The sequence below is a fragment of the Propioniciclava sp. genome, from assembly GCF_036744435.1.
Classification (GTDB): domain Bacteria; phylum Actinomycetota; class Actinomycetes; order Propionibacteriales; family Propionibacteriaceae; genus Propioniciclava.
In genome coordinates this window covers 1-47466 of sequence record NZ_DAIOIA010000009.1, presented here as the reverse complement: position 1 = coordinate 47466, position 47466 = coordinate 1, and the positions used below count along the sequence as shown (strand labels likewise).

Genomic DNA, 47466 nt, shown 5'->3' with positions numbered 1-47466 from the left:
GCGGCCAGACTCCCTCAGCCCGCGTTCACAACGTCACGGGGAAGTTCAGCTAGGCAGTCTTCGCCGCCGGCGACGGGAAGGCAACCAGGCGCCCCGACGCACGGGGCGGACGGTCCGGGAATGTCGTGTTCACCGGCTAGGGTGGGGCCCCTGGGAGGTTGAACCACACTTATGGGCGACGAATTCGTTCACCTGCACTGCCACTCGGAGTTCTCGATGTTGGACGGTGCCGCACGTCTCAAAGACCTGGTCAAGAGCTGTGAGCAGATGGGCATGCGTGCCCTGGCGATCACCGACCACGGCAACCTGTTCGGCGCGCACGAGTGGTACGCGACCGCGAAGGGGAGCTCGGTCAAGCCGATCATCGGGCTGGAGTCGTACCTGACGCCGAAGACGCACCGCAGCGAACGCAAGCGCGTGCAGTTCGGTGACGGCACCGGCGATGACGTCGCCTCCAAGGGTGCCTACACGCACATGACGATGTGGGCGTCCAACAAGGAGGGGATGCACAACCTGTTCCGGTTGAGTTCCCTGTCGTCGCTGGAAGGCTTCTTCTACAAGCCGCGCGCCGACCGCGAACTGCTCAACCGGTACGCTCCCGGGCTGATCGCCACGACCGGCTGCCCCTCGGGCGAGGTGCAGACCTACCTGCGGCTGGGGCAGTACGACCAGGCGGTGGAGTCGGCAGCCGAGTTCCGTGACATCTTCGGCAAGGGCAACTTCTACGTCGAGTTGATGGACCACGGCCTCGACATCGAGACCCGCGTCCGCGCGGATCTGCTGCGGCTGGCCAAACAGCTCGACCTGCCCCTGGTCGCCACGAACGACCTGCATTACGTCCATGCCGAGGACGCCGACGACCACGACACGTTGCTGTGCGTGAGCGCGGGCTCCAACAAAGACACTCCCGGCCGCTTCAAGTTCGACGGTTCCGGCTACTACCTCAAGAGTCCCGCGGAGATGCGGCTGCTGTTCAGTAACCTGCCCGAGGCCTGCGACAACACGTTGGCGATCGCCGAGCGCTGCAGCACCGACTTCGACGAGGGCACCGGCATCTACATGCCCGCCTTCCCCGTTCCCGAGGGAGAGACCGAGGAGTCCTGGTTCGTCAAGGAGGTCGACCGCGGCCTGCACGAGCGCTTCCCCGACGGCGTGCCGGAGTACGCGCTCAGCCAGGCCAAGTACGAAGAGGGCATCATCATCGGCAAGGGGTACCCCGGGTACTTCCTGGTCGTGGCCGACTACATCCGCTGGGCCAAAGAGAACGGCATCCGGGTGGGGCCCGGACGCGGCTCCGGCGCCGGTTCGATGTGCGCCTTCGCCATGCGGATCACCGACCTGGACCCGCATCCGCACGGGCTGATCTTCGAGCGCTTCCTCAACCCCGAACGCCCCTCGATGCCCGACTTCGACGTCGACTTCGACGAGCGTCGTCGCGGCGAGGTGATCAAGTACGTCACCGAGAAGTACGGCGACGACAAGGTCTGCCAGATCGTCACCTACGGCACCATCAAGGCCAAGCAGGCGATCAAGGACTCGGGCCGCGTCCTGGGGAAGCCGTACGCGCTGGGGGAGCAGATCACCAAGGTCTACACACCACCGGTGCAGGGCAAGGACGTCGCTATCGCCGACGTGTTCAACCCCGAGCACGACCGCTACGGCGAGGGCACCGAGTTCCGCGAACTGTACGAGTCCGAGCCGGAGGTCCGCGAGGTCGTCGACACCGCACGCGGCATCGAGGGGCTCAAGCGGCAGTGGGGCGTCCACGCGGCGGGCGTCATCATGTCCAGCCGCAACCTGATGGACGTCATTCCCGTCATGAAGCGGGAGCAAGACGGCCAGATCATCACCCAGTTCGACTACCCGACCTGCGAGACGCTGGGCCTGGTCAAGATGGACTTCCTGGGCCTGCGGAACCTGACGATCCTCGACGACGCGGTGCGCAACGTGAAGATCAACGCCGACGTCGACCTCGACCTGGACGCACTGGCCCGGACCCCGGACGATCCGGACACCTACGATCTGCTGACCCGCGGCGACACCCTGGGCGTGTTCCAGTTCGATGGTTCCGGCTACCGGGCGCTGTGCCGCCTGATGCGCCCGGACAAGTTCGCCGACATCACCGCGCTGGGCGCGCTCTACCGGCCGGGTCCGATGGGGACCAACACCCACGTGAACTACGCGATGCGCAAGAACGGGCAGCAGCCCGTCACGCACATCCACCCCGAGTTGAGCGGCCCCCTGGACAAGCTGCTGGGGGAGACCTACGGCCTGCTGGTGTACCAGGAGCAGGTCATGCAGATCGCTCAGGAACTGGCGGGCTACAGCCTGGGTGCCGCCGACCTGCTGCGGCGTGCCATGGGCAAGAAGAAGAAGTCGGTCCTGGACGCCGAGTTCGCCAACTTCGAGCCGGGCATGAAGGCCAACGGCTACTCCTCCGAGGCGATCGCGGCCCTGTGGGAGACGATGGTCCCCTTCTCGGCCTACGGTTTCAACAAGTCACACGCGGCCGCCTACGGGGTGGTGTCGTATTGGACGGCCTATCTCAAGGCGCACTACCCGGCCGAGTACATGGCCGCCCTGCTGGAGTCCGTGCGTGACGACAAGGACAAGTCGGCGATCTACCTGGCCGAGTGCCGCCGCATGGGGATCCACGTGCTGCCGCCGGACGTCAACGAGTCTCAGGGGCGGTTCACGCCTGTCGGCTCCGACATCCGCTTTGGCCTGGGCGCCATCCGCAACGTCGGCAACAACGTCGTCGCGGGCATCGTCGAGGCCCGCCAGGAGCACGGCCGCGCCAAGGACTTCAACGGTTTCCTGGATCAGGTGCCCGCGGTGGTGTGCAACAAGCGCGTCATCGAGTCGCTGATCAAGGCGGGCGCGTTCGACTCGATGGGGCACACCCGTCGCGGCCTGATGGAGGTCTTCGAGCAGAAGGTGGACGAGGTCGTCGACCTCAAACGCAATCAGGCCAACGGCCAAGACGACCTGTTCGGCGAGTTCTTCGGTGACGACGACTCGGGGGCGGGCGCGCTCGCGGCGTCCCCGGTTCCCGAACTGCCGGAGTGGGAGAAGATGACCCGCCTGGCCTTCGAACGAGAGATGCTGGGGCTCTACGTCAGCGATCATCCCCTCCAGGGGCTCGAGCACGTCCTCGCAGCGAACCGCGACGTCAGCATCGCCCATCTGGGTGCCGAGGACGGCCCCAAGGAGGGCACGGTCACGATCTGCGGCATGATCACCGGCATCCAGCGCAAGCAGACCAAGGACGGCAAGATCTGGGCCATCCTCACGGTCGAGGATCTGGAGGCAGCCATCGAGGTGATGGTGTTCAACAAGGCCTACTCGCCGGTGGCGATGTCGCTGGGCACCGACGTGGTCGTCCGGATTCGTGGCCGCCTGCGTGAGCGGGATGAATCCGTCGAGCTGACTGCGTCCGACGTGTCCTTCCCCGACGTCACCACCGCGCAGGCCGGTCCCGTCACCATCTCGTTGCCCACGACACGGTGCACTCCCGAGGTCGTCGAGCAGCTCAAGTTCACGTTGCGGCAGCATCCCGGCTCCCAGGAGGTGCGGCTCCGGCTGGTCAGTCCGCAGCGCGCCACCGTGTGGCGGCTCGATGACCGGCTGCGGGTGCAGCATTCCGGATCGTTGGTCGCCGACCTGAAGGCGTTATTGGGCCCCTCCAGTGTCAGCGCCTAGCATGCAGTCCATGCGCTTCACCACCGCTGCTCTGCGGACCGGCACCATGGCGATCCTCGCCGCGCTGGTCGGGGTGGTGTGCGCCTTGGTGTGGGCGAACCTGGCCGTGCTGCCGAGCTATGTGGTGCAGGCCGATGGTCACGCCCTGATCGGCGACGACAGCCTGGCTGAGGCGTTCTCGGCCAACTTCTGGTTCTCCGTGCTGGCCGTGCTGGGTGGCGTGGCGATCGGGATCGCATGCTGGATCATGCTGCGGCAACTCGGCTGGCCGGTCGCGCTCATCACCGCCGGATTGAGTCTGCTCGCGGGCGGTACCTGCTGGGTGGTCGGCGAGTTGATCGGGCCCGGCCAGTTCGAGCAGCGCATGGCCGCGGCTCAGCCGGGGGAGTCGGTCAGGATGGCGCTGGAACTCACGACGCCCTCGGCCCTGGCGCTGTGGGTGTTCGCGGCCATCGCCGTTCCCCTGTTCGCGGCCTCGCTCGGCCCGGACCTCTCCCCGGGTGAGGAGCCGCAGCAGCGCCGTCGGCCCCGGGATGAGCCGGACGCCCTGAGCGACGATGCCTTCGCTCCGACCTCCTCGCTCGAGGGCTGAGGCTGCCGCCTGCGTTCAGGCGTGCGCGATGTCGGCGAACTGCGCGCCCGTGGCGCGTGCGAGGTCCTGAGGGGCGATCCCGAGTTGCAGGCCGCGCTTGCCGCCGGAGACGTACATGGTGGACCAGGTCTGTGCCGAAGCGTCGATCACCGTCGGCAGCGGGGTCCGCTGACCGAGCGGGGACACCCCACCCAGGACGTAGCCGGAACTACGCTCGGCCAGCTTCGGGTCGGCCATCTCGGCCTTCTTGGCACCCAGGGCCGCCGCGGTCTTCTTCAGGTCGAGCCGGCCCGAGACCGGGACGACGCCGACGGCGAGCTGGTGGGGGCCGATGGACACGATGAGCGTCTTGTAGAGCCGTGCGGGGTCGATGCCGGTCTCGCGGGCCGCCTCGGCACCGAAGTCGTGACTGTCGCCGTGGTGGGTGTACTCGACCGGCTCGAAAGCGATCCCGGCGGCGAGGAGCGCCTGCAGCGCCGGGGTCCCCGCGGGGTGCTTCTTCTTGGCCATGCGATTCCTTCCGTCGGGGGTGGTCACCGGAACGCGGCGACCACCTGGATGAGGATCGGCGCCACTACCAAGGCGGGCAGCAGGTCACCGACCGGGATGTCCTTGATCTTGAGCAGCCGGATGCCCAGGGCGATCAGGATGACGCCGCCGGTGGCGCTCAAGACGTCGATCTGAGCCAGGCTGAACAGGTCACCCAGCCAGAACGCGGCGAGCGTCAGCCCGCCCTGGACGATGCCGACGGCCAGCGCCGAGAACAGCACTCCCCAGCCGAGCGAGCTGGCGAAGGCGATCGCAGCGAACCCGTCCAGGACCGCCTTGACCAGTAGCTGATCGGCGCCGTGTCCCATCCCGTCCGACAGCGAGCCGAGGATGGTGAGCGGACCGATGCAGAACAGCAGGGTCGGCGTCACCACTGCCGAGACGAACGTTCCGGCCTCCCCGGCGCCGGCGAACCGGGTACGCAGCCGCTCCGCGCCGGACTCGAGCCGCTCTTCCAGGCGCAGCCCAGACCCGATCAGGGCGCCGATCAGGAGCGAGCCGAGCACGATGAGCGTCGGGGCACCGCTGCCGACGGCATCGCTCATCGCGGTGGAGGAGAGCGTCAAGGCGGAGCTGATCCCCAGTACGACCGTGATGAGCCCCAAGGCGTCGGTGACGGTGTCGCGGGTACGTGGGGGGATCCGGTCACCGAGGAGCAATCCTAGGCCGGCTCCTGCGGCGACGGTGACCACGTTCGCGACCGTGCCGAGTCCGATGAACATGACGCCCATACAATCACCCTTGTGAAGCTGCGCGTGATCGACGTCCGAGGAACAAACCCCGACTACCGCACCGTGGTGCCGCGGGGAGCGTTCGACGTGGAGCATGCCCTGGCTACCGTGAAGCCCATCTGCGACGCGGTCGCGCAGCGGGGCGCCGATGCGCTGGCCGAGTTCGCGGAGCGGTTCGACGGCGTCGTCCCTGACCAGTTCAGGGTTCCGGTCGAGCACCTGGCGCGGTGTGCGGCCGAACTCGACCCGCAGGTGCGGGCCGCGTTCGAGGAGTCGATCCGTCGCCGTCGCGCCGTCGCGAACAGCGAGGGGACCCCCGGTGTGGTGAGCGTGGACGTGGCCGAGGGGGCGGTCATCGAGACGAAGACGTCCCCGGTGCGGCGCGTCGGGCTGTACGTGCCGGGCGGGTTGGCGCCGCTGTCGTCCAGCGTGCTGATGAACGTGGTGCCCGCTCAGGTGGCCGGGGTGGAGAGCCTGGCGGTGGCGACCCCGCCGAACGCCGCCTTCGGTGGCTGGCCGCACCCCTCGATCCTCGGGTTGTGTCACCTGCTGGGGGTCACGGAGGTGTACGCGGTGGGCGGCGCTCAGGCCATCGCGATGTTCGCCTACGGGGTGCCCGGGCTGTGCGAGGCCGTCGACCTGGTCACCGGGCCGGGCAACATCTACGTCGTGGCCGCCAAGCGGCTGCTGCGCGGCGTCGTCGGCATCGACGCCGAGGCCGGTCCCACGGAGATCGCCGTCTTGGCAGATGAGCAGGCCGACCCGGCCTTCGTGGCCGCCGATCTGATCAGCCAGGCCGAGCACGATCCCATGGCAGGGTCGGTGCTCGTGACCGATTCGCCCGCACTCGCCGCACGGGTCAACGACCTGCTGGCCGGACAGGTCGCCGTGCTCGATCACACCGACCGCATCGAGACGGCGCTGACCGGGCCGCAGTCGGCGATCGTGCTGGTCGACGACATCGAGCAGGGACTCAAGGTCGTGGACGCCTACGGGGCCGAGCACCTGGAGGTGCAGACCCGCGAGGCCCGCGCCGTCGCGCACCGCGTCAAGAATGCAGGGGCGATCTTCATCGGACCGTGGGCTCCCGTGCCGCTGGGGGACTACTCGGCCGGTTCGACGCACGTCCTGCCCACGGCCGGGGCGGCCCGCTACAGCTCCGGGCTGACCGTGCGGAGTTTTTGCCGCACCGTGCACCTGATCGACTACGACGAAGCGGCCCTGCGTGAGGTCGGGCCGACCGTGGTGACCTTCGCGGGCGAAGAGGGCCTGCCCGGCCACGCCGCCGCCATCACGATCCGTACCGCGCGCGAACAGGGGGACCGCTGGTGAAGCCCCAACCCACCCTGGCGGACCTGCCGCTGCGGCCCGAACTCGTGGGCGAGGAGCCCTACGGGGCGCCGCAGCTCGACGTGCCCGTGTGCCTCAACGTCAACGAGAATCCCTACCCGCCTTCGGGTGCGATGCTCGCTGACATGGCCCAGGCGATCTCCTCGGGGGTCTACCACCGCTACCCGGATCGGGAGTTCACCCGGTTGCGCAGCCAGCTCGCCGACTACCTCGGCCACGGCCTGGGGGTGGCGAACATCTGGGCCGCCAACGGCTCGAACGAGGTGATGACGCACGTGCTGGGCGCCTTCGGTGGCCCGGGTCGCCGCGTCCTGACGTTCACGCCCACCTACTCGATGTACCCCGAGTACGCCCGCAACACCCACACGGAGTACGTCACCGCGCCCCGACGCGAGGACTACAGCTTGGACGCGGCGACGATCCTGCTCGCCATCGAGCGGTTCTCCCCGACGGTCGTGCTCATCACGACGCCGAACAACCCCACCGGTACCTCGACGCCGCTGGCCGTCATCGAGGAGGTGCTGGCAGGAACCGACGCGATCGTGGTGGTCGATGAGGCCTACCAGGAGTTCGCCCGGCACCCGGAACAGACTGCGCTCAGCCTGCTGGCCGAGCACGGCAACCTCGTCGTGAGCCGCACCATGAGCAAGGCGTTCGCGTTCGCCGGGGGACGCCTGGGCTACCTGGCCGCCGCGCCCGCGATCGTCGACGCCTGCCGGATCGTCCGGCTGCCCTACCACCTTTCGGCGCAAACCCAGGCGGTCGCGTCGGTGGCCCTGCGCCACGCCGACGAGATGCTGGCCCGCGTCGACGAGTTGCGCGCCACCCGCGACGAACTGCTGCGCCGGGGCCCCGAGATGGGTTTCGACGTGGTCGACTCGGACGCCAACTTCGTCCTGATCGGGCGCTGGGCCGATCGGCACGCCGCCTGGCAGCAGCTGCTCGACCAGGGCGTCCTGGTCCGGGAGACCGGACCCGACGGCTTCCTGCGCGTCAGCGCGGGGACACCACAGGAAATGGCGGCGTTCTACGACGCGCTCGCGCGCGTGGACGCCGCGAGGAAGGGGGAGTGATGGCACGCACCGCGCGCATCGAACGCAGCACCAGCGAGTCCACGATCACCGTCGAGGTGAACCTCGACGGCACGGGCGTCTCCGATATCGCCACCGGCGTCGGCTTCTACGACCACATGCTGACCGCGCTCAGCAAGCACTCCCTGATCGACCTCACCGTCCAGGCCAGCGGCGACGTCCACATCGACGGGCACCACGTCGTGGAGGACACCGCCATCGTGATCGGCCAGGCAGTGCGCGAGGCGCTGGGGGACAAGCGCGGCATCCGCCGGTTCGGCGACGCCCTGGTGCCGCTGGACGAGGCGCTGGCCCGTTGCGTCGTCGACGTCGCCGGGCGTCCGTACGCCGTCTGCCACGGCGAGCCCGAGGCTCAGGTGTACGCCCTGATCGGCGGCTCGGGGGTGCCGTATGCCGGGTCGATGACGTATCACGTGGTCGAGTCCCTCGCGCTGAATGCCGGGTTGTGCGTCCACCTGGATCTGGTGCGCGGCCGCGACCCCCACCACATCGTCGAGGCCCAGTTCAAGGCCCTGGCGCGGGCGCTGCGCATCGCCGTCGAACCCGACCCGCGGATCGCCGACCAGATCCCCTCCACCAAGGGCGCCTTGTGAGCGCGAGCGTCGCGGTGCTCGACTACGGGTCGGGCAACCTGCACTCCGCGACCCGCGCGCTGGCCGCGACGGGCGCGCAGGTCACCTTGACCGCCGACGCCGAGCAGGCCTGGGAAGCCGATGGCCTCGTGGTGCCCGGGGTGGGCGCCTTCGCCGCCTGCATGGCGGGCCTGGAAGCCGTCGGCGGCCCCGCGATCATCCGGCGCCGACTCGACGCTGGGCGTCCCGTGTTGGGCATCTGCGTCGGAGAACAGGTCATGTTCGAGGCGGGCGACGAGCACGGTGTGGTCACCGCGGGCGTGGGCGTCCTGCCCGGACGCGTCGAGCGGCTCCGCGCTGAGCGCCTGCCCCACATGGGCTGGAACACCGTCGCGGCACCACAGGAGTCCCTGTTGTTCGCCGGGGTCGCGGGGGAGCGCTTCTACTTCGTGCACAGCTACGGCGTCCACGAGGCCCACTGGCCAACCGGAGCGCTGCTCACCTGGGCCGAGCACGGCGGGGACCGCTTCGTGGCCGCCGTCGAGGCCGGGCCGCTGAGCGTCACTCAATTCCACCCGGAGAAGTCCGGTCGGGCGGGCGCCCGGTTGTTGCGCAACTGGGTGGCTTCCCTGGCCTGAGGGCGGGTCCGCCCGTTTCGCCGACGCCCCGGGCCGCAAGGCGGGGCTCGGGCAGCGCTAGGGTTGCTGCCCGTGACCGAATCCCTGTATCTGCTGCCCGCCGTCGACGTGCAGGGCGGCCAGGCCGTCCAACTCACCCAGGGCGTCGCCGGCTCCGAGAAGACCTTCGGCGATCCGCTCGCCGCCGCCCAGCGGTGGCAGGACGGGGGCGCGCAGTGGCTCCACCTCGTGGACCTGGACGCCGCCTTCGGCCGAGGCTCGAACGCCGACGTCATCGCCGAGATCGTCGGCCAGATGCACCTCAACGTGGAACTCTCCGGCGGGATTCGCGACGACGCTTCCCTGGAGCGGGCGCTGGCCACCGGCTGCCGGCGGGTCAACATCGGCACGGCGGCGCTGGAGAACCCGGCCTGGTGCGAGAAGGTCATCGCCGAGCACGGCGAGAAGATCGGTATCGCCATCGACGTCCGCGGGTCGCGGCTGGCGGCACGCGGCTGGGTTCGTGAAGGCGGCGACTGGGCCGAAGCCATCGACCGGCTCTCCGCCGCAGGCTGCCGCACGTTCGTGGTCACCGACGTCAACTCCGACGGCATGCTGACCGGACCGAACCTGACCCTGCTGCGCGACGTGGCGGCACGGACCGATGCCGAGGTGATCGCCTCGGGCGGCATCTCCTCCCTGGATGATCTGCGGGCGCTGCGCGAACTGGTGCCCCTCGGCGTTACGGGCGCGATCATCGGCACGGCGCTGTACGTGGGGAACTTCACGTTGGCCGATGCACTCGACGTGGCGCAGGGCTGATCGCCTCGAGACACCGCGTGCACCGGTGCGCGATAAGCTGACCGGCGGAGCTATTCGAGATCGAGCGAAGGGAGACCCATGAGCGGACACTCCAAATGGGCCACCACCAAGCACAAGAAGGCCGCGATCGACGCCAAGCGCGGCAAGCTGTTCGCCAACCTGATCAAGAAGATCGAGGTCGCGGCGCGCGTGGGTGGCGGTGACCCCGGCGGGAACCCGACGCTGTACGACGCCATCCAGAAGGCGAAGAAGAACTCGGTTCCGAACGACAACATCGACCGCGCCGTCAAGCGTGGCTCCGGTATCGGCGGCGAGGTCGTCGACTACACGGAGATCATGTACGAGGCCTACGGCGCCGCAGGCGTCGCCCTCTTGATCGAGGTGCTGACCGACAACCGCAACCGGTCGGCCTCCGACGTTAAGGTCGCGATCACCCGCAACGGCGGGACCGTCGCCGACGTCGGCTCGGTCAGCCGGATCTACGACCGCAAGGGCGTGGTCGTGGTGGCCAAGAAGCAGGACGGCAAGCAGGTCAGCGAAGACGACCTGCTGGAGGCGACCCTGGAGGCCGAGCCGGAGGACATCAACGACACCGGCGACACGTTCGAGATCGTCAGCGATCCGGCCCAACTGGTCGAGGTGCGCAAGGCTGTCCAGGCGGCCGGGTTCGACTACGAGTCCGCCGATGTGGAGTTCCGCCCGCAGTACGAGCAGGGCGTGGATTCGCAGGAGGCCGCGGAGAAGCTGTTCAAGCTGATCGACGCGATCGAGGACGTCGAAGACGTGCAGAACTTATACAGCAACGAGGACGTGCCGGACGAAATCCTCGAGGCGCTGGAGGGTGACGCCTAGAATCCGAACAAACGTTCGGAAAGGTGGCTGCATGCGCGTGCTCGGGATCGACCCCGGCCTGACCCGGTGCGGGGTCGGCGTGATCGAAGGCGACCCTGGGCGCGCGCCCACGCTGCTGCTGGCCGACGTGGTGCGGACCCCAGCCGATGCGGAGACGGGCCAGCGGCTCGCCACGTTGGAACGAAGCCTGGTGCAATACCTGGCCGAATACCGGCCCGACGCGATCGCCGTGGAGCGCGTCTTCGCCCGGCGTGACGTCAGCACGATCATCGGGACGGCGCAGGCCTCCGGGGTGGTGCTCCTCGTCGGGACGCGGGCCGGCCTGCAGGTGGCGCAGCACACTCCCAGCGAGGTGAAGGCGGCCATCACCGGCAGCGGCCGAGCCGACAAGGCCCAGGTCGGGCAGATGGTGATGCGCATCCTCAAGCTCGACGCGCCGCCCAAGCCCGCGGACGCCGCCGACGCGGTCGCCTTGGCCGTGTGCCATCTGTGGCGTGCCCCCGCGATCGCGCGCCTTCAGCAGGCGCAGGTGCGCCGCGACCTCGTCCACGCCCAAGCAACGGCGCGCGCCCGCGCCGCGAACAGGAGGAAGCTCGCGTGATCGCCCACCTCACCGGCACCGTCAGCCAGGTCGGCGGCACCTGGGTCGACATCGACCTGGGCGGCTTCGGCGTCCGGGCGCTGGCCACGCCCGCCACCGTCGCCTCCGTCACCGTCGGGAAGGTCGCCACGTTGGCCACCTCGCTGGTGGTGCGCCAGGACTCCCTCACCTTGTTCGGATTCAGCGACCCCGAGGAGCGCGACGCCTTCGAGATGGTGCAGACCGCCTCGGGCATCGGCCCCAAGCTCGCCCAGGCGGTTGTATCGGTGCTTCCCCCGGCCGAACTGCGCAACGCCATTCTCAGCGAGAACCTCGTCGCATTGACCAAGGTTCCCGGTATCGGGCGCAAGGGAGCCCAGAAGATGGTCATCGAACTCAAGGAGAAGGTCAACGCGCTGGGGCCGGTACCCGACCTCGGCGGTGCGGCCAGCGCGCTGCCTGGCCCGGCCGCTTGGCGCGACCAGGTGGCTTCCGGACTGGAATCGCTGGGCTGGTCGGCCAGGGACGCCGCCGCGGCGGTGGAGGGGATCGCACCGCTGCAGGAGCAGAACCCCGCGCTGGGGATCGGTGAGCTCATGCGGGCCGCGCTGCAAAGCCTCGCGCGATGACGCCACGTCACGACGAGGACCCGCTCGACCCGCACGGACACCTGGATGAGCAGGCCGTCGACGGTGCGCTGCGCCCGCCCAGCCTGGCTGAGTTCGGGGGACAGCCGCGCGTCAGCGAGCAACTGGGGCTCGTCTTGGCGGCGGCCCAGCATCGTGGAGCGGTACCCGACCATGTGCTGCTGTCCGGCCCGCCCGGACTGGGCAAGACGACGTTGGCGATGATCATCGCCCACGAACTGGGCGCCCCGTTGCGGATCAGTTCGGGGCCCGCCATTCAGCACGCCGGGGATCTGGCCGCGATCTTGTCGGGGCTCACCGAGGGCGAGGTGTTCTTCCTCGATGAGATCCACCGGATGAGCCGGCCCGCCGAGGAGATGCTCTATCTGGCGATGGAGGACTTCCGCGTCGACGTCATCGTCGGCAAGGGTCCCGGAGCGACCGAGATCCCGCTCGAGATCCCTCGGTTCACCCTGGTGGGGGCCACCACGCGGGCGGGTCTGCTGCCTGGCCCCCTGCGTGACCGGTTCGGGTTCACCGGGCAACTCGACTACTACGACGCCGCCGACCTGGTCGCGATCGTGCAGCGGTCCGCGGACCTGCTGGGCGTCGGCCTCGACGACGCCTCGGCGCGCGTCATCGCGGGCCGCAGCCGCGGCACCCCCCGTATCGTGAACCGGCTGCTGCGTCGCGTCCGCGACTACGCCCTGATCAAGGCGTCCGGGCGGATCACCCCCCAGGTGGCGGCGGCGGCACTCGAACTGTATGAAGTGGACACCCTGGGGCTGGATCGTCTCGACCGTGGCGTGCTGGAGTCGCTGTGCGTCCGGTTCGGTGGTGGTCCGGTGGGGCTGGGCACCCTGGCGATGAGCGTGGGCGAGGAGGCCGAGACGGTGGAGGAGGTCGCCGAGCCCTTCCTGATCCGACAGGGCTTCCTGATGCGCACACCCCGGGGCCGCGTCGCCACGCACCGCGCCTGGCAGCATCTTGGGCTGGCCGTTCCCGCCTCACGGGCTGACCTGTTCACGGACCCCGACGCGTAGCCGGTAGGCTTGCCCCTTGGCAGGGGGCCATCCCGTGTTCCCGTTCCCCAGTTGAGAGTGTGTGTGAGACATGGACAGCAACCTGATGTCGACCCTGGTGATGGTGGTCTTGATGGTGGCCGCCTTCTGGCTGCTGCTGATCCGCCCGGCCCAGAAGAAGCAGAAGCAACAGCAGGAGCTGGTCAACAAGCTCGGCGAGGGTTCACGCGTGATGCTGAGCAGCGGCGTCTTCGGCACGATCATCCACAACGGTGAGAAGCAGGCCATCGTGGAGGTCTCGCCCGGCGTCGAGATGACGGTGCTGAAGCAGGCGATCATCCGTGCGGTCGAGCCGTCGGAGGAAGAGTTCGAGTACGACGACGAGGCTGACCTCGAGGTCGACACGCTCCCCGAGGTTCCCGCCGATGCCGCAGCCGTCGTCGACGCTGATGCCCTCCCCGAGGTTCCCGCCGATGCCGCAGGCGTCGTCGATGCCGATACTCCCACCGAGAGCGCCCCCGACTTCCGGGCACCCGAATCCAAGAACTGAGCCGTTCGGAGCTAGCTGCACGTGGCCACCACTAGTCAACACAGGTCGCACCCGCTGCGCACCTTGATCCTTCTGTTCGCCGTGATCGCCGCTCTGTTCGGCATCATGGCCCTGTCGGGAAGCTGGACACCCAAGCTCGGCTTGGATCTGCGCGGCGGCACGACCATCACCTTGACGGCACGCACCACGACCGGGCAGGGCGGGGTGAGCGCCGAGAGCCTCGAGCAGGCGCGCACGATCATTCAGCAGCGCGTCGACTCCATCGGCGTCGGCGAATCCGAGGTCGCCACGGTGGGCAACAACCAGATCACCGTCTCGGTCCCGAACGTCGCCCCGGCACAGTTGCAGGAGATGGTGGGCACCACGGCCCAGCTCTACTTCCGGCCGGTGTACGCCACGGCTGCCGTCACGACCACCCCGACCGCGACGCCCACGCCGACGACGGATCCGTCCGCCAGCGCCGAACCCGCCGCGTCCGCCTCGGCCGAGCCCACCTCCGGCACGACCGCCTCGGCGGCGGCCACGCCGACCGAGAGCGTCAACCGGCGCCCCGCCGCGGGGCTTCCCACGGCCGCCCCGACGCCGCGTCCGACCACCGCGGGCACCCCGCTGACGACCGACGAGGCGCTGGCGTGGACGCCGACCGCCCGCGATCAGGCCGACTTCGAGGCCTTCCAGTGCGGCGACGAGTTCCCCGACGTGCCGGATCAGCCGCTGATCACCTGCAATCGGGAGGGCACGACCAAGTTCCTGCTCTACCCGGCCGTCATTAACGGCGACATGCTCACCGGCGCCAACGCCGGCGTCCCGCAGAACCAGCTGAGCTGGATCGTCCAGCTCCAGTTGAACGACGAGGGCGGCAAGATCTTCGAGCAGGTCACCGGGGCGCTCGCCCAGAAGAGTGACCCGCAGAACACGTTCGCCATCGTCTTGGACAGCAAGGTCGTCACCTACCCGCGCCTCACCACCGCCATCAGCGGCGGCCGCGCGGAGATCTCAGGCTCCTTCACCCAGCAGAGCGCGACGGATCTGGCCAACGTGCTGAAGTACGGCTCGTTGCCGCTGGCCTTCGACCTGTCGGAGGTGTCCAACGTCTCCGCGACGCTGGGCGGGGAACAGCTGCAGGCGGGCATCATCGCCGGCCTGATCGGCCTGGTACTGGTCGTGATCTACTCGGTGATCTACTACCGGGCCCTCTCCATCGTCGTCGTCGCGTCGCTGGTGCTGGCGGCCACCATCACGTACCAGTTGATGGTGCTGCTAGGGCAGTCGATGGGATTCGCGTTGAACCTGCCTGGCATAGCCGGGGCCATCGTGGCCATCGGCATGACGGCCGACTCGTTCATCATCTACTTCGAACGGATCAGAGACGAGGTACGTGACGGCCGCTCGCTACGTACCGCGATCGAGACCGGATGGATCGGTTCCCGCAAGACGATCCTGATCGCCGACGCGGTCTCCCTGCTGTCGGCGGCCGTGCTGTTCTTCTTGGCGATCGGTTCGGTCAAGGGTTTCGCGTTCACGCTCGGGCTAACGACCCTGATCGACATCGCGATCGTGTTCTGGTTCACCAAGCCGATGGTGACGCTGCTGGGCCGCACGAAGTACTTCGGTGAAGGACGCCGGTTCTCCGGCTTCGACGCCGCCCATCTGGGCGCCGCACCGCGCCGATCCCCGATCCGCCGCCTGCGGGCGAGCGCACCGAAGGAGGCCTGATGAGCAAGCATCACGGGCTCGCCCACCGGCTGTACACCGGTGAGATCAGCTACGACTTCATCAAGAACGCGAAGCGCTGGTACATCGTCTCGGCTGTCATCGTGCTCATCTGCCTCCTCGGCGTGGCGGTGCGGGGACTGAACCTCTCCATCGACTTCACCGGAGGTTCGGAGTTCGTCGTCCCGGCGCAGGTCACCGCGACCAGCGCCGACGACTACCGCGAGACCGTCCAGCAGATCGGGCTTCCCGATCTGGGCGAGATCAAGGCCAACACCGTCGGCGACAGCCAGGTCCGCATCCAGGTGCGCGCCCTGACGGCCGAGGAGATCAATCAGGTCACCGAGGTGCTGGCGACCAAGGCGGGCGTCCCCAGCCAGCAGGTCACCAACAACCTGATCGGCGCCTCGTGGGGTCAGCAGATCACTCAGCAGGGGCTCATCGCGCTGGTGGTGTTCCTGGCGCTGGTCTCGCTGATGATCTGGGCCTATTTCCGCAACTGGAAGATGTCGGCCGCCGCGATCATCGCCCTGCTGCACGACCTGCTGTTGACGATCGGCGTCTACGCGCTGCTGCAGTTCGCCTTCACGCCGGCGACCCTCATCGGCATGCTGACGATCCTCGGCTACTCCCTCTACGACACCGTGGTGGTCTTCGACAAGGTCCGAGAGAACACGCGGGACATCACCAAGCAGAAGCGCACCTTCGCGGAGGCGTCCAACCTGGCGATCAACCAGGTGCTGGTGCGGTCCATCAACACGACCATCATCGGCGTGCTGCCCGTCGCGGCGCTGCTCATGGCAGGCGTGTTCGTGCTGGGTACCGGCCCGTTGAAGGATCTGGGTCTGGCCCTGTTCGTCGGCATGATCGCTGGTGCGTACAGCTCGCTGTTCCTGGCGGCGCCGATGTATGTGCAGATGCGTGAACGTGAACCTGAACTGGCGGCGCACCGGCGCCGGCTCTCCCGCACAGAAGGCTCCACCGCGCACCCCCAGCCGAGTGAGGAGGCTGCCATCGAGGCGGCCGAGCCCGAGGACGACTCGGAGGAGTCCTTGCTGTCGGCGTCGGGAACCACGGTCGATCCGATCCGATTCGGGTCGGTGCCGGGCAGCGACCTGCCCCGTCAGCAACCCCAGCGCAGCACCCGCGCCGAACGCAAGAAGGATGGGCGATGAACGCCAAGCAGAATCGCATCGTCGAACTGATCCGGGACGTCCCGGACTGGCCCAAGCCCGGCGTGGTGTTCAAGGACATCACCCCCCTGCTGGCGGACGCCGAGGGGTTCTCCGCAGCGATCGACGAACTGGTCGAGCTGGCGCCAGGGCCCATCGACGTGGTCGTGGGCATGGAGGCGCGGGGATTCATCTTCGCGGCCCCCGTCGCGCTCAAGCTGGGGGCGGGATTCGTGCCGGTCCGCAAGCCCGGCAAGCTCCCCGGCAAGGTGGATGAGCAGAGCTTCGCCTTGGAGTACGGGAACGAGACGTTGACGATCCACAGCGACGCCCTGTGGCGTGGGGCGCGCGTCATGGTCATCGATGATGTGCTCGCCACCGGCGGCACGATCGGAGCGACCGCCGAGCTCATCAAGCGTCAGGGCGCCGAACTCGTGCACGTCGCCGTCTTGATGGAGCTGGGCTTCCTCGGTGGCCGCGAGCGCCTCGCCCAGGCGGGCGTCGATACGCTGTCCGCCGTGGTGACCGTCTGACCATGAGTGAGGGCTCCTCCACCTCGGGGTGGGGCTACCAGGCGCTGGTTCGACTCCCACGCGTCGCCGAGAACCCCGTCCGCGAACTGGCGCGGCGCGCACTGCTCGCGCTGGCCATCATCGGCGTCAACTCGTTCATCGTCTGGCTCGACCGGGCCAGCTACTCCGACAACGTCAACCACGACGGCGTCAGCCTCATCGACGCCATCTACTACGCGACCGTGACGGTCACCACGACCGGCTATGGCGACATCACCCCCGTCTCGCAGCACGCGCGCCTACTGAACGCGATGCTGGTGACCCCGCTGCGTATCGCGTTCCTGATCCTGTTGGTCGGCACGACGCTGGAGGTCCTCGCCAACGAGGGGCGCCGGGCCCTGATCGACGCCCGTTGGAGGAAGAAGATGCGAAACCACATCGTGCTGCTCGGCTACGGGACGATGGGCCGCAGTGCGGTCACGACCCTGCTCCGAAACGGCGCGGAAGCCGACCGGATCGTCGTGGTCGACTCCAGTCCCGCCGCCGTCGACGCGGCGAACCGTCACGGCCTGGCAGCGTTCCTGGGGGACTGCACCTCCCGCGATCTGCTGCGACGAGCGGAGGTCCCGAAGGCGAAACACATCGTGGTCACGGTCAACCGCGATGACACCGCGATCCTGGCCACCTTGACCGCGCGCCAACTCAACCCGCACGCGCACCTGGTGGTGTCGGTGCGCGAGGCGGACAACGTATCGCTGGTTCGCCAGTCGGGTGCCGACGGGGTCGTGACCAGCTCCGACGCGGTGGGCCGACTCATCGGCCTGTCGGCGGTCAGCCCGGAGTTGGGCGCCACGATGGAAGATCTGCTCAACTACGGCGAGGGCATCGACATCGCCCAGCGGCTCGTCACCCCCGCCGAGGTCGGCAAGGGCTCCCAGGAGATCGCCGGGGAGCGGGTCCTCGGCGTCGTTCGCGGTGGCTTGCTGCGCCACTTCTTCGATCCGAGCGTCGCCCTCCTCAAGACCGGCGACGAACTGGTCGTCGCCCGCCCCAGCGAGAAGAAGCGGGAACGTACACCCCCGAAAGGGTGAGCGTGAGCGGCGCTACACTCGACCCCACGCGAGGGGAGGTGTCTGATGAGTGAGACGACAAGCCGTCCAGCGGGAGTCGATCCCGCTCCGGGGCAGCCGGCCGCGATCGTGCCGGAGCAGCCAAGGCGCAGCATGCGTCGCATGCTGGCCATGCTGGGCAGCCAGAAGAGTTCCGGTGCCGCCGCCCTGGATCCCCTGTTCGCGGCGATGCGCCGTCACCACCAGAAGGTGGACTCGGCGCTCATCGAGCGCGCCTACCGGACCTCCGAGCAGTACCACGACGGCCAACTGCGCAAGAGCGGGGACGCCTACATCACCCATCCGCTCGCCGTGGCGACTATCCTCGCGAGCCTGGGCCTGAACGAGCCCACCATCTGCGCGGCGCTGCTCCACGACACCGTGGAGGACACCGGCTACACGCTGGCCCAGCTCACCCATGACTTCGGCGAGGAGATCGCCACCATGGTCGACGGGGTGACGAAACTCGACAAGGTCGTGTACGGGGAGTCGGCGAAAGCCGAGACCATCCGCAAGATGGTCATCGCGATGAGCCGCGACATCCGCGTCCTGATCATCAAGCTGGCCGACCGGTTGCACAACATGCGCACCATCAGCTCGCTACGCCAGGACAAGCAGATTCGCATTGCGCGCGACACCCTGGAGATCTATGCCCCGCTGGCCCACCGGCTGGGCATGAACGCGATCAAGTGGGAACTGGAGGATCTGTCGTTCTCGGTGATCGAGCCCAAGATCTACTCCGAGATCGTCAAGCTCGTCGCCGACCGGGCGCCCCTGCGCGATCAGTACCTCACCACGGTCATCGAGCAGGTCAAGCAAGACCTTGCCGACAACAAGATCAAGGCGACGGTGTACGGCCGACCCAAGCACTACTACTCCATCTACCAGAAGATGATGGTGCGGGGACGCGACTTCTACGACATCTACGATCTGGTGGGGCTCCGCGTCCTGGTCGACACGAAACGCGAATGCTACGACGTCCTCGGCGTGCTCCACGCGCGCTGGAAGCCGCTGCCCGGGCGGTTCAAGGACTACATCGCGATGCCCAAGTTCAACCTGTACCAGTCGCTGCACACCACCGTCCTGGGGCCGGGCGGCAAGCCCGTCGAACTGCAGATCCGCACGCACGAGATGCACAAGCAGGCCGAGTACGGAGTGGCGGCCCACTGGCGCTACAAGGAGGGCAAGAGCGCCGGAGACGAGATCAACTGGGTGCACTCCATCTCGGAGTGGCAGAAGGAGACCGAGGATTCGGGGGAGTTCCTCGACACCTTCACCGAAGAGATCGCCAAGAACGAGGTCTTCGTCTTCAGTCCGAAGGGCGACGTCATCGCGCTGCCGTCCGGTTCGACCCCCGTAGATTTCGCCTACGCGATCCATACCGAGGTGGGGCACCGGTGTATCGGGGCCCGGGTCAACGGCAGGCTGGTCCCGCTGGATTCGACCCTGGAGATGGGGATGTCGATCGACATCATCACCTCCAAGGCGCAGAACGCGGGACCGAGCCGGGATTGGCTGAACTTCGTCAAGACGCCGCGGGCGCGGGCCAAGATCCGGCAGTACTTCAGCCGCGAACGGCGCGATGAGGCGATCGAGCAGGGCAAGGAACTGCTCGCCAAGCAGATGCGCCGCAGCCACCTGGCCGCGCGCCTGCTGACGCCCGAGGTGATGGCGCACCTGACCGAACACTTCCACGTCTCCGACGTCCCGAGCCTGTGGGCGTCTCTGGGCGAGGGCAGCATCGGCACCCAGGCCGTGATCACGCAGTTGATCAGCGTCGTCGGCGGCGACGAAGCCGCAGCGGAGGCGTCCCTCATCGACGAGGCGCTGCTGGTGCGGGGCTCCCACCACAAACTGCCGCGCAACCACTCGGGCGTCGTCGTGGACGGCGACCCTGACCTCTACACCAAACTGGCCAAGTGCTGCATGCCCGTCCCGGGCGACCCGATCATCGGCTTCGTCACGCGCGGGGAGGGCATCTCGGTGCACCGCACCGATTGCACCAACGTCGCGTCCCTGCGGCAGATGCCCGAGCGGATCGTCCCGGTCTCGTGGGCGCCCACCGCTGACGCAGCCTTCCTGGTCGCCGTCCAGGTCGAGGGCATCGACCGGGCGGGCATGCTGAACGACCTCACGCGGGTGCTGTCCGAGATGCACATGAGCATCGTCTCGGTGTCGGCGAACGCGTCCAAGGATCACGTGTTCACCATGCGGCTCACCTTCCAGACACCCGACCCGCGGCACCTGGAGACGGTCCTACGCGGCCTGCAGCGGGTCTCAGGCGTGTACGAGGTCAGCCGGGTCAAGCCGGGCTAAGCCCGGGGAGGGCGTCACCCAGCAACGTGCACGGGCCGGGGACACAGCTGCGTCCCCGGCCCGTGCACGTTGCTCAGCGGGTGAAGTCAGCCAGCGTGGCCTTCGCCTGATCGAGCCACACCGTGTAGGTGGCGATCGAGTCCTCGGCCTTCTTGGCGGCCTTGGCGTCCCCACGGGCCTCGGCCTTGGAGATCTTCTCCTGCAGCTTCTCGATCTCGGTGCTCAGCATCGCGACGGTCTCCTCGGCGCGATGCCGGGCTTCGGGGTCGGTGCGCTTCCACTCGTCGGCCTCGGCCTGCTTGACAGCGTTCTCGATGGTGCGCAGCCGGTTGTCCAACCCCCGCATGGCGTCCCGGGGGACCTTGCCCAGCGCGTTGTACTGCTCCAAGAAGGTGCGGAAGGCGGCGCGCCCGGCGTTCAGGTCGGTGACGGGCAGGATCTCGGCCTCCGCCTGGGCCAGCAGTTCCTGCTTGGCCGCCAGGTTCCCGCCGAACTCCTCGTCCTGGGCGGCCTGCGCCGTGGTGCGGGCGTTGAAGAACTGGTCCTGAATGGCGCGGAACTCGGCCCACAGCTTGTCATCGGCGTCGCGCTGGGCAGACCCGGCGGCCTTCCATTGGGCCATCAGCTCTCGGAAGGCGCCCGAGGTCGGGCCCCATTCGGTGGAGTCGGCCAGCCCCCGGGCCTCCTCGATGATCTGCTCCTTGATCGCCTTGGCGTCGTTCCACTTGGCCGACTGCTGGGCGAACTGCGCCTTGCGGCGTCGCGTGTACGTGGTGCGGGCGGAGCTGAAGCGATGCCACAGGGCGTCATCGGTGGCGCGGTCGATCCGCGGCAGCGCCTTCCACGCGTCCAGCAGCTGGCGGAACCGGTTGACACCGCCGCGCCAGTCGTTGCCGGCGGCCAACTTCTCCGCCTCGGCGACCATCTCCTCCTTGGCCTCCCGGGTGGCTTCGTGCTGCTTGGCGCGCTCCGCCTTGCGAGCCTCCGAGGCCTCGGCCAGCTTCGGGGCCATCGCCTCCAGGCGTGCCGCCAGCGACGCCAAATCGCCGACAGCGTTGGCGTCGGTCACCGAGGAACGCAACGTCTTGATCGAGTGCCGCGCATCGTCGGGTGCCAGTGCGCCGGAGGCGAGCCGCTGCTCCAGCAAAGTGATCTCCAGGTCCAAGGCTTCGAAGCGCCGCACGAAGAAGGCCAACGCCTCCTCCGCGCTCACGTCGGGCACCTGCCCGACGACGCGTTCGCCGTCGTCGGTGGTCACATAGACGGTGCCGTCTTCCTCGACGCGACCGAAGCTCGCCGGTCCTGCGGAGTCACTCATGCGGTCCATCTTGCCCGAAAACGGCCGAACTTCGTGCGCTGCCCACCCCGATAGGGTGGAGGACATGTTCCTCGCGTCCTTCCCTGCAGGCCCGTGGCAGGCTAACTGCTACGTGTTCGGCTTCGCCGAGGGCCGCGTGGTGGTCGTCGATCCCGGCGTGGACGCGCTGGCTCCCGTGCAGCGTCTGGTCGCCGAGCACGAGCTCAGCGTCGAAGCGGTGCTCCTCACTCACGGGCACATCGACCACGTGGCCCAGGCGGCCGACGTCGCCGACCATTTCGGTGTCCCCGCCCACCTGCATGTGCTCGATCGGCCGCTGCTCTCCGACCCGACCTCAGGGCGACCCCAGATGCGGCAGATGGTCGCCCAACTCGGGGTGGAGGTGCGCGAACCCGCCGACCTGCGGCTGCTCGAGGGCGGCGAGACCCTCACCGCCGCGGGGGCCACGTTCACGGTCGTCCACGCCCCCGGGCACCGGCCCGGCTGCGTCCTGTTCCGGGTGCCGCTGGCCGAACCTGTCGAGGAGGCGCCGGAACTGACCGAGCTCATCTTCACCGGTGACGTCGTGTTCGCCGGGTCGATCGGCCGTACCGACCTGCCAGGCGGCGACGACGCCGCCATGCGGGCCACGCTCCGCGACGTGGTCGTGCCGCTGCCCGACACCGCAGCCCTGCTGCCCGGCCACGGGCCCACCACGACGATGGGCCACGAACGCATCACGAATCGCTATCTCGACGAGGGCTATCTGTCATGAGCATCCGCATCAAGCCGCTGTCCGGCTTCCCCGAGTTTCTGCCCGCGGGACGCATCGCCGAACAGGCCGTCCTCGACACGCTGCGCGAGGTGTTCGAGTTGCACGGGTTCGCGCCGGTCGAGACGCGGGCCGTCGAGACGATGGACTCCCTCACCCGCAAGGGCGAGATCACCAAAGAGGTCTACGTCGTGCGGCGTCTGCACGCCGACGAGGGCGCCGGTGATCAACTGGGTCTGCACTTCGACCTGACCGTCCCGTTCGCGCGCTACGTCACCGAGAACGCCGGTCACCTCGCTTTCCCGTTCCGGCGCTACCAGATCCAGAAGGTGTGGCGGGGAGAACGTCCCCAGGAGGGTCGCTACCGCGAGTTCACCCAGGCTGACATCGACATCGTCGGGGAGAACACGCTGGCCGCCCACCATGACGTCGAGGTGGCGCTGGTCATGCTCGAGGCCTTCGAACGGCTCCACACCACGTTCGGGTTGCCGCCGGTCGTCATGCACGTCAACAACCGGCTCCTCGCCGAGGGGTTCTACCGCGGGCTGGGCGTCGAGGACCACCTCGGCGTCCTGCAGCGGGTCGACAAGCTGGACAAGATCGGCCCCCAGGCTGTCTCCGCGCTGCTTGTCGAAGAGCTGGGCCTGAGCGCGGAACAGGCGCAGGCCTGCCTCGACCTGGCCACGATCCAGACCGCCGACACCTCCTTCGTCGAGCGGGTCCGCGCCTTGGGCGTCAGCCACCCGCTGCTGGACGAGGGACTGAACGCCCTGGCCGCCGTCGTCGAGGCGGCCGCCAGCGCCGTGCCGGGCCGGCTCGTCGCCGACCTGAAGATCGCCCGCGGTCTGGACTACTACACCGGCACGGTGTACGAGACGGAACTGCAGGGCTTCGAGGCGCTCGGCTCGATCTGCTCCGGTGGGCGCTACGACTCGCTGGCCACCGATGGCAAGCGCACCTGGCCGGGGGTGGGGATCTCCATCGGCATCTCACGCATCCTGGCCCCGCTGATCGGCAAGGGCGAGTTCAGCGCCTCCCGCGCGGTGCCGACCTGCGTCCTCGTGGCCGTGGACGCGGAGGAGACCCGGTCCGCTTCCCTGGACATCGCGGCGCGGCTGCGCGCGCGCGGGATCCCCACCGAGGTGGCGCCGAAGGCCGACAAATACGGCCGGCAGATCCGCTACGCGGACCGGCGAGGCATTCCCTACGTGTGGTTCGGCGACTCGGTGAAGGACATCCGCTCCGGCGACCAGGCCAGCGCGGACCCCGACACCTGGATGCCGCCGGCCGAGGACCTGCATCCGGTGGTGGGCATCGCGCGCGCCTGACGCCGCCTTATCCCCCCGACCGGGGTGATGTCGACGTCGATGCGGCGCCTCTAGCCTGAAGGCCGACGCGGCGAAACAGCCGCCGACCGCCAGGAGATGTGAAGCTGACCGTGTCCGAAACCATGGTAGGAGCCCCCGTCGCAGTTCGCGTGATGCGGTCTCAGGAGAACATCGCCTCGTCGACGCAGCGAACGCGACGGCGACCGGGGCCGGGCTGGGGCGCCCGTGCCCGCGGCGTCGGTGCCGCGGCCCTTCTCGTGATGGTGATGATCCTCACCGTCGGATTCGGGCCCGCGATCGCCCTGGCCGCGGATCCCACGCCTGCTGCGACCAGCACCGGCACCACGGCAGCGCCGGGCACCCCGTCGGTGCCGAGCGCGACGGCATCCAGCGCGCCGACGCCCTCCGCGTCCGCGGGAGGTTCGCGTCCGACGGCGTCCGCGTCGCCGGCTCCGTCTGTCCCGGCGGAGAGTTCTGCCGCGCAGCCGCCGTCGGAGGACGGCGTGCTGGAGCCGCATCCGCCCGCCTGGCGGACAGAGCGAGACCCCCTGCCCTGGATGATCGCATTGGTCGTGCTGATCAGCGTCACGATCCTGGTGGTCCTGCTGTCACGTCGTCCCGATCAGCCGCATCAGCCCTGGCCCATACCGGTGCCCGATACTGGGTCACTCCCGCTCGACGGGGAGCCCGTGGCCGGGCTGGTCGACCTGGAGGCCGTCGGTGAGGCGATGATCGACGCGGGCTACTCGGTCACGGGGGTGCGCACCGCACTCACCGACATCGCCCGGGTCAACGGGCAGCCGTCGACCGAGATCGTCGTGCTCCCGACCGCCCTGTTCGTGTCGACTCGACGCTCAGGGGACATGCGCACCGGGACGGTGTCCGCCGGGCACGATTCGTTGTTGCTCCATCAGATCGACGACCTGGACGACGTCGTGCGTGCCGCCCGGGCCCTCCCGTCCGAACCGGGGGCGATCAGGGCGGCTGTCGCTCACGTCCGGGCACTGCCCCCGCCCTACTCCCCGGTGCAACGCGTGCTCGCTCACATGCTGCTCTCGGCGGGCCTGGCGGTGATGCTCGACGGGTCCTGGGCGGGTGTCGCCGTGGCCGCCGTGCTCGGGGTCGTGGTCGGCTCCGTTTTGCTCCTCACCGAGAACACCGAACGGCAATACCGGGCCCTGATCACCGTCGGGATGGCCTTCGGGGTGTCCGTCTGCGTCTTCACCCTCACCAGATCGGCGTCGACCCCGGTGTGCTCGCCGCTCTGATCGCACCCCTGGTGACCTTGCTTCCCGGGGGACTGCTCACCACCGGGGTGATCGAGTTGGCCACTGGTCAGATGATGGCGGGGGCGGGCCGGCTCGCGGCGGGCGGGATGCAACTGGTGCTCCTCGCCGCAGGCCTGGTCGCCGGGGCGTCCCTGGTGGGTGTCCCGCGCCTGGAACTGGTGGAGGCGCAAACCCGATCGGACCGCTCGGGCCTTGGCTGGCGGTGGCGATGTTCGGCATCGGGATCGTCATCCAGCGCTGCGGACGTCCCGGCTCGATCGCCTGGATCCTCCTCGTTCTCTACGTGGCCTATGGCGCCCAAGTGCTGGCTGACGTGTTTCTGGGCGGGGTGTTCTCCGGCATGGTCGGCGCGTTCGCGATGACGCCGGTGGCCTACGTTGCCTCCCGGCAGCCGAACGGTCCAGCCGCCTTCGCCAGCTTCCTCCCCGGGTTCTGGCTGCTGGTCCCGGGAACCTTGGGCCTGGTGGGGGTCACTAGCCTGCTCGACGGCGACTCCACGGGACTCACCACCTTGATCACCACCATCGCGTCCATGGTCGCCATCGTTCTTGGCATCCTGGCGGGAGCCGCGGTCGGGAGCCGGCTGAGCGGCCGAGAGAGCGTCACGGTGATCTGAGAGCGTCCCCCGGGACCCAGGCCAGAGTCGGAGAGGAGGTGCCTGTGACGGCGTCGGATGCAGTGCGATGGAACGCGATCGATCGACCGCTGGGCTGGCTGATCGCGCTGGGCGGCTGCATCCTGGTGCTCGACCAGACGGTGTTCCACCTCGATCAGGTAGTGGCGATGGCGTGGTGGTGGAACGTCGGCGCTCTTCTGGTGACGGGTGCATTCGTGGGGATGGCCATCGCCGGGATGGTGCTTCCGCTGCCCGTGCTGGCCGTGCTGTGGCGCGTGATCCCGCCGGTGTACGTCCTCCTTCAGGCGACCTGGATCCTCGGATTCCGCGGTGCCGACCTGGGTGCGGCTGCTCCCTGGCTGTGGACCTCGAGCCAGCGGTGATCACCTTGCTGCTGCTGACGGTTCGACCCGGTATCGCGGTCGTCACCTGCCTGGCGATCTCTCTCGTCCCGGCGGCATCCGGGCTGATCCTGCTGGGCCACGTGCCCGAGGGAGTCGCCACGTACACCCCCTACGAGCTGGGCAATGTGGTCTACCTGGCGATCTTCGTGGGGGTGCGGATCCAGTTGGAGCACCTTCACGCGAGTGAACGTGAGGAGCACGCGCAGCGCGTGCGCCAGATGCGGGTCAGCGCGCAGCTGGAGCAACATGCCGCGATGTCGCGGCTGGTGCACGACGAGGTGCTGGCGTCCTTGTTCGCCGCGATGCACACCGATGGGGCGCCGTCGTCCTTGCAAAGCCGTGACGCCCGCCGGGTCATCGCCGAACTCGACGCCGCGACCGAGCCCGGATCCGTCCCGGGCCGGTTCTGCAGCGGCGATGAGGCGGCGGAGGCCATCCGGGTCGACCTTCGCAGGATCGATGCGACCTTCGACTTCCACGCCACCACAAGCGCGGGACGCATCGACGGGCGCGTGGTGCGCGGGGTCACCCTCGCCGCGGCGGAGGCCCTACGTAACAGCGTGCGCCACGCGGGGGACGCCGCCTCGCGGTGGGTGCGAGTCTCCGTGACGGGCACGGCGATCCTGGTGTCCGTCCGCGACGACGGGACCGGATTCGACCCCGCTCAAGCCAGTTCCCGCCTTGGCATCCGACACAGCATCGTCGAGCGGATGGCAGCCCTGGGCGGGGCCGCGCGGATCGAGTCCGAGCGTGGCTGTGGGACGGAAGTGATCCTGACATGGCCGATCTGACGTCTGCGGGCACGGGAGCGGGCGGGCTGGGCACTCGGTTGGCCCGGGGCTCCTTCCTCTTCGTGTGGGCGTGCTGGTCGTTTCAGATCGTGAGGCTGGGGCTCTTCCAGACGGCCCCGCTGGTGTGGACGCTGGCATTGCTGGGGGCCGGGGCGGGGACCTGCCTGCTGACGACCCCCGGGGTGCGGCCGCTGTCGCCTGCCCGGGCAGTGTGGGTGCCGGTGAGCGCCCTCGGCCTGACGGCGGCCGCCTTCCTGTCGGCCGACACGGTGACGCACTTGTCGGCGCTGTCGTTCGCCGCCTACCTGGTCGCGTTCCTCATCCCGCGCGGCAACCTTGTCGCAGGCGCTATCGGGAGCACCTTGCTGATCGGCGCGGCGCTCGCGTGGGCGTGGCCCCAAGGACCCACACCCGGGGCGCTGCTCCGGCTCGTGGCGGTTCCACTGGGGTGCGTCGCCGCCGGGGTGCTGTGGAGGTTCGTGCTGCATCGGATCGTCGGCCGGGAACGCGCCCACCGCAGCTCCGCGGCGCGATCGGCCGAGAGTTCGGCGGCCTCGGCGGAGGCGCTCGAGGCGTCCCCCACGGAACTGGCCGCGATCAAGGGGCTGGTGGTCCCGGTGCTGGAGCGCATCGCCGAGGGCGACGTGATCGACGCCCGGATGAGAAGCGAGGTCGCGGTCGTCGAGGCCGCGATCCGCGATCGGATCCGGCTACCGCACCTTCAAGATCCCGGGCTCGTGGCCGAGGTGGAGCGGCTGCGACGCCTCGGGGTCGAGGTGGTCCTGCTGGGGGAGTCGTCCTCGGCGGACACGCCCATCCTCCCTCGGCTCGCGCGCGCCTGCCGGAGCGCGATCGCCCCGGTGACCCAGGGACGAGTGACCATCCGCGCGTTCCCCGCCCACCGGGCGGCCGCTCTAGGCGTCGTGATGCAGACCGAGGATGAGGTTGTCCGGGTGCAGTGGTCGGCGAACGGCGACGTGATCGCCGCCTCCTGAACGCACACACGCCTCCCCACCCGCGAGGGAGGGAAGGCGTGTGTCGAACCGTGTGGGATCAGGCCAGCGGCCGACGAAGCGCCGCCAACAGTTGGCCGTTCCAGATGCCCGCGTCGATCTCGTCCGGCCGCACCGCGTGCACCTCACCGCCATTGGCCAACACCAGCAGGGCGATCGCCGCGAGCAGATCTTCGCCCTCGGGATCGAACCGGATGGCGCCGGTCTCGGTATCGAGATGACCTCGCACCGACCCGGACAGGTCGTAGTAGAGGGTTCCCACGGCAGCCACGGCGGCAGCGCGTGCAACCTGCGCGACGTCCATGGCGGCCAGACCGTCGGCGAAGCCGTCGCCGATCCGGTCGGCGTCTTGGCTGAGCCGTCGACGGGTGATGTCCTGGATGCGATCCCGGATGGCGGTGTCGATCTGATCGGGACGCAACTCGTCGGCGGCGCCCCGCACCACCACGACCTCGCCGGGAAGACCGTGCGCGACGATCATGGAGGCGAGAGGTTCATTCGCGAAGACGAAGAGCGGGACCTCGCCGGCCGGGTCCGCCAGCGCGAGCTCGTCTCGCACCGCCCCGGCAACGACCTGCGCATAGCGGTCCAGCAAGACCTTCTGGCCCTCGTCGCCGCCCAGTCGGCGGAGCAGCTTGCGGCCACGAATGCTCATCCGGTTCGTGGCGTCCGCCGCGTCCTCGGCATGCTCGCCGACGAGCTCGAACTCCTCCGCGCGGGAGGACTCGGTCGCCTGCCACAGATTCCAGCCGCTGCTGGACAGGGTGAGCGCGTAGGCGCGCTGCGGGGTGGTCACGGCCCTCACCAGCGGGCCGAGGTCGAAGCGGTCCCCGAAGTGGTTCCGCGGTTCGAAGTTGTTCGGCAGCACGTACTCGTCGGCGAACCCCGGGGCCAGGAAGATCACCAGGGAGGAGCCGAGGTTGCCCCAGAGCTCCGAGTCGTCGGCGATCACGTTCCACTGATCCCGCAGCGCTTCCTGCTCGGCATGGGTGCGGGAGGACGTGCGCAGCGTCCTGATCGCCTGGTCCACGGCGCTCTTGGCGGTCGTGAAGGCGACGTCGCGCCCGGCCGGGGTCGGCTCGGTCGGCAGGTAGATCGAGAGTGCGTCCGCGCGCGGGGTTCCCAGTGCGAGCAGGTCAGCGCTGGTCGGGAGTTGGTAATGAATCACGGTATGCCTTCCGGGCAGGAGATGGTCAGGCGAGGATCTTCGACTTCAGGGACTCGAACTCGGCGGTCGAGATGGCCCCGGAGTCGAGCAGGGCCTTGGCCTGGGTCAACTCCCCGGCGGGGGAGCGGCCCACGACGGAGCGGATGTAGTCGTCGGTGACGGTCTGCTGGTTCTTGACCTGGGAGGCGGCGCGTTCGGCCATGCCGCCGCCGCGGGCGATCAGGTACACCACCGCGGTGAGGAAGGGAACAAAGATGAGGGCGATCAGCCAGATCGCCTTGGCCCAGCCCGACAGCGCGCGATCGCGGAACAGGTCGCCGATGATGGAGAACAGGGCCATCAGCCACGCGAAGAACACGAAGATCGTGAAGAACATCCAGATGAAATCCCACACGTTCGACAGAAAACCGATCATTGGTTGCTTGCCTCTCAGATCTGGTGAAATGCCGGGTTGTTCACCCGGGTGAGGGCATGCTTACGCCCACGGTCACGACGCTAGCCAACGGAGGCGCGCGGCAGTATCCCCCATTGTGGGGAACCTTCCCCGCCCCCGTGGGCGACGGATCCTTGCCCCGGGCTGTTCTGTGGCAGGGTATGCGCCATGATCGTGAACCCATCTGACGCTGCGGCCGTGGCCGTTCCTGAACGGACGTGGCGGTGAGGCTGGCACTCCCGGCGGCCGCCGACCTCTTCCGGGCCCCCGAGCAGGACCCGCTGGCCGGGCAGTTCTCGACGCGATCGGGGATGGATCTTCTGACCGAACAGGTCGACCCGCGTCCCAGCGAGCGGCTCCGCATCGAGCTGGACCTGGGGGTGCCCTACCCGGAGGACTCCCTCCGCACCGCGGTGGCTGGCTACTGCGAGGAGCGCATCGGTCGGATCGACGTCCAGCGTGAGGCGATCCAGCGCCGCGGATGCAAGGAGCTCGTGGTCGGGTTGACCTTCCTGGCAGGCTGCCTGGCGGCCGGGGTGCTGCTGTCGGCCGCCCAGGCCGGTCCGTACTGGTTGCGGACCTTCCTCAGCGAGGGTTTGGTCATCGTCGGCTGGATCGCCTTGTGGCATCCCGTCGACATGCTGTTCTTCGAACGACTGCCGCTGGTACGCGAGACTCGGGTGCTGCGCCGCATCGCCGAGGCCGACATCGTCGTGACTGCAGCTACTCGGGACTGATCCCGGCACCGGCGTGTGGCGTCTGAGACCCGGGCGGGCCATACTGGAACTGCCCCATTCCCCACGATCGGACGCGTGATGACAGATCTCGACACCAGCCGCTAACCCGCGCTGACCGTCGAGCTGTGCTCGCTGTTCAGCGCACCCTCATTGCTGAACGTCGGGAGTTTCCTTTGTCACACCCTGCCATCGTCCTGTCCGACCTGTCCTTCGCCCACCCTGGCGGAGCCATGGTCCTCGATTCACTCTCCGCCACGTTCTCGGGTGGACGCACGGGCCTGATCGGCGCCAACGGCGTCGGCAAGACCACGTTGCTGCGCCTCATCGCCGGCGAACTGGCCCCCAGCCGGGGCAGCGTCGTCGTCCACGGGGGCGGGCCCGTCGGCTACCTCCCGCAGAACCTCGTCCTGGACACCGATGCGGAGGTGGCCGACCTACTGGGCGTCGGCTCCCTCGTCAGAGCTCTGGACGCGATCGAGGCGGGCGACGCCGATCCTCGCCACTTCGATGTCGTCGGGGACGCATGGGACGCCCCGGAGCGAGCCGCCGCGCGACTGGCTGCGGTCGTCCACACGCTGGGGCCTGCGCCGGACCTGCGCCGGCGCGTCGGCAGTCTCTCGGGTGGGGAGATCATCCTGGCCGCGCTGGTGGGGTTGGAGTTGGCCCGCACCCCGGTGGTCCTGCTCGACGAGCCGACCAACAACCTCGATGCCGGCGCTCGCACGCGGCTGGCTGATGTGCTGAGGTCCTGGTCCGGGACGCTGCTGGTGTCCAGCCACGACACAGCCCTGCTCGACACGCTCGACGCGACCGCCGAACTGCGTTCGGGAGGGCTCACGGTGTTCGGAGGGGGATATGCGGCCTTCGTGGAGGCGCGTGCGCATGAGCAGGAGGCGGCCCGGCAGGCGGTCCGGACCGCTGAGCAACGGGTTCGGGCGGAGCGCGGCCAGCGCATCGAGGCCCAGACCCGGCAGGCCCGTTCCGTCCGTCGCGGGAAGGGACAGCGGGAGAAGGGGACCCTTCCTGTCGTGATGGACTACCGGCAGAACCGGGCAGAGAAGGCGCAGGCCTCCGACCGCTCCATGCTGGCTGCCCGCGAAGCAGCGGCTCGGACCGCGCTCAGCGAGGCTCAGTCCCGCGTCCACGTCGTAGACGAGGTGCGGCTGATGCTGCCGGACCCGGACGTCGGCTCCGGCCGTCACCTGGCGGAACTGCGCGGGGTGAAGCAGGTGGTCAGCATCGTGGGGCCGCAGCGGGTCGCCCTCCTCGGCGCGAACGGCGTGGGCAAGACGACGCTGCTGGCGTCCCTGGTGACGGGGGAGCCGTCGCGGCTGCTCGCCTCCGCCGAGGCGAAGACGGACCGGATCGGCTACCTTCCCCAGCGCCTGGATCCGCTGGGCGAGGAGGAGACGGTGCTCCAGGCGCTGGCGGCGCGCGCGCCGCAGGTGGAGGACCGCGAACTGCGTAATCGCCTTGCGACGTTCGGACTGCGCGGCCGGTTGGTGGAGCAACGCGTGGGGTCGTTGTCGGGGGGAGAGCGTTTCCGTGCCGTATTGGCCACGCTTCTGCTGGCCGATCCGGCCCCGCAGCTCCTCGTCGTGGACGAGCCGACCAACAATCTCGACCTCGCCAGCGTGGACGCGCTGGTGTCGGCGTTGACGGCCTACCGTGGCGGGATCCTGGTGGTCAGCCACGACGCTGGGTTCCTGCGCCGGATCGCTCCGGACATGGTGCTGAGGCTGGACTCTCACGGGGAGTTGCAGGTCGCAGAACTCGGCTGAGGGCGGCGCAGGGTGCCCGCGGGCTCCCGGGTCGGACGTGGGCATGGTCAGGGCCGGGGTGCGCCGCCTCGCTGCCGCAGGCCCGCAATGAGGACGTCTACCCCGAAGCGGAAGTCGCCCTCGGCGACCTCGGGGTGGAGGTCGGCGGCGGGGCCGGGGAGGACGCCGAGGTTGTCGTACTGTCGGCGCTGTTGCTCCAAGGAGACGTGCCCGACCACGAAGTGCAGCAGGGTGGCGGCGGCACGGCGGCTGGTATCGGGGTCGAAGCCACTCGTGTCGAGGGCGTCGCGCAGCCGGGTGAGGGCTGGGTTGTCGCCCAGCCCGAGGGCCAGGGAACTGGAGACGATCTCGGCGCTGTCTCGGTAGGCCAGCAATGCGTCGCGAATGCCGAAGGCTTCGGCGCTGAGCCGTTCGTCCCAGTCGCCGCTCGTGGTGGCTGGTGCGCGCCGGCGCACGATCCGGTCTGCCAGGTCTGCCAGCAGGGTCTGCTTGTTGGGGAAGTGCCAGTACAGGGCGCTGGCCTGCACGTCCAGGGCAGCGGCGAGGCGACGCATCGTCAGATCCGGGAGGCCCAGCCGGTCGAGGATGTCCAGGGCCGCCTCGGCGACGTCGTCTTTCGACAGTCTCGGGCTCTGCACCGGGATGACTCTACCTTTGCCTGCGAGCGCGGGCTGGCCCTGCTATCTTGAACGGCGTTCAATGAACACCGTTCAGGAGGTTCTCGTGTCCACACCCGCCATCGCGCAGCCGCGCACCTATCTCGCCTCTCACCGGGAGGCCAGCCTCGCCGCAGACGCCGTCCTCGTGCTCGGGGGGACGGCCGTGATCACCGCATCGGCCTTTGTGACCATCCCGCTGCCCTTCACTCCGGTTCCCCTCGCTCTGTCCACGTTTGCCGTCATGGCCACCGGAGCGGCGCTCGGCCCGCTGCGCGGGTCTCTCAGCGCTGCTCTCTACGTGGTGCTGGGTGTGCTCGGAGCGCCCGTGTTCTCCAGCGGGCAGTCAGGGTTCCTGTTCCCGACCTTCGGCTACGTGGTGGGGTACGTGCTGGCCGCTGCCATCGTGGGACAACTGGCCAAGCACCAGGCCGATCGCCGGGTCGGTTCGACGCTCGCCCTCGGCGCGCTCGGCACCCTCGCCCTCTACGCCTGCGGCGTTCCCTGGTTGATGGTGTCGCTGGGGATCGACCTGGGGCGCGCCCTCCAGTTCGGCGTCCTCCCGTTCCTCATCGGGGACACGCTCAAGGTGCTGGCCCTGGCCGGGCTGCTCCCCTCCCTGTGGCGGCTGGTCGCCCGCGTTCGCCCCGACGACCGAGAGGATGCACGGTGAGGGACTACACCCGATTGGCCCAGGAGATCGCGGCGGGGACGGCGCTGGATCCTGCGTCGGCGCTGGACCTCCTCGAGGCGCCCGACACGGAGATCCTGGACCTGGTCCGGGCCGCGAGCGTGCTACGCCGGCAGCACTTCGGCCTGCACGTTCGGCTGAACTACCTCGTCAACCTGAAGTCGGGGCTGTGCCAGGAGAACTGCAGCTACTGCTCGCAGGCGCTGGGATCACAGGCTCCCATCCTCAAGTACAGCTGGCTCGACCCTCGCGAGGCGGTCCGCCAAGCAGAGGCAGGCATCGAGGGCGGTGCCGCACGGGTGTGTCTGGTCGCGAGCGGGCGGGGCCCGATGGACCGCGACATCGAACGAGTCGCCGACATCGCGACCGCGCTGAAGCACGAGCATCCCGCGGTGGAACTGTGCGCCTGCCTGGGGCTGCTGCGCGAGGGCCAGGCGGAGCGCCTGGCCGAGGCCGGGATCGACGCCTACAACCACAACATCAACACCGCCGAGTCCTACCACGACGAGATCGTGACGACGCATCGCTACGTCGACCGCGTCGACACGATCGAGAAGGTCAAGCAGGCCGGTGTCTCGGCCTGCAGTGGGCTGATCGTCGGGCTGGGCGAGTCGAATGCCCAGGTCGTGGAGGCGCTGTATGCCCTGCGGGACCTGGGGGCCGACTCCATCCCGATCAACTTTCTGGTCCCGTTCGACGGGACCCCGCGGGCCGGCCAATGGGATCTCACGCCCCTGCGCTGCCTGAAGATCGTCGCGGTTGCGCGGCTGGCCTGCCCCGCGACCGAGATCCGCCTGGCAGGCGGGCGGGAGATTCACCTGCGCGGGCTGCAAGGGCTGGCGCTTCATGCCGCCAACTCGATCTTCCTCGGCGACTATCTGACCGCCGAGGGACAGGCCGCAGCCGCCGATCTTCAGCTCATCGCCGACAACGGTTTCGACGTCGATGATCGTGGCTCGTTCCCGCTGCCGGCCCACGCAGGAGCGACGGCTCGCGCGCGCGGCGCAGGCACCACGCTGGTTCCCAACGCCTGAGGCCACCGTCCCGCCCCGCCGTCACGGGGTGCCGTGGCGGTAGGGTGGTTCGGACGCGCCCGCACCGTCTATGCGGGGCCAAGAAAGGAACACAGCATGCTGCGAACGCGCAACGCAGGCACCCTCGGGCGAGCCGACGTCGGAGCGACGGTCACCCTCGCGGGGTGGGTCGCCAAGCGCCGCGACCACGGCGGGGTCGCCTTCATCGATCTGCGGGACGCCTCCGGAATCTGCCAGGTCGTCGTCCGCGACGAGTACCTCGCGTCTGCGGGCATCCACGACCTGCGCAACGAGTTCTGCATCCAGGTCACCGGCGTCGTCGACGCGCGGACGCCGGAGAACGTGAACCCGACCATCCCCACCGGCGAGGTCGAGGTCGCGATCCGTGAACTGGAAGTGCTGAACCCCTCGGCACCGCTGCCGTTCCAGATCGACGAGCGCACGACCGTCGGTGAGGACGCCCGGCTGAAGTACCGCTACCTCGACCTGCGGCGTCCTCGCCAGCACGACGCGCTGGTGCTGCGCTCGAAGGTCACCCACGTCATCCGTGACGTGCTGGACGATCTCGACTTCTACGACGTGGAGACGCCGACCCTGACGCACTCCACCCCCGAAGGGGCCCGCGACTTCCTGGTGCCCGCCCGGCTGCACCCCGGAAAGTGGTACGCGCTGCCGCAGAGCCCGCAGCTGTTCAAGCAGTTGCTGATGGTCGCGGGCATGGAGCGCTACTACCAGATCGCCCGCTGCTACCGCGACGAGGACTTCCGCGCCGACCGCCAGCCCGAGTTCACCCAGCTCGATGTCGAGATGAGCTTCGTCGACCAAGACGACGTGATCGCCGTCGCCGAGCGCATCATCGCGGCCTGCTGGAAGCTCATCGGCGTCGACGTCGCCCTGCCCCTGCCGCGGATGACCTGGCACGATGCCATGGACGACTACGGCTCCGACAAGCCCGACCTCCGGTTCGGCAACAAGATTCGCGAGCTCACGTCCTTCTTCGCCGACACCCCCTTCCGCGTGTTCCAGGCCGCCTACGTGGGCGGCGTGGTCATGCCCGGGGGAGCGTCCCTGCCGCGCCGTCAGTTCGACGCCTGGCAGGAGTGGGCCAAGCAGCGCGGCGCCCGCGGGCTGGCCTACATCACGGTCGGCGAGGACGGCACCCTCGGCGGGCCTGTCGCCAAGAACATCTCCGACGCCGAACGCGACGGCATCGCCGCCGCGATGGACGCCAACCCCGGCGACGCCATCTTCTTCGCCGCGGGAGCCCGGGAGACCTCCCAGGAACTGCTGGGGGCCGCCCGGTTGGAGATCGGCCGCCGCTGCAACCTGTTCGACCCGAAGGACTGGGCTCTGCTGTGGGTCGTCGACGCCCCCATGTTCAAGTCGACCGCCGAGGCCGTCGCCTCCGGCGATGTGGCGCTCGGCGAGGGGAAGTGGACGGCCGTCCACCACGCCTTCACCTCGCCCAAGCCCGAGTCGGAGGCCACCTTCGACACCGATCCGGGGTCCGCGCTCTCGTATGGCTACGACTTCGTCGCCAACGGCAATGAGGTGGGCGGCGGCTCGATCCGTATCCACCGGCGCGACGTCCAAGAGCGCGTGTTCGCGGTGATGGGCATCGACGGCGAGGAGGCCCAGGAGAAGTTCGGCTTCCTGCTGGACGCCTTCGCCTTCGGCGCACCGCCCCACGGTGGCATCGCCTTCGGACTGGACCGGCTCGTGATGCTGCTGGGCGGGTTCGACACGATCCGCGATGTCATCGCGTTCCCGAAGTCCGGCGGCGGTGTCGACCCGCTCACCGGCGCCCCGGCCCCGGTCACCGCGCAGCAGCGCAAGGAGACGGGCGTGGATGCCAAGCCGGAACCGGAGAAGAGTTCGGTCGAGGCGAAGCCCGACGCCTCAGCCTGATCGCCCTGACAACGCGACGGCGCGCCGCCCTGACCCGGGCGGCGCGCCGTTGTCGTGGTGGAGGGCCCCTTCGCCTGCCGGACCTGAGCGCCCTACTCGCGCAGGTCGCCGGTGGCGGCATCGATGGACAAAGTGACGGGGTTGCCGTCGAAGCTCAACGTGACATTCCAGCGCAAGCCGGAGGAGGACACGTCGTCGTCGGTCAGTTCCGCCTTGACGAGTTCGCCCGGGATCTGGTCCACGACGGTGTCGACGGCTTGGCGCATCGAGACCGAGGCCAGGGCCAGGTGTGCCTGCGCGTCCGCGTCGACATGGTCCGGCGTGGGGTCGTCGGTCACCACCTGGGCCCCATCACCGCTGATGGCCAGTTCGCGTTCGGCGTCCCCGGCGACCACGTCGATCCGCCAGCCGTCGTCGGTCCACGTCAGGTCGATCGCGCGGCCCGCGCCGGCGTTCTCCGCAGCCTCGATGGCCGCCCGGGCGGCATCGTTGCGGGCGTCGACCGTGTCCTCAGTGATGGTGGTGGCTGTGGTGGCGGTGGGCTGGCCGGACACCGTGGCCGCGGGGGAAGGCGACGCGCCGGGCGGGGTCGTGGCGCAACCGGCGAGGAGTGCGGCCACCGCGCCCGCCAGCGCCAGGGAACGGATCGTCATGCCTGCCAACCTATCAACGGGGTCGTCGCCTGTGGCCTCGTTGGCGCCTGCCCCTGTGCCCGCGATCCCGCCGTCGGATCGCCCCGCTACCCTCGACTCGTGACCGACCTGTTTGGCAATCCCGATCCCGCGCAAGCCGCCGCGGTGGCGCGGACAGGCGGCTCCCTGTCAGGGGCTGGGCAGGGGGCGGGGCCGCTCGCGGTGCGGATGCGCCCGACCAGCCTGGACGAGATCGTCGGGCAGCAGCACCTGCTGGGCCCCGGCTCGCCGTTGCGCCGCCTGGCGTCGGGGCAGGCCATGTCGGTCTTCCTCTGGGGGCCGCCCGGGGTGGGCAAGACGACGATCGCCGCGGTGGTCTCGCACGCCACGAGTCGTCGTTTCGTGGAGCTGTCCGGCGTCACCGCCGGGGTGAAGGAGGTGCGGGCAGAGTTGGAGACGGCCCGCCAGCAGTTGGCTCGCGGGGTGGGCACGGTGCTGTTCGTCGACGAGGTGCACCGGTTCAACAAGGCCCAGCAAGACGTCCTACTGCCCGCCGTGGAGAACCGGTTGGTCACGCTGATCGCCGCAACCACGGAGAATCCGTCGTTCTCGGTCATCTCCCCCTTGCTGTCGCGGTCGCTGCTGCTGACACTGAAGCCGCTGACCGACGCGGACATCAACGCGCTGCTCGACCGTGCCCTGATCGACGACCGCGGGCTGCGCACGCCGGAGGGCGGCCACTACACCCTGGACGCCGACGCGCGGGCGACGCTGGTGCGCCTGGCTGGCGGCGACGCACGGCGCAGCCTCACCTACCTCGAGGAGGCGGCCGCGTCCGCGTCCGCCCTGGGGAGCGTGGTGATCGGACCGGAGGCGGTGGAACTGGCCGTGGACCGCGCCGCGCTGCGCTATGACCGCGACGGGGACCAGCACTACGACGTGATCAGCGCGTTCATCAAGTCGGTGCGCGGTTCCGACGTGGACGCCGCCCTGCACTACCTGGCGCGCATGCTGGCCGGCGGCGAGGACCCCCGATTCATCGCGCGCAGGCTGATCATCTCGGCCAGTGAGGACATCGGCATGGCGGCGCCGTCGGTGCTGCAGACGTGTATCGCTGCCGCGCAGGCGGTGCAGCTGATCGGGCTGCCCGAGGCCGAGTTGACACTCGCCCACGCGACCGTGGCCTGTGCCACCGCCCCGAAGTCGAATGCCGTGTACCGGGCCATTGCCGCGGCCAAGGCGGACGTGGCCGCCGGGAAGTCGGGGACCGTCCCGGCGCACCTGCGCGACGCGCACTACGCGGGGGCCGAAAAGCTGGGGCACGGGCAGGGGTACCTCTATTCCCACGACTATCCCCACGGAGTGTCGGCCCAGCAGTACCTGCCCGACGAACTCGCCGCGGCCCGCTACTACGAGCCCACCCAGCACGGCAACGAGGCGCAGCTCACCGAACGGCTGACGGCGATCAGGTCGCTGCTGGGCCGCGAGGAGTCCTCCGGCCAGGAGTGAGCGGTACGCGGTGGCTACCGCAGCACGGTCAGAGCCTCCTCGAGGGTGAGGAGCGCGGACATCGTCACGGCACCGAAGTCCGGGGCCTCGTCCGCCCGCATCGCAGCCGCTGCCGTGAGCCGCCCGGTCGCCTCCGACTGACCCGAGCCGCTCGCCTCCCGCCGTTCGCCCGAACGACGGTTGCGCGCTACGAGATGCCACTCCTGCGAGCCGAGGTGCGGCGCGTGCGTCAGGACGCCCCTCAGGGCGGGGAGGCGTCCGATCAGGCCGAGCGCCGCGGTCATGGGCGCGGAACTGAGCGTGAGATATGACCGGATGACGGCCCCACCTCGGCCCGAGAGGAGGAGATGGTCGGGGAAATCGGCTCGCAGGTAGCGGCGGGTGCGCCCGTCGGGACCGACCTCGCGGCGGCTCTCGGCGAGGTTCCGGACCGGCACATCCTCGGGGGGATGGTGAAGGTCGGTGCCGATGAGGGACGCGGTCCAGGCGACCGCGGACGGGCCGTGCTGCTCCCCACTGCCCAACATGACGAACACGTCTACGTCGTCCCCGGGCTGAGCCTTCAGTGAGGTGACCAGCACCGTACTGAGCCCCGGCGCCAGCCCCGCTCCGAGCACGACGGGGCCGCGGGCTCGCGCGCGCAGGTGAGCCAGATACGCGCCGGTGGCCGAGATTTCGACCAGCGGTGTCGGGCCGGTGTGCGCGGCCAAGTCGGCCCGTTCGACGCCTGAGGCGTTGACGACAACATGGTGTTCGGCGGCGAGGCCCGCCAGCGGGGCGAGATCTCCCGTGAGGTCTACGCCAGCGGCGCCCGGCGCTGTGCGGCTCGCCGCCGTGACTTCGTGGCCGGCGCGGTGGAGTTCGCGACGGATCACGGTGCCGACCGCTCCCCGCGCGCCCAGCAGGAGCGCCCTCATCGCGTGCCCTCGGCCGTCGTCAGGCAGCACCGGTGACGCCCGGGTGATCGCTTCGGCACGCTGGTGAGGGTTGGATAGGGCCGGTGCATGGTTCTCCTGTCGCCGCGGGGATTGCTGCTGACCATCGTTAAGGAGCGGGACCGTCGGCCCCAGGAGATTTGCGGATTCTGCAAACATGAGGGTGTGGACACCGAACTCACCCAGTTGCTGGCGGCGATCGGGCCGCGGTTGCGCGCGGCCAGGGTGACGCGCGGGCTCACCCTGGAGGTGGTGGCCGGGCAGACGGGGCTGTCGGCGAGCGCGATCTCGCGGCTGGAGACCGGCCACCGCCGCCCCACCCTCGATGCGTTGATTCCGCTCGCGCGCGCCTACCAGGTGCCCCTGGACCGCCTCGTCGCCGCCCCGGCGATCGGCGACCCTCGCATCAACCTGGTGCCGCACGCCGTGGCCTCCGGCGGCGTGGTGGTGCCGCTGACCCAGTACCCGGGCCGGGTCCAGGTGTTCAAACACGTGCTCGGGCCCCGGGAACCGAAGCTCATCACCCATGCAGGGCACGCCTGGCTGTACGTGCTCGCCGGCACGTTGCGGCTCCTGCTCGGGGAGGAGGAGCACCTCCTCTCCCCGGGCGAGACCGCCCAGTTCGCCTCGACGACCCCGCACTGGTTCGGCCCGGCGGGCCAGGGCACCGTCGAGTTGCTCCACCTCTTCGGACCGCGTGGGGACCGCCCGGTCGCCCGGTTGGACCATCCCGCCCCGGGATAGCGGCACGATCACCCCGCCACCACGACGCTGCACTAGGCTCGCGGCATGACTGTCGGAGAGATCGCCGGGCTGATCGCCGCGTTCGCGTTCGTCCTCCTGGTCGGCATGTGTGTGGTTCCGCTGCTCAAGCTCAGCAAACTGCTGGACGAACTGATCGGTGCGGTCAAGGACGTCAACTCCGCCACCGCCCCGATCCTGAGCGAACTGCACGAGACCGTGGAAGCCGCCAACGCCGGACTGGATCGCTTGGGCGGCGTCACCTCGGAGGTCGAGAAGGTGACCGCCGACGTGGCCAAGGTGAGCGGGCACGCATCGATGGTGGTGGAGAACACCGCCACGCTGTCCTCGATCTGGCTGGCCGCCTTCGGACGCCCGCTCATCGCGCTGGCGTCCGCGCTGCACGGCTTCCGGGTCGCGCTGGCCGGCAAGCTGAGCGGGTCGCGATGAGCCGCACCTTCTGGTTCCTCGCAGGGGTCGCTGCCTCTGCGTTCGTCGCCCTGAAGGGGCGGCAGTATTATCGACGACTGACACCGGCAGGGATGGCGGAGGAGTTGGAGCGCAAGGCCGAGGGCGCGGCCGAACAGGCCAAGGTCTGGGTCGACGACTTCGCCGCCTCCTATTCGGCGGCCCGGGCTGCGAAACAGTCCGAGCTGACCGCCCTGCTGACCAAGGACGAAAGAAGACAACTGCCATGAAGACCGCTGAGATCCGGCGCCGGTTCCTCGACCACTTCGTACGCGCCGGGCACACCCTGGTGCCCTCAGCGTCCCTGGTCTACAACGACCCCACCCTGCTGTTCGTCAACGCAGGCATGGTGCCCTTCAAGCCCTACTTCACCGGCGCGGAAACCCCGCCCTTCCCCACGGCCACGAGCTGCCAAAAGTGCGTCCGCACCCTCGACATCGAGGAGGTCGGCAAGACCACGCGGCACGGCACGTTCTTCCAGATGAACGGCAACTTCAGCTTCGGCGAGTACTTCAAGGAAGGTGCCATCCGGCATGCCTGGGGACTCATCACCGGGTCGCAGGAGTCCGGCGGCCTCGGCTTCGACGGGGACAAGGTCTGGGTCACCGTCCTGGGCCCGGGTTACCACCCGGACTTCCCCGACGGTGACGTGGAAGCCATCGAGTTGTGGAAGCAGATGGGGCTGCCGGCCGACCGCATCCAGTTGAGGGACCTCAAGGACAACTACTGGAACATGGGCGTCCCCGGTCCGGGGGGACCCTGCTCGGAGATCTACATCGACCGCGGTCCCGCCTTCGGGCCCGAGGGTGGTCCCGCCGTCGACGAAGATCGCTTCCTGGAGATCTGGAACCTGGTCTTCATGCAGCAGGAGCTCTCCGCGGTGCGCGCCAAGGACGACTTCGACGTGTTGCGCCCGCTGCCGAAGCCGAACATCGACACCGGCATGGGGCTCGAGCGCGTCGCCTACCTGATGCAGGGCAAGGACAACCTCTACGAGATCGACCAGATCTTCCCCGTGATCGAGAAGGCCGCCGAGCTGTCCGGGAAGCGCTATGGCGCCGATCACGACGACGACGTCCGGATGCGGGTGGTCGCCGACCACGTCCGCTCCGGCCTCATGCTGATGACCGACGGCGTCACCCCCGGGAACGAGGCGCGCGGGTATGTGCTGCGTCGCCTGCTGCGCCGCAGCGTCCGTGCCATGCGGCTGCTCGGCGTCCACGACCCGGTCCTGCCCGAGTTGCTTCCGGTCAGCAAGGCGCTGATGGAGGAGTCCTACCCGGAGATCGCGACCGAGTGGGCGCGCACCTCGTCGTCGGCGTACGCCGAAGAGGAGTCCTTCCGCCGGACGCTGGCCGCGGGGACGCAGATCTTCGACGTCGCGGTGACCCAGGCCAAGGAGGCGGGGGCGAGTGAACTGGGGGGCGACCAGGCCTTCCAACTGCACGACACCTACGGCTTCCCGATCGACCTGACCCTCGAGATGGCGGCAGAGGCCGGTTTGGCAGTCGATCGCGCCGAGTTCACCCGGCTGATGGGGGAGCAGAAGGCCCGGGCCAAGGCCGACGCCCGAGCGAAGAAGGGCGGCACCGTCAACACGGCCGCCTACCGCACCCTGCGCGATGCCGGGGAGACGCCGTTCCTCGGCTACACCGACCTGGACGTCACCAGCCGGGTGCGCGGGATCGTGGCCAACGGGCAGCTCGTGACGAACGCGCTTCCCGGCGATGTCGTGGAGGTCATCCTCGACGAGACCCCGTTCTATGCCGAGGCCGGCGGACAGGACGCCGACGCGGGCGTCCTCACCGCGCCGGGCCTCCAGCTCGAGGTGCTGGACGTGCAGCGTCCGGTCCAGGGTCTGGTGGTGCACAAGGCGGTGGTGAACGAAGGTGAGCTGGTCACCGGCGCCGAGATCCGCGCGGAGGTCGATCCCGGCGCCCGCTTCGGGGCCTCGCAGGCGCACACCGCGACCCACGTGGTCAATGCCGCGCTGCGGCAACTGCTCGGTGCTGCGACCCACCAGGCGGGCTCCTACAACAAGCCCGGGTACCTGCGCTTCGACTTCAACGCGCACGAGGCGCTCAGCCCCACGATGCGCTCCGAGCTGGAGGGCATCGTGAACGAGGCGGTGCGCGACGACTTCGGCGTGACCGCCACCGAGATGCCGTTGGCGCAGGCCAAGGCGCTCGGCGCCCAGGCCATGTTCGGCGAGAAGTACGGCGACGTGGTCCGGATGGTGGAGCTCAACGGGGCGTGGTCGCGGGAACTGTGCGGCGGGACGCACGTGCGCAGCACTGCCCAGATCGGTCTGGTCGACCTCATCGGCGAAGGCTCGGTCGGATCGGGGATCCGCCGGGTGGAGGCGCTGGTCAGCACCGACGCCTTCACGCAGTTCGCCAGCGAGCGCGCACTGGTGAGCACACTGGCCGACACGCTGAAGACACAACCAGATCAGTTGGTCGACCGGGTCGAGAGGCTGCTGGGGCAGCTGAAGGCCGCCGAGAAGCAGATCGCCGACCTGCGCCAACGGGAACTCCTCGGCAATCTCGATGCCCTGGTGGCCCATGCGGTTCAGGTGGGCGGGGTGACCTTCGTCGCAGCCACGTTGCCCGGCGTCTCTGCCGGGGACGTGCGTACCGTCGCCATCGGCCTGCGGGACAAGCTCGCAGCGCAGGCCGCCGTCATCGCACTGGTCGGGGGGCAGGCCAAGCCGGTCCTCCTCGTCGCGACGACCGCGCCGGCGCGGGAACGCGGGGTGGCGGCCGGGCGTCTGGTCGGCGTCGGTGCGGCTCAGCTGGGCGGCAAGGGCGGCGGCAAGGACGACCTGGCCCAGGGCGGCGGCACGGATGCCTCGCGTGCCGAGGAGGCCCTGGCCGCGATCCGGGCGGCGCTGCCGCAGTCATGACCGACGGCACCTACGGCGTTCGGCTCGGGTTGGACTGGGGCAAGGCCCGCATTGGCGTGGCCGCGTGCGACGCTGCCGGGGTGCTCGCCTACCCGGTCGAGACCATCACACCGGCCTCCGACCGGCGGATCGTGACCGAACGTCTGCGTGCTGTGGTCGCCGAATATGACCCGGTGGCCGCCTACGTGGGGCTGCCCCGGCACCTGCGCGGGGCAGAAGGCGAAGCGGCGGCCATGGCCCGCGACGGCGCCGAGCTGGTCGCGCGGCTCTTCCCAGAACTGGAGGTACGGCTGATCGACGAGCGGCTCACGACGGTGACGGCCACCCGGCAACTGCATGATGCCGGCCGCTCCAGCCGGACCCAGCGGGCCGTGATCGACCAGGCTGCCGCCGTGGCAATCTTGAATCAGGCGCTTGACGGCGAACGGGTGGCGAACGCCCGCGTCGGCGAGCGGATCGATGGAAGGAATCACCGATGAAACCTCGACGCGCGCGCGAGCCCCGGCTTCGGGATCCCGAGACCGGCGAATGGGATGTCGCCGAGGTCAAGCATCGCACCAAGGGCTGGGTCGCCGTCGTGCTGGCCCTGGTCATCGTGTTCGGCGGGATCTGGTTCGTTGGCGGCAAGGCGTGGGACGCCTGGATGTCGTTTCGTACCAAGGACGACTACATCGGAGCGGGCGTCGATCCGATCCAGGTGGAGATCCCGCGCGGCGCGACGATGACGGCGGTCGGCAAGCTGCTGGAGGAGAAGGACGTCGTGAAGTCGGCCGACTCGTTCCGCCGCTACGCGCAGTCGCGTCCCGATGAGTCCTCGCGTGTGCAGGCGGGCCGGTACAACATGAAGACGCAGATGTCGGTCATCGCCGCCTTCGATGCCTTGCTGGATTCCAACAATCTCGTCCGCAACACCATGCAATTGCGGGAGGGGCAGCGCACCAGCGAGCAGTTGGCGGCGATGGCCGCCGCGACGAAGCTGCCCGTGGAGGAGTTCCAGGCGATCGCGAAGTCGCCGGGCAACCTCGGGTTGCCGACCTGGGCGAACGGGAACGTGGACGGCTTCCTGTTCCCCGACACCTACGAGTTGGGCAGCACGCCCACGGCCGAGGGCACCATGAAGATGACCGTGGACAACTTCAACAATGTGCTGGAACGCAACGACTGGGTGACGCAGGCCACCAACTCTCCGGCGAAGGATCCCCACAGCGCGCTGGTGATGGCCAGTCTGGTCGAGCGGGAGGCCACCACCACCGAGGATCGGCAGAAGGTGGCGCGGGTGTTCTACAACCGACTCGCCAAGGGCCAGGCCCTGCAGTCGGATGCGACTGTCGCGTACGCCAACAACATCACCGGCCGCGTGACCACCACGCCCGAGGAGCGCAAGCTCGATTCCCCGTACAACACGTACCTGGACAAGAACGCGGGCAAGCTTCCTCCGACGCCGATCAGTTCACCGTCGGAGGACGCCATGCAGGCTGCGGTGGCCCCGGCGGACGGCAACTGGCTGTTCTTCGTGGTGGTGAACCTCGACACCGGCGAGACGGTGTTCAGTGACACCTACGACCAGCACCTGAAGGCGGTTGCGCAGTTCCAGGAGTTCTGCAAGACCTCAGACAAGTGCTGAGCCGACGCTGAGGGGCGTCCGTACCTCGCCCCCGGTGCGGTGGTCGCAGAGCCCTGTGGCAAAGTTGCGGACATGCTGCGTTACCTGACGGCGGGGGAGTCTCATGGGCGGGCGCTGGTCGCCACCCTCGAGGGGATCCCGTCCCACGTGTCCGTCACCACCGCCGACATCGCCGACGCGCTGCGCCGTCGTCGCTTGGGGGTGGGCCGGGGCGCCCGGATGAAGTTCGAGGTCGACGAGGTGACGTTGCTGACGGGGGTCCGCCATGGCGAGACCCTCGGCTCCCCCCTCGCGATCATGATTGCGAACACCGAGTGGCCCAAGTGGGAAACTGTGATGGCCCCCGACCCGGTAGACGCGCAGGTGCTCGCGGCCCAGGCGCGCAACGCCGCTCTCACGCGGCCGCGTCCCGGGCACGCGGACCTGGCCGGCATGCAGAAGTACGACTGGGACGAGGCCCGTCCGATCCTGGAACGTGCGTCGGCTCGCGAGACCGCGGCGCGGGTGGCGCTGGGCCGGGTCGCCACCAATTTCTTGGAGCAGGCCTACGGAATCGGCGTCGTCAGCCACGTCGTCGAGATCGGCCCCGTGGCCAGCCGGGGCGCGACGGTCCCGACGGCCGCCGACCGCGATGCGATCGATGCCGATCCGGTGCGCTGCTTCGACGCCGAGGCGTCGGCTCGGATGCTGGCCGAGATCGATGACGCGAAGGCGTCCGGGGACACCCTCGGTGGTGTCGTGGAGGTCGTGGTCACCGGCATGCCCCCCGGGATCGGGTCCCACTCCCAAGGCGACACCCGCCTGGACGCGCGGCTCGCGGGCGCCCTGATGGGCATTCAGGCCATCAAGGGTGTCGAGGTCGGTGACGGGTTCGCGCTCGCCCGCACGCGCGGGTCCGCGGCCCACGACGAGATGGTCCTCGAGGGCGAGCACATCGCCCGGGTGTCGAACCGGTCGGGCGGAACCGAGGGCGGCATGAGCACCGGCGAGGTGCTGCGGGTTCGCGCCGCGATGAAGCCGATCGCCACCGTGCCGCGTGCGCTGCGCACCGTCGACACCACCACCTTGGAGCCGGCCGCAGCCCACCATCAGCGCTCGGACGTCTGTGCGGTCCCTGCTGCCGGCGTCGTCGCCGAGGCGATGGTGGCGTTGGTCGTCGCGGAGTTGATGCTGGAGAAGTTCGGCGGTGACTCGGTGGGGGAGACCTCCCGCAACCACCGTTCCTACCTCGACCGGCTGGCGGCCCGGCGGCTCGCGTGAGAACAATCGCCCTCATCGGCGCCCCCGGCAGCGGCAAATCGACGCTGGGGCCACTGTTGGCCGAGAGGCTCGGCGGGCCGTTCGTCGACGTCGACACCGTGATCGAGCAGCGTCAGGGGCGCGCCATCCGCGACATCTTCGCCGACGACGGCGAAGACGCCTTCCGTGCGATCGAGGCCGCCGTCACCGTCGAGTTGCTGGCGCAGCCCGGCGTGGTCAGCCTCGGCGGCGGTGCCCCGCTCACCCCGCGCATCGCCACCGCGCTCGGTGACGTCGCCACGGTCTGGCTGCAGGTGGACGCGCACCACGCGGTCGCCCGGATCGGGCTCGACCAGGGGCGTCCCCTGCTGGCCGGCCAGGGGGTACGTGCCACGCTGATCGCGCTGCTCAACGCCCGTACCCCCGTGTATCGCTCGCTGGCCACCGTGGCGATCGACACGAACGGACGCGAACCCGACGCGCTCGCCGACGCCATCGCCGCCGCACTGGAGGAAGCATGAGTCCCACTCTCGACACCGTCCGGGTCGCCGCCGAACGCGCCTACGACGTCACCGTCGGCCACGGCGCCACCACGCTGCTTCCCGGGCTGGTGGACGACTGCGCCCGCGTCGCGCTCCTGCACCCCGTCGAACTCACCGACCGGGCGGAGGCGTTGGCCCGGGCCATCGACGCCGAGGTCCTCTTGCTGTGCGCGCCGCCTGGGGAACGAGCGAAGACGGCCGGTTTCCTCGCTGACTGCTGGGACGCCCTGGCGGGCGCCGGGTTCACCCGCAGCGATGCGGTGGTGGGGTTCGGTGGGGGCGCGACGACCGACCTGGCCGGCTTCGTCGCGGCGACCTGGCTGCGCGGGGTGCGCTACATCTCCGTGCCCACCACCTTGCTGGCGATGGTGGACGCCGCGGTGGGAGGGAAGACGGGCATCAACCTGGACGCGGGGAAGAACCTGGTGGGCGCCTTCTGGGAACCGGCCGCCGTGCTCGCCGACCTGGACCTGCT

The 47466-nt window shown here is 69.3% G+C and carries 48 protein-coding genes and 1 pseudogene; 40 read left to right on the top strand and 9 right to left on the bottom strand.

Going from position 1 to position 47466, the window contains the following annotated elements:
* Window positions 1-171: 171 nt before the first annotated feature.
* Window positions 172-3702, top strand: a complete 3531-nt coding sequence (gene dnaE, locus V7E09_RS02440; RefSeq protein WP_324510909.1) for a DNA polymerase III subunit alpha — start codon at window positions 172-174, stop codon at window positions 3700-3702.
* Window positions 3703-3712: 10 nt separating this feature from the next.
* Window positions 3713-4294, top strand: a complete 582-nt coding sequence (locus V7E09_RS02435) for a hypothetical protein (RefSeq protein WP_324510910.1) — start codon at window positions 3713-3715, stop codon at window positions 4292-4294.
* A gap of 15 nt (window positions 4295-4309) precedes the next feature.
* Here V7E09_RS02435 and ybaK read toward each other — a convergent pair whose 3' ends face one another.
* Window positions 4310-4804, bottom strand: a complete 495-nt coding sequence (gene ybaK / locus V7E09_RS02430) for a Cys-tRNA(Pro) deacylase (RefSeq protein ID WP_324510911.1) — start codon at window positions 4802-4804, stop codon at window positions 4310-4312.
* A 23-nt stretch (window positions 4805-4827) separates the two neighbouring features.
* Window positions 4828-5574, bottom strand: a complete 747-nt coding sequence (locus V7E09_RS02425) for a DUF554 domain-containing protein (protein ID WP_324510912.1) — start codon at window positions 5572-5574, stop codon at window positions 4828-4830.
* 12 nt (window positions 5575-5586) lie between these two features.
* On the opposite strand from V7E09_RS02425, the gene hisD reads away from it, so the two are divergent.
* The 15 genes from hisD (at window position 5587) to V7E09_RS02350 (ending at window position 20478) form a co-directional block, all read left to right on the top strand.
* Window positions 5587-6906, top strand: coding sequence for a histidinol dehydrogenase (gene hisD, locus V7E09_RS02420; protein WP_442956827.1), 1320 nt, complete (start codon window positions 5587-5589; stop codon window positions 6904-6906).
* Complete coding sequence (locus V7E09_RS02415) at window positions 6900-7997, top strand: histidinol-phosphate transaminase (RefSeq protein WP_324522967.1); 1098 nt, start codon at window positions 6900-6902, stop codon at window positions 7995-7997. The genes hisD and V7E09_RS02415 overlap by 7 nt, the downstream gene beginning before the upstream one ends.
* A complete protein-coding gene (gene hisB, locus V7E09_RS02410; protein WP_442956826.1) occupies window positions 7997-8608 on the top strand; it encodes an imidazoleglycerol-phosphate dehydratase HisB in 612 nt (203 codons plus the stop codon). Before V7E09_RS02415 ends, hisB begins: the two co-directional genes overlap by 1 nt.
* Window positions 8605-9225, top strand: coding sequence for an imidazole glycerol phosphate synthase subunit HisH (hisH, locus tag V7E09_RS02405; protein ID WP_324510914.1), 621 nt, complete (start codon window positions 8605-8607; stop codon window positions 9223-9225). The genes hisB and hisH overlap by 4 nt, the downstream gene beginning before the upstream one ends.
* A 72-nt stretch (window positions 9226-9297) precedes the next feature.
* Window positions 9298-10026: a bifunctional 1-(5-phosphoribosyl)-5-((5-phosphoribosylamino)methylideneamino)imidazole-4-carboxamide isomerase/phosphoribosylanthranilate isomerase PriA gene (gene priA / locus V7E09_RS02400; protein WP_324510915.1), complete on the top strand. Its 729-nt coding sequence runs from the start codon at window positions 9298-9300 to the stop codon at window positions 10024-10026.
* A 78-nt stretch (window positions 10027-10104) separates the two neighbouring features.
* Window positions 10105-10878, top strand: a complete 774-nt coding sequence (locus tag V7E09_RS02395) for a YebC/PmpR family DNA-binding transcriptional regulator (RefSeq protein WP_324510916.1) — start codon at window positions 10105-10107, stop codon at window positions 10876-10878.
* A 31-nt stretch (window positions 10879-10909) separates the two neighbouring features.
* Window positions 10910-11479, top strand: coding sequence for a crossover junction endodeoxyribonuclease RuvC (ruvC, locus tag V7E09_RS02390; RefSeq protein WP_324510917.1), 570 nt, complete (start codon window positions 10910-10912; stop codon window positions 11477-11479).
* Entirely contained in the window at window positions 11476-12087 is a 612-nt protein-coding gene (gene ruvA, locus V7E09_RS02385) for a Holliday junction branch migration protein RuvA (protein WP_324510918.1), read from the top strand. The genes ruvC and ruvA overlap by 4 nt, the downstream gene beginning before the upstream one ends.
* A complete protein-coding gene (gene ruvB / locus V7E09_RS02380; protein ID WP_324510919.1) occupies window positions 12084-13127 on the top strand; it encodes a Holliday junction branch migration DNA helicase RuvB in 1044 nt (347 codons plus the stop codon). The genes ruvA and ruvB overlap by 4 nt, the downstream gene beginning before the upstream one ends.
* A gap of 70 nt (window positions 13128-13197) precedes the next feature.
* Window positions 13198-13656 carry a preprotein translocase subunit YajC gene (yajC, locus tag V7E09_RS02375; RefSeq protein ID WP_324510920.1) on the top strand — a complete coding sequence of 153 codons (459 nt, stop codon included), beginning with the start codon at window positions 13198-13200 and terminating at the stop codon, window positions 13654-13656.
* A 63-nt stretch (window positions 13657-13719) separates the two neighbouring features.
* A complete protein-coding gene (secD, locus tag V7E09_RS02370) occupies window positions 13720-15372 on the top strand; it encodes a protein translocase subunit SecD (protein WP_324510921.1) in 1653 nt (550 codons plus the stop codon).
* Window positions 15372-16544, top strand: coding sequence for a protein translocase subunit SecF (gene secF / locus V7E09_RS02365; protein ID WP_324522966.1), 1173 nt, complete (start codon window positions 15372-15374; stop codon window positions 16542-16544). Before secD ends, secF begins: the two co-directional genes overlap by 1 nt.
* Window positions 16541-17074, top strand: coding sequence for an adenine phosphoribosyltransferase (locus V7E09_RS02360; RefSeq protein ID WP_324510923.1), 534 nt, complete (start codon window positions 16541-16543; stop codon window positions 17072-17074). The genes secF and V7E09_RS02360 overlap by 4 nt, the downstream gene beginning before the upstream one ends.
* A 2-nt stretch (window positions 17075-17076) precedes the next feature.
* A complete protein-coding gene (locus V7E09_RS02355) occupies window positions 17077-18144 on the top strand; it encodes a potassium channel family protein (RefSeq protein ID WP_324510924.1) in 1068 nt (355 codons plus the stop codon).
* 45 nt (window positions 18145-18189) lie between these two features.
* A complete protein-coding gene (locus V7E09_RS02350; protein WP_442956825.1) occupies window positions 18190-20478 on the top strand; it encodes a RelA/SpoT family protein in 2289 nt (762 codons plus the stop codon).
* A 73-nt stretch (window positions 20479-20551) separates the two neighbouring features.
* Here V7E09_RS02350 and V7E09_RS02345 read toward each other — a convergent pair whose 3' ends face one another.
* Window positions 20552-21796 (bottom strand): DUF349 domain-containing protein, encoded by a 1245-nt coding sequence (locus V7E09_RS02345; RefSeq protein ID WP_324510926.1) that lies wholly within the window; start codon window positions 21794-21796, stop codon window positions 20552-20554.
* Window positions 21797-21860: 64 nt separating this feature from the next.
* Between V7E09_RS02345 and V7E09_RS02340 the strand changes: the two genes are divergently transcribed.
* On the top strand, window positions 21861-22550 hold the full coding sequence (locus V7E09_RS02340) for an MBL fold metallo-hydrolase (RefSeq protein WP_324510927.1): 690 nt from the start codon (window positions 21861-21863) through the stop codon (window positions 22548-22550).
* Window positions 22547-23875, top strand: a complete 1329-nt coding sequence (gene hisS, locus V7E09_RS02335) for a histidine--tRNA ligase (RefSeq protein WP_324510928.1) — start codon at window positions 22547-22549, stop codon at window positions 23873-23875. The genes V7E09_RS02340 and hisS overlap by 4 nt, the downstream gene beginning before the upstream one ends.
* A gap of 160 nt (window positions 23876-24035) precedes the next feature.
* Here hisS and V7E09_RS02330 read toward each other — a convergent pair whose 3' ends face one another.
* Complete coding sequence (locus V7E09_RS02330) at window positions 24036-24464, bottom strand: hypothetical protein (RefSeq protein WP_324510929.1); 429 nt, start codon at window positions 24462-24464, stop codon at window positions 24036-24038.
* Here V7E09_RS02330 and V7E09_RS02325 point away from each other — a divergent pair.
* The 6 genes and pseudogenes from V7E09_RS02325 (at window position 24433) to V7E09_RS02305 (ending at window position 27970) form a co-directional block, all read left to right on the top strand.
* The gene (locus tag V7E09_RS02325) at window positions 24433-25143 is read left to right on the top strand and encodes a threonine/serine exporter family protein (RefSeq protein ID WP_324510930.1); all 711 of its coding nucleotides are present in this window, start codon (window positions 24433-24435) and stop codon (window positions 25141-25143) included. The two genes, V7E09_RS02330 and V7E09_RS02325, sit on opposite strands and share 32 nt — an antisense overlap.
* A pseudogene (locus tag V7E09_RS15665) lies at window positions 25128-25238 on the top strand (hypothetical protein); the annotation flags it as partial. The gene V7E09_RS02325 and the pseudogene V7E09_RS15665, both read left to right, overlap by 16 nt.
* Before the next feature lie 134 nt (window positions 25239-25372).
* Window positions 25373-25780 (top strand): hypothetical protein, encoded by a 408-nt coding sequence (locus tag V7E09_RS02320; RefSeq protein ID WP_324510931.1) that lies wholly within the window; start codon window positions 25373-25375, stop codon window positions 25778-25780.
* A 44-nt stretch (window positions 25781-25824) separates the two neighbouring features.
* The gene (locus V7E09_RS02315; protein ID WP_324522965.1) at window positions 25825-26163 is read left to right on the top strand and encodes a hypothetical protein; all 339 of its coding nucleotides are present in this window, start codon (window positions 25825-25827) and stop codon (window positions 26161-26163) included.
* The gene (locus V7E09_RS02310; RefSeq protein ID WP_324522964.1) at window positions 26142-26975 is read left to right on the top strand and encodes a sensor histidine kinase; all 834 of its coding nucleotides are present in this window, start codon (window positions 26142-26144) and stop codon (window positions 26973-26975) included. The genes V7E09_RS02315 and V7E09_RS02310 overlap by 22 nt, the downstream gene beginning before the upstream one ends.
* Window positions 26963-27970 (top strand): hypothetical protein, encoded by a 1008-nt coding sequence (locus tag V7E09_RS02305; protein ID WP_324522963.1) that lies wholly within the window; start codon window positions 26963-26965, stop codon window positions 27968-27970. The genes V7E09_RS02310 and V7E09_RS02305 overlap by 13 nt, the downstream gene beginning before the upstream one ends.
* 58 nt (window positions 27971-28028) lie before the next feature.
* Here the strand turns inward: V7E09_RS02305 and V7E09_RS02300 are convergent, their stop codons facing one another.
* Together V7E09_RS02300 and V7E09_RS02295 are read right to left on the bottom strand one after the other, a co-directional pair.
* Window positions 28029-29156, bottom strand: a complete 1128-nt coding sequence (locus V7E09_RS02300; protein WP_324510934.1) for a baeRF11 domain-containing protein — start codon at window positions 29154-29156, stop codon at window positions 28029-28031.
* Between the two features lie 25 nt (window positions 29157-29181).
* Entirely contained in the window at window positions 29182-29571 is a 390-nt protein-coding gene (locus V7E09_RS02295) for an SHOCT domain-containing protein (protein ID WP_324510935.1), read from the bottom strand.
* A gap of 242 nt (window positions 29572-29813) precedes the next feature.
* Here V7E09_RS02295 and V7E09_RS02290 point away from each other — a divergent pair, with 242 nt between their 5' ends.
* Together V7E09_RS02290 and V7E09_RS02285 are read left to right on the top strand one after the other, a co-directional pair.
* A complete protein-coding gene (locus V7E09_RS02290; protein WP_324522962.1) occupies window positions 29814-30326 on the top strand; it encodes a hypothetical protein in 513 nt (170 codons plus the stop codon).
* A 230-nt stretch (window positions 30327-30556) separates the two neighbouring features.
* Window positions 30557-32107 carry an ATP-binding cassette domain-containing protein gene (locus tag V7E09_RS02285; RefSeq protein ID WP_324522961.1) on the top strand — a complete coding sequence of 517 codons (1551 nt, stop codon included), beginning with the start codon at window positions 30557-30559 and terminating at the stop codon, window positions 32105-32107.
* Window positions 32108-32154: 47 nt separating this feature from the next.
* Here V7E09_RS02285 and V7E09_RS02280 read toward each other — a convergent pair whose 3' ends face one another.
* Complete coding sequence (locus V7E09_RS02280) at window positions 32155-32745, bottom strand: TetR/AcrR family transcriptional regulator C-terminal domain-containing protein (protein WP_324510938.1); 591 nt, start codon at window positions 32743-32745, stop codon at window positions 32155-32157.
* 85 nt (window positions 32746-32830) lie between these two features.
* On the opposite strand from V7E09_RS02280, the gene V7E09_RS02275 reads away from it, so the two are divergent.
* The 3 genes from V7E09_RS02275 to aspS all read left to right on the top strand — a co-directional run bounded on the left by V7E09_RS02275 (window position 32831) and on the right by aspS (window position 36396).
* Window positions 32831-33436 carry a biotin transporter BioY gene (locus tag V7E09_RS02275; RefSeq protein WP_324510939.1) on the top strand — a complete coding sequence of 202 codons (606 nt, stop codon included), beginning with the start codon at window positions 32831-32833 and terminating at the stop codon, window positions 33434-33436.
* The gene (bioB, locus tag V7E09_RS02270; RefSeq protein ID WP_324510940.1) at window positions 33433-34488 is read left to right on the top strand and encodes a biotin synthase BioB; all 1056 of its coding nucleotides are present in this window, start codon (window positions 33433-33435) and stop codon (window positions 34486-34488) included. Before V7E09_RS02275 ends, bioB begins: the two co-directional genes overlap by 4 nt.
* A gap of 96 nt (window positions 34489-34584) precedes the next feature.
* Complete coding sequence (aspS, locus tag V7E09_RS02265; RefSeq protein ID WP_324522960.1) at window positions 34585-36396, top strand: aspartate--tRNA ligase; 1812 nt, start codon at window positions 34585-34587, stop codon at window positions 36394-36396.
* 92 nt (window positions 36397-36488) lie between these two features.
* On the opposite strand, the gene V7E09_RS02260 is transcribed toward aspS, so the two are convergent.
* A complete protein-coding gene (locus V7E09_RS02260) occupies window positions 36489-37049 on the bottom strand; it encodes a PepSY domain-containing protein (RefSeq protein WP_324510942.1) in 561 nt (186 codons plus the stop codon).
* A gap of 99 nt (window positions 37050-37148) precedes the next feature.
* Here V7E09_RS02260 and V7E09_RS02255 point away from each other — a divergent pair, with 99 nt between their 5' ends.
* Window positions 37149-38537, top strand: coding sequence for a replication-associated recombination protein A (locus tag V7E09_RS02255; RefSeq protein ID WP_324510943.1), 1389 nt, complete (start codon window positions 37149-37151; stop codon window positions 38535-38537).
* Window positions 38538-38551: 14 nt separating this feature from the next.
* Here V7E09_RS02255 and V7E09_RS02250 read toward each other — a convergent pair whose 3' ends face one another.
* Window positions 38552-39454, bottom strand: coding sequence for a hypothetical protein (locus V7E09_RS02250; RefSeq protein ID WP_324522959.1), 903 nt, complete (start codon window positions 39452-39454; stop codon window positions 38552-38554).
* 183 nt (window positions 39455-39637) lie between these two features.
* On the opposite strand from V7E09_RS02250, the gene V7E09_RS02245 reads away from it, so the two are divergent.
* From V7E09_RS02245 to V7E09_RS02205, 9 genes are all read left to right on the top strand, one after another.
* On the top strand, window positions 39638-40216 hold the full coding sequence (locus V7E09_RS02245) for a helix-turn-helix domain-containing protein (RefSeq protein ID WP_324510945.1): 579 nt from the start codon (window positions 39638-39640) through the stop codon (window positions 40214-40216).
* Between the two features lie 45 nt (window positions 40217-40261).
* Entirely contained in the window at window positions 40262-40663 is a 402-nt protein-coding gene (locus tag V7E09_RS02240; protein WP_324510946.1) for a DUF948 domain-containing protein, read from the top strand.
* Window positions 40660-40911, top strand: coding sequence for a hypothetical protein (locus V7E09_RS02235; RefSeq protein WP_324510947.1), 252 nt, complete (start codon window positions 40660-40662; stop codon window positions 40909-40911). Before V7E09_RS02240 ends, V7E09_RS02235 begins: the two co-directional genes overlap by 4 nt.
* Window positions 40908-43586, top strand: a complete 2679-nt coding sequence (gene alaS / locus V7E09_RS02230) for an alanine--tRNA ligase (protein WP_324510948.1) — start codon at window positions 40908-40910, stop codon at window positions 43584-43586. The genes V7E09_RS02235 and alaS overlap by 4 nt, the downstream gene beginning before the upstream one ends.
* A complete protein-coding gene (gene ruvX, locus V7E09_RS02225) occupies window positions 43583-44065 on the top strand; it encodes a Holliday junction resolvase RuvX (RefSeq protein ID WP_324510949.1) in 483 nt (160 codons plus the stop codon). The genes alaS and ruvX overlap by 4 nt, the downstream gene beginning before the upstream one ends.
* The gene (gene mltG / locus V7E09_RS02220; RefSeq protein WP_324522958.1) at window positions 44062-45210 is read left to right on the top strand and encodes an endolytic transglycosylase MltG; all 1149 of its coding nucleotides are present in this window, start codon (window positions 44062-44064) and stop codon (window positions 45208-45210) included. Before ruvX ends, mltG begins: the two co-directional genes overlap by 4 nt.
* Window positions 45211-45282: 72 nt before the next feature.
* Entirely contained in the window at window positions 45283-46470 is a 1188-nt protein-coding gene (gene aroC / locus V7E09_RS02215) for a chorismate synthase (RefSeq protein ID WP_324510951.1), read from the top strand.
* On the top strand, window positions 46467-46970 hold the full coding sequence (locus tag V7E09_RS02210) for a shikimate kinase (protein ID WP_324510952.1): 504 nt from the start codon (window positions 46467-46469) through the stop codon (window positions 46968-46970). The genes aroC and V7E09_RS02210 overlap by 4 nt, the downstream gene beginning before the upstream one ends.
* A partial coding sequence (locus V7E09_RS02205) for an iron-containing alcohol dehydrogenase (protein ID WP_442956823.1) occupies window positions 46967-47466 on the top strand: 500 nt, incomplete at its 3' end. The genes V7E09_RS02210 and V7E09_RS02205, both read left to right, overlap by 4 nt.

What these genes read in the sequence shown, in the direction of transcription:
- ybaK (WP_324510911.1), bottom strand. Translation starts at nt 4,804, where the DNA reads ATGGCCAAGAAGAAGCACCCCGCGGGGACCCCGGCGCTGCAGGCGCTC.
- V7E09_RS02425 (WP_324510912.1), bottom strand. Translation starts at nt 5,574, where the DNA reads ATGGGCGTCATGTTCATCGGACTCGGCACGGTCGCGAACGTGGTCACC.
- secF (WP_324522966.1), top strand. Translation starts at nt 15,372, where the DNA reads ATGAGCAAGCATCACGGGCTCGCCCACCGGCTGTACACCGGTGAGATC.
- hisS (WP_324510928.1), top strand. Translation starts at nt 22,547, where the DNA reads ATGAGCATCCGCATCAAGCCGCTGTCCGGCTTCCCCGAGTTTCTGCCC.
- V7E09_RS02350 (WP_442956825.1), top strand. Translation starts at nt 18,190, where the DNA reads ATGAGTGAGACGACAAGCCGTCCAGCGGGAGTCGATCCCGCTCCGGGG.
- V7E09_RS02345 (WP_324510926.1), bottom strand. Translation starts at nt 21,796, where the DNA reads ATGAGTGACTCCGCAGGACCGGCGAGCTTCGGTCGCGTCGAGGAAGAC.
- V7E09_RS02285 (WP_324522961.1), top strand. Translation starts at nt 30,557, where the DNA reads ATGGTCCTCGATTCACTCTCCGCCACGTTCTCGGGTGGACGCACGGGC.
- V7E09_RS02435 (WP_324510910.1), top strand. Translation starts at nt 3,713, where the DNA reads ATGCGCTTCACCACCGCTGCTCTGCGGACCGGCACCATGGCGATCCTC.
- V7E09_RS02305 (WP_324522963.1), top strand. Translation starts at nt 26,963, where the DNA reads ATGGCCGATCTGACGTCTGCGGGCACGGGAGCGGGCGGGCTGGGCACT.
- V7E09_RS02295 (WP_324510935.1), bottom strand. Translation starts at nt 29,571, where the DNA reads ATGATCGGTTTTCTGTCGAACGTGTGGGATTTCATCTGGATGTTCTTC.
- V7E09_RS02260 (WP_324510942.1), bottom strand. Translation starts at nt 37,049, where the DNA reads ATGACGATCCGTTCCCTGGCGCTGGCGGGCGCGGTGGCCGCACTCCTC.
- alaS (WP_324510948.1), top strand. Translation starts at nt 40,908, where the DNA reads ATGAAGACCGCTGAGATCCGGCGCCGGTTCCTCGACCACTTCGTACGC.
- ruvX (WP_324510949.1), top strand. Translation starts at nt 43,583, where the DNA reads ATGACCGACGGCACCTACGGCGTTCGGCTCGGGTTGGACTGGGGCAAG.
- V7E09_RS02235 (WP_324510947.1), top strand. Translation starts at nt 40,660, where the DNA reads ATGAGCCGCACCTTCTGGTTCCTCGCAGGGGTCGCTGCCTCTGCGTTC.
- V7E09_RS02360 (WP_324510923.1), top strand. Translation starts at nt 16,541, where the DNA reads ATGAACGCCAAGCAGAATCGCATCGTCGAACTGATCCGGGACGTCCCG.
- V7E09_RS02340 (WP_324510927.1), top strand. Translation starts at nt 21,861, where the DNA reads ATGTTCCTCGCGTCCTTCCCTGCAGGCCCGTGGCAGGCTAACTGCTAC.
- V7E09_RS02355 (WP_324510924.1), top strand. Translation starts at nt 17,077, where the DNA reads ATGAGTGAGGGCTCCTCCACCTCGGGGTGGGGCTACCAGGCGCTGGTT.
- yajC (WP_324510920.1), top strand. Translation starts at nt 13,198, where the DNA reads ATGGACAGCAACCTGATGTCGACCCTGGTGATGGTGGTCTTGATGGTG.
- hisB (WP_442956826.1), top strand. Translation starts at nt 7,997, where the DNA reads ATGGCACGCACCGCGCGCATCGAACGCAGCACCAGCGAGTCCACGATC.
- V7E09_RS02240 (WP_324510946.1), top strand. Translation starts at nt 40,262, where the DNA reads ATGACTGTCGGAGAGATCGCCGGGCTGATCGCCGCGTTCGCGTTCGTC.
- ruvC (WP_324510917.1), top strand. Translation starts at nt 10,910, where the DNA reads ATGCGCGTGCTCGGGATCGACCCCGGCCTGACCCGGTGCGGGGTCGGC.
- V7E09_RS02250 (WP_324522959.1), bottom strand. Translation starts at nt 39,454, where the DNA reads ATGAGGGCGCTCCTGCTGGGCGCGCGGGGAGCGGTCGGCACCGTGATC.
- aspS (WP_324522960.1), top strand. Translation starts at nt 34,585, where the DNA reads ATGCTGCGAACGCGCAACGCAGGCACCCTCGGGCGAGCCGACGTCGGA.
- ruvB (WP_324510919.1), top strand. Translation starts at nt 12,084, where the DNA reads ATGACGCCACGTCACGACGAGGACCCGCTCGACCCGCACGGACACCTG.
- V7E09_RS02325 (WP_324510930.1), top strand. Translation starts at nt 24,433, where the DNA reads ATGATCGCATTGGTCGTGCTGATCAGCGTCACGATCCTGGTGGTCCTG.
- V7E09_RS02395 (WP_324510916.1), top strand. Translation starts at nt 10,105, where the DNA reads ATGAGCGGACACTCCAAATGGGCCACCACCAAGCACAAGAAGGCCGCG.
- V7E09_RS02320 (WP_324510931.1), top strand. Translation starts at nt 25,373, where the DNA reads ATGTTCGGCATCGGGATCGTCATCCAGCGCTGCGGACGTCCCGGCTCG.
- aroC (WP_324510951.1), top strand. Translation starts at nt 45,283, where the DNA reads ATGCTGCGTTACCTGACGGCGGGGGAGTCTCATGGGCGGGCGCTGGTC.
- mltG (WP_324522958.1), top strand. Translation starts at nt 44,062, where the DNA reads ATGAAACCTCGACGCGCGCGCGAGCCCCGGCTTCGGGATCCCGAGACC.
- dnaE (WP_324510909.1), top strand. Translation starts at nt 172, where the DNA reads ATGGGCGACGAATTCGTTCACCTGCACTGCCACTCGGAGTTCTCGATG.